General features: G+C 40.8%; 49 protein-coding genes and 1 pseudogene (1 of these 50 running past the window's edge). 22 read left to right on the top strand and 28 right to left on the bottom strand.

The window, feature by feature from the left end; translation table 11 throughout:
* A protein-coding gene (locus tag H5154_RS04165; protein ID WP_182717481.1) for a sulfite exporter TauE/SafE family protein crosses the window boundary here: on the top strand, positions 1–541 show its 3' portion. It extends 356 nt beyond the left edge of the window; only the last 541 of its 897 coding nucleotides appear in the window; its start codon lies beyond the left edge, outside the window; it ends in the stop codon at positions 539–541.
* On the opposite strand, the gene nadE is transcribed toward H5154_RS04165, so the two are convergent.
* The 3 genes from nadE to H5154_RS04150 form a co-directional block, all read right to left on the bottom strand.
* Positions 538–1374, bottom strand: coding sequence for an ammonia-dependent NAD(+) synthetase (nadE, locus tag H5154_RS04160; protein ID WP_149982194.1), 837 nt, complete (start codon positions 1372–1374; stop codon positions 538–540). The genes H5154_RS04165 and nadE overlap by 4 nt on opposite strands.
* 110 nt (positions 1375–1484) lie before the next feature.
* Positions 1485–2108, bottom strand: coding sequence for a YceH family protein (locus H5154_RS04155; RefSeq protein WP_145239982.1), 624 nt, complete (start codon positions 2106–2108; stop codon positions 1485–1487).
* Between the two features lie 38 nt (positions 2109–2146).
* A complete protein-coding gene (locus H5154_RS04150; protein WP_182717480.1) occupies positions 2147–5512 on the bottom strand; it encodes an ATP-binding protein in 3366 nt (1121 codons plus the stop codon).
* Positions 5513–5743: 231 nt separating this feature from the next.
* On the opposite strand from H5154_RS04150, the pseudogene H5154_RS04145 reads away from it, so the two are divergent.
* From H5154_RS04145 to H5154_RS04135, 3 genes and pseudogenes are all read left to right on the top strand, one after another.
* Positions 5744–7968, top strand: a pseudogene (locus H5154_RS04145) (penicillin acylase family protein).
* A gap of 308 nt (positions 7969–8276) precedes the next feature.
* On the top strand, positions 8277–9809 hold the full coding sequence (locus H5154_RS04140) for a bifunctional GNAT family N-acetyltransferase/carbon-nitrogen hydrolase family protein (protein WP_145239976.1): 1533 nt from the start codon (positions 8277–8279) through the stop codon (positions 9807–9809).
* A complete protein-coding gene (locus tag H5154_RS04135) occupies positions 9809–10126 on the top strand; it encodes a multidrug efflux SMR transporter (RefSeq protein ID WP_087531228.1) in 318 nt (105 codons plus the stop codon). The genes H5154_RS04140 and H5154_RS04135 overlap by 1 nt, the downstream gene beginning before the upstream one ends.
* A 56-nt stretch (positions 10127–10182) precedes the next feature.
* On the opposite strand, the gene H5154_RS04130 is transcribed toward H5154_RS04135, so the two are convergent.
* Positions 10183–11064 carry a DMT family transporter gene (locus tag H5154_RS04130; RefSeq protein WP_145239974.1) on the bottom strand — a complete coding sequence of 294 codons (882 nt, stop codon included), beginning with the start codon at positions 11062–11064 and terminating at the stop codon, positions 10183–10185.
* A gap of 273 nt (positions 11065–11337) precedes the next feature.
* Here H5154_RS04130 and H5154_RS04125 point away from each other — a divergent pair, with 273 nt between their 5' ends.
* Positions 11338–11721, top strand: coding sequence for an MAPEG family protein (locus tag H5154_RS04125; protein ID WP_145239972.1), 384 nt, complete (start codon positions 11338–11340; stop codon positions 11719–11721).
* Between the two features lie 147 nt (positions 11722–11868).
* On the opposite strand, the gene H5154_RS04120 is transcribed toward H5154_RS04125, so the two are convergent.
* From H5154_RS04120 to H5154_RS04110, 3 genes are all read right to left on the bottom strand, one after another.
* Entirely contained in the window at positions 11869–13080 is a 1212-nt protein-coding gene (locus H5154_RS04120) for a TonB family protein (RefSeq protein ID WP_182717479.1), read from the bottom strand.
* Between the two features lie 9 nt (positions 13081–13089).
* Positions 13090–13464: a BlaI/MecI/CopY family transcriptional regulator gene (locus H5154_RS04115; protein WP_145239968.1), complete on the bottom strand. Its 375-nt coding sequence runs from the start codon at positions 13462–13464 to the stop codon at positions 13090–13092.
* A gap of 81 nt (positions 13465–13545) precedes the next feature.
* Positions 13546–14238 carry a pseudouridine synthase gene (locus H5154_RS04110; RefSeq protein ID WP_182717478.1) on the bottom strand — a complete coding sequence of 231 codons (693 nt, stop codon included), beginning with the start codon at positions 14236–14238 and terminating at the stop codon, positions 13546–13548.
* A gap of 85 nt (positions 14239–14323) precedes the next feature.
* Here H5154_RS04110 and H5154_RS04105 point away from each other — a divergent pair, with 85 nt between their 5' ends.
* Together H5154_RS04105 and H5154_RS04100 are read left to right on the top strand one after the other, a co-directional pair.
* Positions 14324–14629, top strand: a complete 306-nt coding sequence (locus tag H5154_RS04105) for a DUF6482 family protein (RefSeq protein ID WP_145239964.1) — start codon at positions 14324–14326, stop codon at positions 14627–14629.
* Positions 14630–14675: 46 nt separating this feature from the next.
* Complete coding sequence (locus H5154_RS04100; RefSeq protein ID WP_182717477.1) at positions 14676–15086, top strand: N-acetyltransferase; 411 nt, start codon at positions 14676–14678, stop codon at positions 15084–15086.
* On the opposite strand, the gene H5154_RS04095 is transcribed toward H5154_RS04100, so the two are convergent.
* The 8 genes from H5154_RS04095 to lptM form a co-directional block, all read right to left on the bottom strand.
* Complete coding sequence (locus H5154_RS04095) at positions 15079–15435, bottom strand: HopJ type III effector protein (RefSeq protein ID WP_145239960.1); 357 nt, start codon at positions 15433–15435, stop codon at positions 15079–15081. The two genes, H5154_RS04100 and H5154_RS04095, sit on opposite strands and share 8 nt — an antisense overlap.
* Before the next feature lie 8 nt (positions 15436–15443).
* On the bottom strand, positions 15444–16556 hold the full coding sequence (locus H5154_RS04090) for a retroviral-like aspartic protease family protein (RefSeq protein WP_145239958.1): 1113 nt from the start codon (positions 16554–16556) through the stop codon (positions 15444–15446).
* 17 nt (positions 16557–16573) lie between these two features.
* Positions 16574–17287 carry an HAD-IA family hydrolase gene (locus H5154_RS04085; protein WP_149982187.1) on the bottom strand — a complete coding sequence of 238 codons (714 nt, stop codon included), beginning with the start codon at positions 17285–17287 and terminating at the stop codon, positions 16574–16576.
* A 12-nt stretch (positions 17288–17299) separates the two neighbouring features.
* Positions 17300–18265 (bottom strand): tyrosine recombinase XerC, encoded by a 966-nt coding sequence (locus H5154_RS04080; protein WP_182717476.1) that lies wholly within the window; start codon positions 18263–18265, stop codon positions 17300–17302.
* Positions 18262–18894 (bottom strand): DUF484 family protein, encoded by a 633-nt coding sequence (locus H5154_RS04075; protein ID WP_182717475.1) that lies wholly within the window; start codon positions 18892–18894, stop codon positions 18262–18264. The genes H5154_RS04080 and H5154_RS04075 overlap by 4 nt, the downstream gene beginning before the upstream one ends.
* Entirely contained in the window at positions 18891–19721 is an 831-nt protein-coding gene (dapF, locus tag H5154_RS04070; RefSeq protein WP_145239950.1) for a diaminopimelate epimerase, read from the bottom strand. The genes H5154_RS04075 and dapF overlap by 4 nt, the downstream gene beginning before the upstream one ends.
* 62 nt (positions 19722–19783) lie before the next feature.
* Positions 19784–21037 carry a diaminopimelate decarboxylase gene (lysA, locus tag H5154_RS04065; RefSeq protein WP_182717474.1) on the bottom strand — a complete coding sequence of 418 codons (1254 nt, stop codon included), beginning with the start codon at positions 21035–21037 and terminating at the stop codon, positions 19784–19786.
* Positions 21037–21231 carry an LPS translocon maturation chaperone LptM gene (gene lptM / locus H5154_RS04060; protein ID WP_149982183.1) on the bottom strand — a complete coding sequence of 65 codons (195 nt, stop codon included), beginning with the start codon at positions 21229–21231 and terminating at the stop codon, positions 21037–21039. The genes lysA and lptM overlap by 1 nt, the downstream gene beginning before the upstream one ends.
* Positions 21232–21379: 148 nt before the next feature.
* On the opposite strand from lptM, the gene cyaY reads away from it, so the two are divergent.
* From cyaY to add, 8 genes are all read left to right on the top strand, one after another.
* Entirely contained in the window at positions 21380–21703 is a 324-nt protein-coding gene (gene cyaY / locus H5154_RS04055; protein WP_145239944.1) for an iron donor protein CyaY, read from the top strand.
* Entirely contained in the window at positions 21700–22356 is a 657-nt protein-coding gene (locus tag H5154_RS04050; RefSeq protein ID WP_149982182.1) for an alpha/beta hydrolase, read from the top strand. The genes cyaY and H5154_RS04050 overlap by 4 nt, the downstream gene beginning before the upstream one ends.
* Positions 22357–22381: 25 nt before the next feature.
* Positions 22382–23287, top strand: coding sequence for a DUF2914 domain-containing protein (locus H5154_RS04045; protein WP_182717473.1), 906 nt, complete (start codon positions 22382–22384; stop codon positions 23285–23287).
* Between the two features lie 62 nt (positions 23288–23349).
* The gene (hemC, locus tag H5154_RS04040; RefSeq protein WP_149982317.1) at positions 23350–24288 is read left to right on the top strand and encodes a hydroxymethylbilane synthase; all 939 of its coding nucleotides are present in this window, start codon (positions 23350–23352) and stop codon (positions 24286–24288) included.
* Positions 24289–26154: a uroporphyrinogen-III C-methyltransferase gene (locus tag H5154_RS04035; protein ID WP_182717472.1), complete on the top strand. Its 1866-nt coding sequence runs from the start codon at positions 24289–24291 to the stop codon at positions 26152–26154.
* A complete protein-coding gene (locus H5154_RS04030; protein WP_182717471.1) occupies positions 26151–27260 on the top strand; it encodes a heme biosynthesis HemY N-terminal domain-containing protein in 1110 nt (369 codons plus the stop codon). Before H5154_RS04035 ends, H5154_RS04030 begins: the two co-directional genes overlap by 4 nt.
* Before the next feature lie 38 nt (positions 27261–27298).
* Complete coding sequence (locus H5154_RS04025) at positions 27299–29992, top strand: CHASE domain-containing protein (protein ID WP_182717470.1); 2694 nt, start codon at positions 27299–27301, stop codon at positions 29990–29992.
* Between the two features lie 125 nt (positions 29993–30117).
* Complete coding sequence (add, locus tag H5154_RS04020; RefSeq protein ID WP_182717469.1) at positions 30118–31119, top strand: adenosine deaminase; 1002 nt, start codon at positions 30118–30120, stop codon at positions 31117–31119.
* 30 nt (positions 31120–31149) lie between these two features.
* Here add and H5154_RS04015 read toward each other — a convergent pair whose 3' ends face one another.
* The 5 genes from H5154_RS04015 to ubiD all read right to left on the bottom strand — a co-directional run bounded on the left by H5154_RS04015 (position 31150) and on the right by ubiD (position 35107).
* Positions 31150–31563 (bottom strand): CBS domain-containing protein, encoded by a 414-nt coding sequence (locus tag H5154_RS04015; protein WP_149982176.1) that lies wholly within the window; start codon positions 31561–31563, stop codon positions 31150–31152.
* A gap of 108 nt (positions 31564–31671) precedes the next feature.
* The gene (locus H5154_RS04010; protein WP_145239926.1) at positions 31672–32385 is read right to left on the bottom strand and encodes a YafY family protein; all 714 of its coding nucleotides are present in this window, start codon (positions 32383–32385) and stop codon (positions 31672–31674) included.
* A gap of 29 nt (positions 32386–32414) precedes the next feature.
* The gene (locus H5154_RS04005) at positions 32415–32738 is read right to left on the bottom strand and encodes a hypothetical protein (protein WP_259398450.1); all 324 of its coding nucleotides are present in this window, start codon (positions 32736–32738) and stop codon (positions 32415–32417) included.
* 102 nt (positions 32739–32840) lie between these two features.
* Positions 32841–33554: an NAD(P)H-flavin reductase gene (gene fre / locus H5154_RS04000; RefSeq protein ID WP_149982174.1), complete on the bottom strand. Its 714-nt coding sequence runs from the start codon at positions 33552–33554 to the stop codon at positions 32841–32843.
* An 86-nt stretch (positions 33555–33640) separates the two neighbouring features.
* Entirely contained in the window at positions 33641–35107 is a 1467-nt protein-coding gene (gene ubiD / locus H5154_RS03995) for a 4-hydroxy-3-polyprenylbenzoate decarboxylase (RefSeq protein ID WP_145239922.1), read from the bottom strand.
* Positions 35108–35273: 166 nt separating this feature from the next.
* Here ubiD and H5154_RS03990 point away from each other — a divergent pair, with 166 nt between their 5' ends.
* Positions 35274–37907: an EAL domain-containing protein gene (locus H5154_RS03990; protein WP_182717468.1), complete on the top strand. Its 2634-nt coding sequence runs from the start codon at positions 35274–35276 to the stop codon at positions 37905–37907.
* Positions 37908–37991: 84 nt separating this feature from the next.
* Here the strand turns inward: H5154_RS03990 and H5154_RS03985 are convergent, their stop codons facing one another.
* On the bottom strand, positions 37992–40013 hold the full coding sequence (locus H5154_RS03985) for a methyl-accepting chemotaxis protein (protein ID WP_182717467.1): 2022 nt from the start codon (positions 40011–40013) through the stop codon (positions 37992–37994).
* Positions 40014–40089: 76 nt separating this feature from the next.
* On the bottom strand, positions 40090–40374 hold the full coding sequence (locus H5154_RS03980) for an MliC family protein (protein WP_182717466.1): 285 nt from the start codon (positions 40372–40374) through the stop codon (positions 40090–40092).
* Positions 40375–40497: 123 nt separating this feature from the next.
* Between H5154_RS03980 and H5154_RS03975 the strand changes: the two genes are divergently transcribed.
* On the top strand, positions 40498–41418 hold the full coding sequence (locus H5154_RS03975; protein WP_149982169.1) for a DUF808 domain-containing protein: 921 nt from the start codon (positions 40498–40500) through the stop codon (positions 41416–41418).
* 56 nt (positions 41419–41474) lie between these two features.
* Here H5154_RS03975 and H5154_RS03970 read toward each other — a convergent pair whose 3' ends face one another.
* Positions 41475–42764, bottom strand: coding sequence for a hypothetical protein (locus tag H5154_RS03970; RefSeq protein ID WP_182717465.1), 1290 nt, complete (start codon positions 42762–42764; stop codon positions 41475–41477).
* Between the two features lie 169 nt (positions 42765–42933).
* On the opposite strand from H5154_RS03970, the gene H5154_RS03965 reads away from it, so the two are divergent.
* Positions 42934–44880, top strand: a complete 1947-nt coding sequence (locus H5154_RS03965) for a S9 family peptidase (protein WP_259398449.1) — start codon at positions 42934–42936, stop codon at positions 44878–44880.
* Positions 44881–44973: 93 nt separating this feature from the next.
* Here the strand turns inward: H5154_RS03965 and H5154_RS03960 are convergent, their stop codons facing one another.
* Positions 44974–45912, bottom strand: coding sequence for a tetratricopeptide repeat protein (locus tag H5154_RS03960; protein WP_182717464.1), 939 nt, complete (start codon positions 45910–45912; stop codon positions 44974–44976).
* A gap of 93 nt (positions 45913–46005) precedes the next feature.
* Positions 46006–47409 carry a M20/M25/M40 family metallo-hydrolase gene (locus H5154_RS03955; RefSeq protein WP_182717463.1) on the bottom strand — a complete coding sequence of 468 codons (1404 nt, stop codon included), beginning with the start codon at positions 47407–47409 and terminating at the stop codon, positions 46006–46008.
* 224 nt (positions 47410–47633) lie between these two features.
* Between H5154_RS03955 and dbpA the strand changes: the two genes are divergently transcribed.
* Positions 47634–49022, top strand: a complete 1389-nt coding sequence (dbpA, locus tag H5154_RS03950) for an ATP-dependent RNA helicase DbpA (protein ID WP_145239907.1) — start codon at positions 47634–47636, stop codon at positions 49020–49022.
* A gap of 7 nt (positions 49023–49029) precedes the next feature.
* Here the strand turns inward: dbpA and H5154_RS03945 are convergent, their stop codons facing one another.
* The gene (locus H5154_RS03945) at positions 49030–49614 is read right to left on the bottom strand and encodes a DNA-J related domain-containing protein (protein WP_182717462.1); all 585 of its coding nucleotides are present in this window, start codon (positions 49612–49614) and stop codon (positions 49030–49032) included.
* Between the two features lie 79 nt (positions 49615–49693).
* Between H5154_RS03945 and H5154_RS03940 the strand changes: the two genes are divergently transcribed.
* Complete coding sequence (locus H5154_RS03940) at positions 49694–52510, top strand: ATP-binding protein (protein ID WP_182717461.1); 2817 nt, start codon at positions 49694–49696, stop codon at positions 52508–52510.
* 278 nt (positions 52511–52788) lie between these two features.
* Here H5154_RS03940 and rho read toward each other — a convergent pair whose 3' ends face one another.
* On the bottom strand, positions 52789–54048 hold the full coding sequence (gene rho / locus H5154_RS03935) for a transcription termination factor Rho (protein ID WP_064666866.1): 1260 nt from the start codon (positions 54046–54048) through the stop codon (positions 52789–52791).
* A 181-nt stretch (positions 54049–54229) separates the two neighbouring features.
* Positions 54230–54556 (bottom strand): thioredoxin TrxA, encoded by a 327-nt coding sequence (trxA, locus tag H5154_RS03930; protein ID WP_145239901.1) that lies wholly within the window; start codon positions 54554–54556, stop codon positions 54230–54232.
* Between the two features lie 90 nt (positions 54557–54646).
* Here trxA and rhlB point away from each other — a divergent pair, with 90 nt between their 5' ends.
* Together rhlB and gppA are read left to right on the top strand one after the other, a co-directional pair.
* Positions 54647–55924 (top strand): ATP-dependent RNA helicase RhlB, encoded by a 1278-nt coding sequence (gene rhlB / locus H5154_RS03925; protein ID WP_145239899.1) that lies wholly within the window; start codon positions 54647–54649, stop codon positions 55922–55924.
* 47 nt (positions 55925–55971) lie between these two features.
* Entirely contained in the window at positions 55972–57465 is a 1494-nt protein-coding gene (gene gppA, locus H5154_RS03920) for a guanosine-5'-triphosphate,3'-diphosphate diphosphatase (protein ID WP_145239897.1), read from the top strand.
* The last annotated feature ends 206 nt before the right edge of the window (positions 57466–57671 follow it).

Below are 57671 nucleotides of genomic sequence, written 5' to 3'. Positions count from 1 at the left end.
TGCATTAGTTGGCGTATTACTAAGCCTTACTTTTATTGCCGATCAATTACCAAGACTGGTGGTTAAAGGAGTATTTAGCGTACTTTTAATATGCTTCGCATTAACTCTTTTATGGCGTATTTACAGCAGGGTGCAACATGTATGTAGTCAAACCGATATACACGTTAGTACATTTAAAGTTGCATTAGTTGCTGTTATTGGAGGAGTTGCATCTGGCTTAGTTGGTTCGGGAGCTGACATTGCTATTTTTGCGTTATTGATTATCGCCTGCAACGCTAATATTCAAAAAGCGACTGCAACCTCGGTGATTATCATGGCAATAACGTCTGTGGTGGCAAGCATTGCGAACGTATGGTTCTTCAATAGCTTAAGCAGCGAAATACAGTCGTATTTATTAGCGGCTATTCCAGTGGTTGTGGTCGGAGCACCGTTAGGGGCTTATGTTTGTGCTAAAGTGAAAAGCGGGCAATTAATCACATTTTTCTTATTGTTAATTGCCCTAGAAGTGTCATTTACGGTTTATGAGCTTATGACAGCCTAAAGATCGTCGTAAATGGTTGGAATAGCTTGGCGTTTATGTTGAGTGCGTAGATAAATTGCGATGAGTTTTTCACTTACCTCGTCACTGACTTCTTTGCCTTCTAAAAAGTCATCAATTTGTTCATAGCTTAAACCAAGGGCTTCTTCATCAGTAAGGCCTGGGCGATCACACTCTAGGTCGGCGGTTGGGGCTTTATTAACGAGTAAATCGGGTGCACCTAACTGCTTGGCTAATGCGCGTACTTGGCGTTTTGATAAGCCAAATAATGGCGCTAAGTCGCATGCGCCATCACCAAATTTAGTATAAAAGCCAGTAATGTTCTCGGCGCTATGATCAGTACCAACAACGAGGCCTTGGCACAGTCCGGCAATTTCATATTGCGCGACCATGCGTTGGCGGGCTTTCACATTACCTTTGATAAAATCAATTTGTGCTTGTTCAGGCAGTGCATCACCGCAACCTACCACTGCAGCTAATGCTTGCTCATGCATGCCGTCTGCTGCGGGTTTAATATTCACTGTTAGGCGTTTATTTGGTTGAATAAAATCAACAGCCAATTGCGCTTCAGCTTCATCAGCTTGCACACCATACGGTAAGCGAACCGCAATAAATTGATACTTGTCGGTTTGTTGCTGCGCATTTAATTCGTTAACGGCGAGTTGGCATAAGCGACCACAGGTAGAGGAATCTACACCGCCACTAATCCCCAGCACTAAAGAGCGTGAATGTGCTGCCACTAAACGGTTTTTTATAAAGTTTACGCGGCGTGTGATCTCGTTGTTGACGTCTATATTTGGCTGGACTTTCATTTCTGCCACTATTTCAGCGCGCATGCTGAGCTCTCCTAATAATATTACTGGTTGTCATGGTTATACCAATTAGCTTAAAAGCATGATCTCTATTTAATGCAATTGGAATTATTATCTAATTCAAAGGGTTTAATTTAAAGCCCTAAATGTAGCTTAATTTTTTGTAATTCAGCTTTTAGCTCATCAATTTCAGCAAGTAACTCATTCAACTCGTCAGCTTTGAGTGCTGGCAATTCAGGTGGTTCTACTGCAACAGCACTTTGTGGATCAGCAAATAAATGGCTGTAACGGCTTTCACGTTTGCCGGGTTCTCGTGGGTGTTTAGTCACATGTTCGGCAGTCATCAAGGCATTTAATGCCGACTCAACTTCAGCAACATTATTAAACTCAGCGAGCCGATTACTGCGGGTTCTTAATTCACCAGGGGTTTGTGGGCCACGTAGCAGCATTAAACAAATAATAGCGCGCTGTTGCTCCGTTAACTGTAAATTACCAAATTCAGTATTGCAAAAGCGATGTGCGAACTTAGTTACGCGTCCAGATAACCCTTCGTCTAATGTAACTAACCGCTGGGAAACTAACGAGTCTAGCGCCTCTTGTACTTCAGTTTCGCTGAGCGTGAGCACTGGCTCTCGGTTCGATTTTTGATTGCACGCATTGGTCAATGCATTTAGTGACAGCGGGTAATGCTCTGGTGTGGTGCTTTGTTTTTCAAGTAGGCAGCCGATCACACGTTGTTCAATAGCAGTGAGTTGCATAATAAATCCTTCTTTTTGTTATGCCTTAGCTTACACCTTTATTGTTTACCAAGCCATTGTTGCAGTTTCGGATTAAGCGCATCAAAATCGAGTGGTTTGGTTAGGTAATCAGTCATTCCTGCACTGAGGCATTTATCTCTATCGCCTTGCATAGCATTTGCGGTTAACGCAATAATAGTTACGTTTTTGTAGTATTCACCCGCATCCCCATTACGGATAGCCTTAGTTGCTTGGTAACCATCCATTTCTGGCATCTGGCAGTCCATTAACAATAGCTTGTATGGTTCTGTGGTTTTGCTTTTTAGTTTTTCAATAGCTTCCAGACCATTTTCAGCGATATCAAAATTAATGCCTGCTTGTTTTAGTAATGCACAGGCAACGACTTGATTTACTTTATTGTCTTCTACCAGCAGGATTTTGTCTTGATTTACAAAGTGTGTATTGTTGATTGCAATACTTGCTGGTAGTGCATTGTTATTTTGTTGTTGCTCGATAAATTTTTCATTCGCCAAAGAATCAAACAAGTCCGAAGGCGTTAGTGGTTTAAAAATCATGCAATCGGCTTCGATTGGCAAGTTTGCATGTGCTTCTTGTGAGAAACTCATTGGCGCCATAAGGATCAGTTTTACGTGATGCTCGCTTAGGTAAATTTTCAATGCATTAATTGCAGCAGCGTCGGCTTGCTGAAAAAAGCTATAATCAAGCAGCACAGCATCAATCAATTCATCGCTCGAATTGAGATAATAACTCAAGGCTAGGTAGTTTTTGAGGATATGCGCACGCGCTCCCCACACGTTTAGCTGTTTTTGCGCAATTGAGCTATTTAACGGGCAAGTATCGACAATTAAAATATGTTTGTTTTTAATTAAATGACTCGGTAAGTCTTGTTCTTTACCCAGTAGCGGCTGTACTTTAATGGAAAAAGTAAAGGTACTGCCTTGGCCATAAACACTCGTGACATTGATTTCTCCATCCATCAAATTACAAAGCTGCTTAACAATCGCCAGGCCCAAGCCTGTGCCGCCATATTGGCGAGTAGTTGAGGTATCGGCCTGAGTGAAAGAATCAAATAATGAAGCTTGTTTGTCGGCTTTAATACCAATACCGGTATCAATAATTGAGCAATCTAAAAAAGTCCCGTTAGTGGTATTTTTTAAGTTTGCGCTCACGATAATTTCACCATTATGAGTAAATTTAACGGCATTACCGAGTAAATTATTAATAATTTGGCGAAGCCTATTTGGGTCACTAACAATCTTATTTACATTAATTTTAGTGGCATCTAAAATCAGTTTAGTATTATGTTGCTCTACTTTAAGGGCAAATGACTCGACCACTTCACCTAGTAATTTCGGTAAATTAAAGGCAATCTCTTCGATATCTAATTTACCAGCTTCAATTTTTGAGAAATCCAGAATATCGTTAATTATATTAAGCAGCGATTGTGCTGATGATTGTGCTAATTCAATATGGTGCGTTTGCTGAGGATCTAACTTAGTTTGTTGCACAATATTAAGCATCCCGAGCACACCGTTCATCGGGGTGCGAATTTCGTGGCTCATGCTCGCTAAAAACTCACCTTTAGCGGTTACAGCTTGTTCCGCTGCTTCTTTTGCTGTGACTAATTGTTGCTCGGTTTCTATACGTTGCTCGCTAGAATATAAACTGCCAATTAAAGCGGCAACGGCAATTAAAAAGCTTTCTTCGTTACGCGACCATGCCCGCGGATACTGACAATGCTCAGCACAAACAATACCAATCGCCCCGCTTCCAGTAGGAATAGATACACAAAGCATTGATTTTATATCGAAAGGAGCTAAATAGTGCGCTGTAAGCGGGGCTGTAAATTTATTGCTCAGTGCATTTGAGGCGCGGATCACAGCTTGATTATCAATCGCTGTAAAAAAATCATTTAACTCAGTTTGCTGCCATGCTGGTAACGCAGTGTTCTTTGGGGTGTGTTTACCATGATGGGCAAATGATTGCAGTTGATCTCTTGCATCATTGAACAGCCATATACTGGCACGTTCAACATTAAATGCATCGCAAATTGATTGTGTAATAATATCTTTTGCTTGTTTTAAATTACCAGTTAGCACTGCGTTATTAACGGTAAGTGAGGCGAGTACCTCATTGTGCAAAGCAGTTTTACTGCTTTCTAATTCAATGCATTTACGGACGTTTATATCTTGTAAAGAGCCAAAAATCTTAATACAACGGCCATTACGGATTTCGGCCTCACCATGCACTAACACCCATAAAGCATTACCTTTAGAATCGATAACTTCGAGCTCAACTTCGTAACTTTCACCATATTTAATCGCTCGCTCAACGAGCTTTTTTATCGTGTCACGGCTTTCGCCTTCTTTAAAGTAAGTAAAGTTCGTTGGCCAATTCGGTTGTTCGTCTAGCGGATATTTGAAAATGTTTTTGGTCATATCTGACCAATATACTTGTTGTGTTTCAAGGTTAAATGACCAAGCGCCAATTTTTGCAAGACTACTCATTGTCACTAGCATTTTTTCATTTCTTAGCTGGCGATTGAGCATTTTTAAGAATAATAAAAAGGCTAAAATTAATAGCCCGCAAATAGTAAATATTGCTAATCTCAGCGGCCAAATCGCAGAATTTGGAGGTGCCCAACCAACTTTAGGAGTAACAAAAATTTCCCACTCGCCACCTTGAAAGGTTAAAGTAAATTCCAGAGGGTTACGCTCTAAAATATCCGCTTTACCACGGAAAAACTCTCCTTTTAGACCCAAGCCATTGCGTCCTTGGATGGCGACATCATAGTCTTCTTCTAGTTCGAAAATACCCGCTCTTTCATATATTTTGTCTATGTCGAGTACCACCGAGAGCAGTCCCCAAAAATGGTTGTCAGGGGGAAGGTAAACAGGGACTCGGGCAATTAATGCCTCACCACCTTGCACTAATGTAAGTGGGCCTGCCATAACTATTTCATTGTTATCACGCGCACGAATTGCATCTGCACGTTGTGCTTTGTTCTCTAAAAAGTTTAGCCCTATGGCTTTTTCATTGCCTGCCAATGGGTAAGTCATGCGGATCACCATATTAGGTGCACCACCGATATTGCGTAATTCAGATGAGGTGTCGAATAATGGTGCGGCAATTTGGGCAAAACGTTGTTGATCTAAATTAGGCTCTGCAGCAACTGCAACAGCTAAACCACGCACTAATTGAATATTCGATACTAATGTTGATTCAAGTTGAGTTCGGTAGCTACTTACTTCAGATAAAATTAATAGTCGATGAGATTCTTGGGCACGTTTATAACTGATCTGATCAAGCACTAAACTGATTAATAAAATAAAAACGAGCGAGCACCAAAATATCAGTTTAAATTTGTAGACTTGTTTGTGATCATCTGTTTTTAACAATGGCATTAGCGACTTGTGCTTTTATATTTGGCTGTTCAACTATAGTCAATTTATCACGGAAATAAAAATAGTCCGATCAATTGAGCTATTTGTTTTTTTATTTAAATTACCGCACTTTTTTCATAAAACTATGGTTATGATAGAGCTAATCAAGAGTAAAAGGACTGGTTCATGTTTAAAATTATCAAGTGGTTGGTGTTAGCAATCGTAATTTTAGGATTAGCTGCAACAGCAGTTATTTATGGTGTACTGTCAGTTAGCTTACCGGCGCTTGATGGTAATGGGCGTAGTAACCACGTCAGCCAAGCGGTAAAAATCTCCCGAGACCAACTGGGTCAAGCAGTTATTTCAGCTGAGAACCGCCTTGATGCTGCGTATGGTTTAGGTTTCGCACATGGTCAAGACCGATTTTTTCAAATGGATTTGTTGCGCCGTAATGCTGCAGGTGAATTGAGTGAACTGTTTGGCAAAGCAGCATTAGGTTTGGATAAAAAATGCGCTTCCACCAGTTACGAAAACGCAGCGCTGCGATTGTTGAGCAATTGCCTCAAGCAGATCAAGCATTATTAACAAGTTATGCCGCTGGCGTTAACGAAGGCTTAGCACAGGTAGGTTTTAGCAGTTTTGAATATTTACTAACAGGCGCTGAGCAAAAGCCTTGGCGCAGTGAAGACAGTTTGTTAGTGATTTACAGTATGTACTTAGATTTACAAACGGCGACCTTCGAACGTGACCAAGCGTTAATTCAAATTGCCGATATTTATGGCCCAGAAATGGTCAGTTTTTTAACTCAACCCAGTCAATATCAAGCGGCTTTAGATGGCAGCACACTCGCACCTTATAATTTAACTATTCCTGAATTTCCTAAGCAAACCTTACAAGCTTTACTCAGGATTGATGCAAATCAAGAACGTGGTAGTAATAACTGGGCGGTGACTGGGCAGTTAACTACCACAGGTGCTGGGATGCTGTCGGATGATATGCACTTGTCGATGGCGGTGCCGGTTATTTGGTATCGTGCGCAACTTAACTATGCAATGTCAGGAAAAGTGAGCCAAGTGACAGGGGTTTCCTTGCCTGGCGCACCAGCAATTGTGGTGGGAACTAATAACAATATTGCCTGGGGATTTACTAATGGTTACCTCGATACTGCCGATTGGGTAGCATTAACTGATAACAGTAAAACATGGCAAGAAGTTGAGCAAATAGCACTACCCGATGGGTCAATTGAAGAATATAAGCTGACATTGAGTGAGTATGGTCCAGTGCGAGAAATAAATGGCAAGCCTTATGCGCTTAGCTGGGTTGGCCATCAACCTTATGCAGTCGATATGGATTTATTGAAATTAGAACAAGCAACAACTGTCGATGACGCGCTGCTGATTGCCAGTGAAGTGGGTATTCCAGTACAAAACTTAATGGTGGTAGATAGCCAAGGCAATGCGGGTTGGAAAAATATGGGAGCCATTCCAGGGCGTATTAAGCCCAGTGAACTAGCTGTTCAGGAAAATGACTACTCAACACTTTGGCAGCATAATGAACAGCAAAGGCCGGAAGTTAAAAATCCTGTTGATGGCCGTTTATGGACTGGGAACTCTCGCGTTGTATCGGCTTTGGATGACCAGCGTTTTGGTAATGGTGGTTATGCCTTGGGAGCACGATCTAGTCAAATTCGTGATAGATTGTATGAAAAGCAACATTTTAATGAAGCTAATTTTAACCAGTTGCAGCATGATAATCAGGCGCGCTTTTTACAACCGTGGCATAGCTTATTGCTGCAACAGCTTAATAGAAATAGTTCGGCTAATCAGCAGTACATAAAAGAGTTAGAGAACTGGCAAGGTTGCGCCTGTGCAACGTCAATAGGCTACACGCTGGTTAGGCGTTATCGTGATGAAGTTATCAATAGTGTATTTACGGCTATGCAAGCAAATTTACAGGCTCAGGGCGGTTCATTAAAGTATGTTAAACGTGATTTAGAGCCGGCAATATGGCAGCTTATTGAACAGCAACCAGATAGCTGGTTAAATCCACAATTTGCTGATTGGGATGCACAATTAACTGATTCATTTAGTCAAGTTGTCAGTAATTTAAGTAAAGAGTTTGGCAGTAACTTAAAAGGTTGGCAGTGGGGGACAGTTAATGAATTGGTTATTGAGCATCCATTCGCACAGCAAATACCACAACTAAGTAAATTATTAAATATGCCGACAGCGCCAGGATTTGGCGACAGTTATATGCCAGCAGTGCAGGGGCGTAGTTTTGGTGCGTCACAGCGATTTATTGCTCAACCTGGGCATTTAGAAAATGCCATAATGGCCATTCCCGGTGGCCAGTCAGGTCATCCACTATCGCCATTTTATCGCGCAGGATTTGATGACTACGTAGCTGCAAAACCAACGCCGCTATTACCGCAAACACTAATGCATGAGATCACAATATTACCTGCAAATGAGCTTTAAATGAGTAAAGCCACCTTGTTTTGAGGTAGTGGCCGCTTGATTTCGGCCATTACTTTTACTCTTATAAAGTGCAATTAACCTAAGCTTTAGGTCGAAAACCGCTAAACCAGCGTTAATGTTAGCTGAGCAAAGAGGTGTAAAACTAAAAATTTATACCTACTTATACTTACTTCAACACTGTTGTTGGTGCTATCTTAAAAATAAACCAGCGCTAGGTATGCTGCACTAAGCAAGCGTTCAGAGCTGATCACGTATTATGCGCGTATTGAACTATCAAATTTAATGTCCTACGCCTAAAGGAGTTGTGTATGTCGGCAGAAAAAACCCATCTTGAGATTTGTAATTTAACTAAAGAGCAGTATCCACAAGTAAAAACTTTGATGGATCAGGCTTATCCAGATTTAGGTGGTGCATGGCCAAGCCATACTATATTTAGACTGATTGACCAGTTCCCTGAAGGGCAGTTGGGCATGGTGGATGATGGCGTGCTGGTAGGGATTGCGTTGAGTGTGCAAGTTGATTACACGCGCTTTTCTAATCCGCACACCTATGAAGATATTGTTGACGGCCATGACCGGGTATTTAGTGACCCCGATGGTGATGCGCTGTATGGCTTAGATGTGGTTATTTCGCCTACTCATCGTGGTATGCGTTTAGGGCGCAGGCTTTATGATGCGCGTAAAGAATTATGTCGTCAGTATAATCTGCGGGCTATTTTGGCGGGCGGACGTATTCCGCGTTATTACAATCATAGCAGTGACATGAGTCCAACAGAATATATTGCCAAAGTCGATCATAAAGAGCTGTATGATCCAATTTTAAGTTTTCAATTGTCGAATGATTTCCAGGTTAAACGCTTACTTAAAAAGTATTTACCGGAAGATCAAAATTCGGTGGGTTATGCCACGCTACTTGAGTGGAATAACATTATGTTTGAACCGACCGACACGGTACTTGAATCAACGAAGTCGATAGTGCGAGTAGGCGCAGTGCAATGGCAAATGCGCAGTGTTGAGTCGGTTGAAGAAATGCTCACGCAGGTCGAATATTTTGTAGACACAGTGTCTGATTACAAAAGTGATTTTATTCTTTTTCCGGAGTTTTTTAATGCGCCACTAATGGGGCTTACAGAGCAAAGAAATCAGACTGAGGCTATTCGTTATTTAGCCGAATACACGGAGACTTTTCGTGATGCGATGTCGCGTATGGCGATTGAGTATAATGCGAATATTATCACCGGCTCAATGCCGCTTGCTGAAGGCGATAAAATCTATAATGTCAGTTATTTATGCCATCGCAGTGGTAAAATTGACGAACAACGTAAAATTCATATCACGCCTCATGAACAAAATGACTGGGTGATTCAAGGTGGTGACAAAATTGCGGTATTTGATACTGATGCTGGACGCGTGGGTATTCAAATTTGTTACGATGTTGAATTTCCTGAATTGTCACGTATTTTAGCAAAACAAGGTCTCGATATTCTGTTTGTGCCATTTTGGACCGACACCAAAAATAGTTATTTACGAGTACGCCACTGCGCGCAGGCGCGGGCCATTGAAAACGAATGCTACGTGGTTATTGCCGGATCGGTAGGTAACTTACCAGAAGTTGAAAGTCTTGATGTGCAGTATTCACAATCAGCGGTATTAACACCGTCTGATTTTTCGTTCCCTCATGATGCTACGCTTAATGAAGCAACCCCCAATACTGAAATGCTGTTATTTAGTGATTTAGATATGGATAAATTAAAAGTTCTGCACAGTGAAGGCACGGTGCGTAACTTAAAAGATCGTCGTGAAGATCTGTACGATGTAATATTGAAAAAGAGAGAAAATTAATGGCGTGGATTTATTTAATTATTGCAGGCTTGCTGGAAATTGGCTGGCCTGTAGGATTAAAAATGTCGCAAGAGGGTGAAAATCGCTGGTTAGGTATTGGCATTGCAGTGGCGTTTATGGTCGCCAGTGGTTTTATGTTATGGCTGGCACAGCGTGATATTTCGATGGGGACTTCCTACGCTGTGTGGACAGGTATTGGCGCGGCAGGAACATTTTTAGTAGGGATACTATTTTATAATGATGCAGCAACATTCGGCCGTATTGCCGGTGTATTAATGATTATTAGCGGCGTTATCACATTGAAAATCAGCCATTAATTCAGTGAATTAAAAAATCGAAAGGCGGCCACGTTGCAGTGAGCCGCCTTTGTTGTTTATATCGAAGGTAACATGACTAATACTGCGGCTATAGCAATTAACACCAGCCCTGCGGTATCTTGACGTTTTAAAGGCTGCTTGAGCCATAAAACTGAGATCAAGATTGTAAAAAATACTTCTACTTGCCCTAAGGTTTTGACATAGGCAACATGCTGTAAACTCATCGCACTAAACCAACCAATCGAGCCTATGCAGCTAAAAAAACTCACCGCACTGGTGGTTTTTTTATGGTTCCACATAGCGCGAAATGTTGAGCGTTCCCTTACTGTAATATAACCACATAGCATGATAGTTTGCAGGCTGATAATAAGCAGTAAAACCCATGCTGCGGAATAAGGAAACGACAGACCTGAGTTTAGGCTTGCTTCGCGTATCCATGATGAGGAAAGTGCAAATGCTGTCCCACAGGCCAAGCCTAGTAAGGCTGTTTTTAAGCTAAAGTGCTTAATGTTAGCAATTCCACTTAATAGTAATACTGCAATTGAGCCAATAAACACGCCAAGCCAGCCTAATAAAGATAGCGTCGCGCCAAAAAATAATACTCCTAGTATAGCCGCAACGAGAGCTTCACTTTTTGCAAGACCAGCACCAACAGCAAAGTTATTCATTTTAAATAACGTCACCATTAATCCTGTTGCAATAATTTGCACTATGCTCGCGCCGACAATGTAGCTAATAAAAGCTAGGTTGAAGGTGGGCAAGGGAGCATCTTGATAGAGATATAATGAAATGAGGTATGCCAAAGCAAGTGGGCTTGCAAGTATAAAGCGCGCTAAGGTGACGCCTGCAACACTCACATGCGCACTTAGTTTACTTTGTAAAGCGTTGCGCCACGACTGCATAAAAGCGGCTAAAATAGTTAAAAAGATCCAAGTCATAATGAAAAAACAGCAATTCACAGAGGCGGATAAGTTACCAGTGCCAGGGCTCTAAAGCGAACTAAGATTCCATAAAATGAAAATATCTTTGCTGCGACAATATGCCACAGCTGCAAATCCAACTTTTTGGGCTATAGTTATCGCGATGTTATTGTTAGTCGCAATGCCTTGTATTTATTTCATATAAGTCATTGCGGCTTTTTTATTACTCAAGTCAATTACGCGATCAGTTTAGCTGTGCTAAGTTAATGAAAACTATGATTAGGAGTAACGATGACGATATTACTTATTTGCGCACTACTTGCTGTACTGATGCCTTACTTTGCCAAGGCCCCCGTGGCATTTGCAATGAACAAGCTCGATGGCTACGATAATAAGCAGCCAAGAGAGCAACAGTCTAAGCTCACCGGATTTGGCGCAAGGGCGCTGGCAGCACATCAAAATTGTTTTGAATCATTGGCCGTGTTTGCTGTAGCGTTAGCCACCGTGCTGGGCACCAATAATGTTCACCAAGTTACTGAGCTATTAGCCATTACTCATATTATTGCCCGCGTTCTATATTGTGCTTTTTACTATCTAAATTTAGACGTACTGCGTTCTTTATCATGGCTGGTTGGTTTAGCTGCTGCAGTCGCTATGATTGTTGTGTGCTTGTAATACCAATCGTGTTAAGTTACTGACCATTTATTTAGCTCGCTAGAATGGTTAAATATTTAAGTCGATTGGTATAAGCTTTGTTTTTTAAAACGCTAAAGCAAGCGGCTTCAATAAGGCGCTTGCTTTAGGGTCTTTGGTTGTTAAAATTTACTTAGCCGCAACAGTCACCTTTTCAATCAGTTGTTCTGATTTGTAATTACTGTCAATTGCAAAGTCTAACTGTACCAATACATCTTTAAAGCCTGAATTTGAAGGCTTATATTGCCATTGCATTAGCGCTTTTTTTGCCTCTTTATCGAATACTCTTTCAGGTTTGGCATTCACAACCGACACATTTTGTGTCTTTCCGGCTGGGCTAATATCGTATTTTAATACTACTGAACCGCTGATACCTTGTTCAGCTGCCTGTATCGGGTAAATAGGCTCAATACGCATGATGGGTGAAATAGCTTGCACCTTACTTATTGCTTCAGGTTGTTTTGCGATAGCAAAGCTGCTGATCATACCCGCTGCAAAAATAAGTAAAGCGCCTTTGGCAATCATTGAGCTATTGCCGGTGTGTTTGATTTGATTGAGTCGTTGTAACATCGTGTTTTTATCTCCATAGTGTGAGTAAGCTATTAACCCTGCACGGCTATTTGCTGCACAGTTGATCAGAGCTTTACTGTATAAAATGCGTTGTTGAGTAGTTTTATTGGTCAGTACTTTTTCGTCGCACGACAGCTCTTGCAAGCGTCTAAAGCTCATGTAGCCAAGCCAAGCCAGTGGATTAAACCAAATCAGCAATGTGGCCATTAATGCCAGCGCATTAAATAAATTATCGGCGCGTTTTATATGTACTTTTTCATGTTCAATGATCAGCGTTAACGCAGTGCTATCAATGTGTTGTGTATAGGCGGTTGGTAGGACTAGCTGATTACTGAATAGCCCTATAACCATTGGTGTACTAACGGCGCTACTTTGTAATAGTTGCATGTCGGGATGTGCGTCAATCAGCACTTTATCATCAAGATTGGTTAATCGTAATTGGTTGATAAACCGCAGGTGTACCACGATGGCAGTTAACGCCAGTATGCTAAATATAGCGCTATAAACTAGTACCCAACTAATACTAATCGTTGTTGAAAAACCTTGCTTGGGGCTGATCAGCATAGTGCTAATGACGTTGTTTGGCAGCGGCTTAAAATGCTCTGGCATATTTGCTAGCAGTAATGTGATTGGTAACATTAGCCATAACTTATAGACAAAGTTAGCATTGAGCCATTTTAGTGAATAGCGTTCTAAAACCAGCAAACTGAGTATCAGTAAGCTGATTAATAGTTGCTGCTCAAGAAGCCAGTTAAAGGTGTTTTCTAACATATTAAGCCCTTACTTTTGCTGTTTTTCCCAGTCATCAATCACCTTTTTAAGTTCGTTGATGTCTTGTTGAGAAAGTTGCTCAGATTTAGCAAAACCGCTGACTAACGGCGCGATACGGCCACTAAAAAAACGCTCAATAAAATTTTGACTTTCTTTTAGCGTGTATTCAGCGCGTTCCATGCAAGGAGTGTAAATATACTGGCGGCCATCTTTTTCAAAGCTGAGTGCGCCTTTTTTTACTAATCGACCGAGTAAGGTTTTAATGGTTTTTTCGTGCCATTGTTTATCATCGCTTAAACGCTCGATAATTTGGCTTGCTGTAGCAGGGTAGTTCAGCCAAAGTGCATCGAGCACTTCAAATTCTGCTTTTGATAATTCAATCATATATATATTGCCTACAGGTGTAATCTTTAACTTAAGATTACACCTGTAATCAAACTTTGCAACTATTTTATATAAAAATAATTAGTTTTTTAAAATGTCAGATTTATTTATTTTACGATAGGTATTTTCTGGCAGGCTTAGGGTGGCCAAATTAAGCTCGGCAATTTGTTCTCGGTAAAGGTCAATCACTTTATAGCCACAGTAATGGGCCATTTTTCGGATTTGGCGATTCAGCCCTTGCTTTAAAATAATACTAAATTGGCAGTCGGCTACTTTCTCCACGGTGCATGGCAGTGTGATATGTTTATCAACAGGCACACCATTTGCCATTTTTTGGCTAAAGCCATCATTAAGCGGTTTATCAACAGTGACTAAATAACGTTTTGGCTGGTGGAAGTCAGGATGGATCAGCTGATTACAAAACTCACCATCATTAGTCAGTATTAACAGACCACGAGAATCTTTATCTAGCCTGCCAATGGGGTATACGCGGGTGTCTGTTGGTAGATGGTGAATTAAGCTGCTAGGGTCATGTTGATTGAGTTTACAATCAATTCCTACCGGTTTGTGATAGGCATAATAAACGCGCGTTGCTTTACCTTGTACACGCGTGTTATTGACGCGTATATCGTCGATATCATCAACGTGATCAATATGATTGGCTGGGCGGTTATTTACGCTCACCACACCTTCATCAATCAGCCGCGAGGCTTGTTTACGAGAACAAACGCCAGCATGGGCAAGGTATTTAGCTAGACGAGTTTTCTCGCTCATAAATTAAGTCGCTTCGGTTTAAATTGATCAAAGTATATCAAAGCAACGTACAGATAACTTAATCCACTGTAAAAAGGGTTTCACCATGGCGATAAAATTATCAGAACTTAAAAACCATCAGCCTTTGCAAAAAGTTATTGTTCACTCATTGGAAATGGCTTTATACCAAGTGTCGGTGATGATCAACAATGTTGAGTATTATGTAACGGATGAGCAAGGGGAGTTTATTCGTGGCTTAAGTCCATTGCATATTCAAAAACGACTCGACCACCTTAGTTATGCGCAAATGGTATTGCGTCATACCAGTGCATACGATGAAATGTGTGGCCAGAGTGAAAAAGTGGGCAGTAATATGCTTGAGGTGCCTTACGGTAAAAATCATTTATATTAACTTGCTAGTCATTTAAACTGACCTTTTAACTTGGTAAAAAGCGACCATGTATCAGTTTGAAAATGATGATTCACAGGTATTAGAACAGTTATTGCGTGAGCAAATAGTTGCTTATAATCAAGCTTACTTTGATGCACAAAGACTGCCATTGGGGTGTAAATTTGTTGATGAAAATCAGCAAGTGGTGGCGGCTGTAGCTGCTCAATTATTTGGTAACTGGTTACAAATAAATTGGCTTTGGTGTGATGAAAAAGCACGCGGTCAAGGCCTAGCTAGTAAGTTACTTAGCGCGATCGAATTAAAGGGTAAGCAGTTAGGTGCGCTGCAAGTTCAGCTTGATACTTTAGATTTTCAAGCTAAACCATTTTATGAACATCGTGGTTATGAAGTTAAATATCAACTCGATAATTATCCTCGCTCTGGCACCCGCTACTTTATGGAAAAATCACTTAGTTAGCTGTTAATGGTTCGCCATCAAAAGTAATGCCCAAGAAGGGGGTTACTTCTGGTGCTAACATAAATGTGCGAATGTTCATGTGATCGTGCTCATTAGGATTGCCAAGTACATCATCACGATAAAACGCGCCAAAGCAATCTAGAGTATTTTGTTTACTTAGTTGGTTTAGTTTAGCAAAAGCAAAAATTTTACATGAGCCATTATTTTCACCAACGGCACTTTTTAAGCCGTGGTTATTGAATGCGCAGGCTGTAAAAGTATAGTTTGCTTCAATCACTGCCATCGTATCGGCAAATGCAATAGTGTGTGGCTCATTAGCCAGACGGCTTAAAAAATCGTTGAGTGTCATAGTCATCCTTATTTAGCTAACTCTAGCTGATTAGTTTGTTGATTAATATTAAATTTAAACAACTGTAAAAAATTCATGCCGAGTAATCCATACCCACTATGGTTATCAATTACTAACACTTCAAAGTTTTCAATATATTGCTGGCCAATTAAAATTGAATCAAGTTGGTAACGTTTTGCGATTACTTGGCCGTTGGCGGTATTGATGCTTAAGCTATCAATATAGTCGGGTATTGGCCGTAATGCTTGAAATACGTTATTTGGTAATACGGTAAAGCTTGCCCCGGTATCTATCATTAGTTGGGTGTTGAGCGCATCGTTGATTTGCATATCTAATAAATAGTGTGCGCCGTATGGACGTAATGGCACCAGATCAATACCGCTTTGCGCTTGTGCTATGCGTGTTTGTAATTCAGCAACTTTCGCTTGTAATGGATGCTCCAAAGGAAAGCGATCTAATGTTGCTTGCGCGCTTAGCAGGTCACCGAGATGGTAATACGCATTAGCGAGTGCGAATAAGTAATTAGGATTTTCGTTATCATAATCAAGCCACACTAAGGTTTGATTAATGGTTTTTTGCCACGCGTGCTGCTCTGTAAGCGTTTTTATTTGTGCCATGGTCAATTGTATTAAACGCATATTAATGGCTGCTTGCTGGCTTTCATTGGCAAGTGATTGCAATGATAATAACGCAACAATAGCTTGGTGTAGCTGCTGGTTTTTCACTAAACGTTCGGCATCAAGCTGTAACATATTTATATCGTATGGATAGCTATTTAAAAATAATTGCAAAAAAGTCTCAGCAACTGTGAGCTCATTATTTTTTAACCAGTTATCGAGTTTATCTAACCATAAAAAGTAAAGTTGTTCAGCTTGTAATGGCTGGCTTGTAGTTAATGCTTGGTAGCTGGCTAAGGCAGCCGTAAACTGTCGCTGATTAAATTGCTGTAGAGCTTGCTGATAGAGTGATTGCTGATTGTTTTCAACGATAACTGATGGCGACAATTTAACGGCTGCTTGTGGGGCTGTTGCTTGCTGTTGTGGCCACAATAAATAGCCATTAAGTGCCACTGATAGCAGTAGCAGCAGCGTGATAAATTTAGTAACAGCAGTCCCTTTCATTGCTCGCTCCTAGAATATTATGGCTGGCTTAAAAAGTGTTTAAGCGCTTGAATATCAGTTATTTCAATATCGGCTAAGCCTTTGTAGGCATATTTAGCTGGTTGGTCATTTAACCAAAGTGACTGACAACCCGCATTATGCGCACCTTGTACATCGGTGTCTAAACTATCACCAATGTGCAAAATGTGCTGGGTTGGGACGCCAAGCGCGGCGGCGGCCTGTTCAAACATCGTGGTATGAGGTTTAGCTTTACCGTGAATACCTGCTTGTAAAACCAGTTCAAATACACCATTTAAGTTAAAACGTTCAATTTCTACATTACCATTGGTAATAGCAATTAAGCGATAGCGTTTACTCAGTTGTGAAAGTAAATCGAGCACTTTATCATCCACTACAATTTGGCTGCGGGCATCAGCAAATGCTTGATAAGCATTATTAGCATGGTGTTCGAGCTCTGCGTTTTGATAACCAAGCTTTGCCAGTGCTGTACGCAGAGTGCTTTTGCGCCACTGCGTAACATTGTCGACTAACTCGGGGTTATCAAGTAGCGCCTGCTCACGGCATTGTTGCCAATAGTCTTTACCTTGTGCTTGCCAGTTTGGCAATGCATTTAGATAATTTATCTGTGCTTGAACGGCTGCTGTAATTATCGGATGGTTATTGTATAAGGTGTCGTCTAAGTCAAAACTCAATACGGTAAAAGGTGAAATGGCACGATTAAAGCGGATCATATAAGCTCCTGGCTAGTCGGTATTTGAACGTTTTTTAGCGCGAGGGTGCGTGTTGTCATACACTTTAGCTAAATGCTGAAAATCTAAATGGGTATACACTTGGGTGGCCGATAAACTGCTGTGACCCAATAACTCTTGTACTGCTCGCAAGTCACCCGATGATTCTAAAATATGTGATGCAAATGAATGGCGTAATTTATGTGGGTGTACTTGGCTGCTAATACCTTGTTTTATTCCCCACTCTTGCATGCGAAGCCGAACGTGACGTGCTGAAATACGGCACTTTTTGCTACTGACAAATACTGCAATTTCTTCTGGATGAGCAAATTGAGGGCGTAGTTTAAGCCATTTATTTAATGATTCTAGCGCCTTGCCTCCCACTGGTAACAGGCGTTCTTTGTTGCCCTTACCGCGGACTAATATTTCCCCCGCACTGCGATTTATATCTTGTATATTGGCACCAACTAACTCACTAATGCGTAAGCCAGATGAATACATCAGCTCCATCATCGCCTGATCGCGAACTGCAAGAGGATCATCATCGTGAATATCAAGTAACCGTGCCATTTGGTCTACATCAAGGTTTTTAGGCAGGGGTTTGGCAAACTTGGGGCCTTTGATTGCTTCTGCCGGATTATGATAATGGTTTTGTTGACTGATATCTTTGGTTTTTAAAAACTTATACAAACTGCGAATGCAGCTGAGCTTTAAACTAATCGTACGGCCACTTAGTTGCTTGCTTCTAAGTTGCATGCTGTAACGGCGTATATGCTCACCCTGTACGCTTGACCAATCATTACACAGTTTGCTGAAATACAATGCAGCGAAGTTAAGTTGGCTGGTGTACTGGCTGATAGTGTGTGGTGAGTATTGTCTTTCGAAGCGCAGATAATCACTAAATAATAGGATTGGCGTGCGCCACTTATCGCTTAGTTTGTCACATAATTGCTCAACATTTGGCGGCTGCTGCTCGCTCATGCCTGCTCTAGTTCCAATTCCAACAGTCTAAGTTGCAGTGAGCGAACAAACTCAAGTACAAATAAACTATCTTTTGCCGGTTCGAAGTGGTTTGCATCATCACTGCCAAAGGCCAAAATAGCGATAGGGTGCTGACTGTTACCAATTAAATAGAGCGCAGTTGATTGTGTAGCAGGGCTGAACAGTAAATCTCGCTCTTGCTGATTTACGCGACCCAGATAAACGCCATTATGCTCTAAGCGGTGTTCAATTAGTTGCGCAAACTTTTTATCATACTTAAGCAAGTGGCATTCATTAATCGCCGGATTAGTACAAATAATATTGCGTAAGTTTATTGCTAAAGTTTTAAAGTCGTAGTTAGTCCAAAGCTGGCGATGACACTCGCTGAACAAGCTATAAATTAGCTCATTTTCTTTTGCGTGCTTAATTAAGCTGTCAATTTTGCTTTTCAACATGGTGTTGTGTTCACGCAATTGACGCTGTTGGATGTGCACCAATGAGGTTGCGCCTTGTACTTGCTGCAGCTCAAGTTGGGCTAATAGTGCTGGATTTTGAGCTAAAAACAATGGGTTTTGTTGTAAAAACTCACTCACTTGCTCACTAGTTACTTGGTCGTTTGAGTTACTCATAAAGCGACCTGCCCATCAAATACATGCTCTGCAGGGCCGGTCATTCGCACTGGATGGCCTTCACCTTGCCAGCGAATTTGCAAACTACCGCCCGGTAAATCGACCTGTACTGTAGTGGATAATTTACTTTGAATTTGGCCAATTACCATTGCTGCACATGCGCCTGTACCGCAGGCGAGCGTTTCGTTAACGCCACGTTCCCAAACTCGCAATTTAATATGCTCAGAATTAATCACTTGCATAAACCCCACGTTAACGCGCTGTGGAAAACGTTCATGATTTTCAAGTAGCGGGCCTAAAGTGCTGACGTCAGCTGTCTCTATATCATCAACTTCAAGTACACAATGTGGGTTACCCATTGATACTGCACCACTAAATACGGTGTGTTCTTCTGCTCGAATAATATAAGTCAGTTCACGCTTAGTCGCTTTGAGTGGAATTTTGCTCGGTTCGAAATTAGGGTGACCCATGTTGACGGTGACTTGGCCATCTTTTTCTATGTATAAGGTTAAATTACCTGATTTGGTAGATACGGTGACTTTATGTTTATTAGTAAGGCCTTTCATCCGTACAAAACGGGCAAAACACCGAGCACCATTGCCGCATTGTTCTACTTCGTTACCGTCAGCATTAAAAATACGATAATGGAAATCAAGATCGGGAGAATAAGGCGCTTCAACCATTAATAGTTGGTCAAAGCCGATGCCGAAATGGCGATCTGCCAGTTTTTTTATTTGGTCTCGTGACAAGAAAACGTTTTGTGTAATGTTATCAATTACAACAAAATCGTTGCCTAGGCCGTGCATTTTGGAAAAATTAACTAACATAGCGCTCTAATTCGGGTTGCTCTGCGCTAATCATGCCACAGAGCAGCCTCGTTACAAAAAGTTTATGGTAAAATTTTCTCGCCTTGCCATAGACTTTCCAGAGTTTCACGCGCGCGGATCAAATGACTCTGCTCGCCATCGACCATGATCTCTGCCACACGTGGCCGTGAGTTATAATTTGAGCTCATGGTAAAGCCGTAGGCACCAGCGCTGCGCTGGGCAAGTAAATCACCTTGTTGTAAGGCTAACAGGCGATCTTTACCTAAAAAGTCACCGGTTTCACACACCGGACCGACAATATCAAAGTTGTATGTGGGTGTGTCGTCATTACGAGGCGTTACCGGCACAATTTTTTGCCATGCTTGATATAAAGCAGGGCGCAACATATCGTTCATACCGGCATCAACGATTGCAAAAAACTTATCTTGGTTTTGTTTTATAAACTCAACTTTTGTAACCAAAATACCCGCATTGGCAGCAATCGCACGGCCCGGTTCAAAAATAAGCTCTAAGTGTTGATAATCAGTTAAACGATCGGTGATATGTGCCACATATTCACTTGGATGCGGTGGCGCTTCGCCATTGTATGGTACGCCTAAACCGCCGCCAATATCTAAGTGGCTGAGTTCAATACCGTTGGCTTTTAAATCGTCAATTAGAGCCAGCACTTTGTCTAGTGCTTCGAGAAATGGTTTGATTTCAGTCAGCTGTGAGCCAATGTGACAATCAACCCCGGTGATTTTTAGGCCAGGCAATGACGCAGCATACTGATAAACACTTGTTGCAGTAAGAATATCGATACCGAATTTATTTTCTTTTAAACCCGTTGAAATATACGGATGGGTTTTCGCATCGATATCAGGGTTTACACGAATTGAAATTGGCGCGACTAAATTAAGTTCGCTGGCAACGTGTGAAATACGATCTAGCTCTGAGACAGACTCAACATTAAAACATTTAATCCCGAGCTTGAGTGCGTAGGCAATTTCTTCAGCTGTTTTGGCAACCCCTGAAAAAACCACTTTACTAGCGTCGCCTCCGGCCGCAATGACGCGGGCAAGCTCACCTTTAGAAACAATATCAAAACCTGAGCCCAAGCGTGCCAGCACATTTAAAACAGCAATGTTTGAATTGGCTTTTACAGCATAGCAAACTAAGTTTTTATGATTGGTTGCGGCCTGTGCAAAGGCAAGGTAATGACGCTCAAAGGTTTTGCGAGAATATATATAACAAGGCGTACCGTATTGTGCGGCGAGCTCCTTGACAGCGATGTCTTCAGCATGCAGCTGATTATTTTTATAGTCAAAAAAGTCCATTATTGGTCCTGTTTCGATTCAGTTGTTGATGACTGTGTTTGCGTAACTGGAGTTGTTACTTGTTGTGGTTTATTTGGCTCGGCTTTATCTTCTGGCAAATACAGTGGCCCGCTTTGTCCGCAGCCAGCTAAAGTGATGAGTAGTACACCAAGTGGGGAAAGTCGTTTTAATTGTTTAAGATGCATCTCTTTCATTAGATTAATCGTGTTGCTGGCTTTATAATCGCAGATTAACAGAATATCTAAAAAATGCAGCTATTCGCGGATGAATTTATTCCTGTTACACTAGCTGCATGCAATTCGTACCGAATATCTGGCTAAATGCCCGTAAAAGGAAATAATAATGACTGATCATGAATACCACCAATTAGCCGAAGCTCTTATGTTTACCATTGAAGAACAAGTGGATGACTGTGAAGCTGACTTAGACTATGAATCTGCACAAGGTATTTTGGAGATTATTTTTGCTGATCGCAGTAAAATTGTGATTAATAAGCAAGCTCCTTTGCATCAAGTATGGGTTGCGACTAAGTTTAATGGTCACCATTTTGAATTGCGTGGCGATAAGTGGATTGATAATCGCTCGGGCGCAGAATTTTGGCAGTTTATGAATGAAGCAACAACGCGTCAAGCTGGCCAAACGGTAGAATGGCAATCAGCACTATGAGTTTAGAGTTTGTAGAATACGCGGCAAAAGGCCAGCATCAAGCAACGATTATTTGGTTACATGGTTTAGGCGATTCAGGCGATGGATTTTTACCTGTCGCATCGCAACTTGCATTGCCTGATGAATTAGGTGTGCGGTTTGTGTTCCCACATGCTCCGGTACAACCGGTCACCATAAATGGTGGTATGGCAATGCGTTCTTGGTATGATATTAAATCTATGGATCTAGACAAGCGTGCTGATGAAACTGGGGTACGCGAATCAGCGGCGAAGGTTGAGCAGTTGATTGAGCAAGAGCTTGGTAAAGGTATTCCTGCAGATAAAATAATATTGGCTGGTTTTTCTCAAGGTGGCGTTATTGCGCTACATTTAGCACCGCGTTTAACTCAGAAACTGGCAGGTGTAATGGCGCTTTCGACTTATATGTGCGTGCCAGATAAGTTAACGGCTGAAGCTAAACATACAGATTTGTCGGTATTTATGGCTCATGGTAGCCAAGATCAAGTAGTACCTTATGATGCAGGTCGTCATGCGTTTGACATACTTACAACGCATAACATGGATGTAAGTTGGCAAGATTACCCAATGGGCCATCAGCTCTGCGGGGAAGAACTAATGGCTATTCGCCACTGGTTGATCGCGCGCTTAAGTTAAATAGTGTTGAGTAGCCGAGGCTAAAATGAAACAAAAAATAGTGATCACTGCAAGTATGAGTCGAGAGGCTGCACCTATCGCGCCTGAGGTAACCTATCAATGGCATTGGCAGCGCATTGTTACCGTTACGCTACTGATGATATTTGCGTTAGTTATTTTTACTTATAGCCTGTTGAGCTCCGTTAATGCTGAGCAAAATGATCAACAACAACCCCTTGATAGCCCCGCCGAGTCTGTTGCACAGACAAGCGAAGAAGACGCGCCTTTAACATCTTCAGCAACGGTAGCAGATAATACAGAGTTTGAGGTAGTCAGCGAAGCGTCGACGCTCACTGATATTAATGCTGATGATGGTAATGATGCTAGTGTAGTGGATGATAAAAGTGAATCGCTAGAAATGGCGATGATAACTGATAGCCCAGAGCAGCAAATTGTTGATAGTAATCAGCCCGAACAAAGCCAAGCACTTGCAGCTAATACTATTGTTGCTACAAATACCAATAATGAGCCAGTAGAGAGTGACGTTAGTGCGGAGCAACCAGATAGTTTTGCTACATCCGCACATATTGCCAGCGTTGCTCTTGGTGCAAAAATTGATACCGACAAAGTAAGCCGCGCAGTATTGACCCGTGAAGTGGTTGATCGTGAACCCGTTAATGTTTTTAAAGCGGATGTGCGTTTAAATGAATTTACTGAAACAATGGCATTTTTTAGTGAGCTTAAAAATATGCAAGGGCAGACGGTCAAGCATGTTTGGCGCTATGAAAATGAAGTGCTAGCTAGTATTGAGCTTGGTGTAACGTCTCCTCGGTATCGCACTTACTCTAATAAAACTATTTTACCTGAACAAGTTGGCAACTGGCGTGTTGATGTTGTTGACGAACAGGGCCATTTATTGGCACAAAAAGAATTTCGCATTTTAGCTGAGTAAGTGTTTATTCACCTTTAGGCTCAGCAAAGAAAATTAATTGGACTCCTTTTATGACTGAAAACGTGACAAAAAAACCTCAACTTATTCGTATCGCTACGCGTAAAAGTGCATTAGCACTGTGGCAGGCTGAATTTGTAAAGGCACAGCTAGAGCATTTCCATGCCGGCATTACTGTTGAGCTAGTACCAATGTCGACGCAAGGAGATATTATTCTTGATACACCACTTGCAAAAATCGGTGGCAAAGGACTATTTGTTAAAGAGCTTGAGCAGGCCATGTTAGATGGCCGTGCAGATATCGCTGTGCATTCAATGAAAGATGTACCTGTTGATTTTCCTGAAGGGTTAGCACTGCATACAATTTGTGAACGTGAAGATCCACGCGATGCATTTGTGTCAAATACCTTTGCCAACATTGCACAGCTACCACAAGGTGCTATTGTTGGTACATCGAGTTTGCGTCGTCAGTGTCAAATTCGTGAACTGCGTCCTGATTTAGAAATTCGTGATTTACGCGGTAACGTCAATACTCGCCTAGCTAAGCTTGATGATGGCCAATATGATGCGATTATTTTAGCTGCTGCTGGCTTAATTCGTTTACAGATGCATGACCGTATTAAAGCATTTATTGAACCAGAAGAATCGTTACCAGCGAATGGTCAGGGCGCTGTAGGTATTGAATGCCGTATTGATGACGAGGTTACCCAAGCGTTACTTGCACCACTTGAGCATAACGAGACACGTATTCGTGTTAATGCCGAACGTGCAATGAATCGCCGTTTAGAAGGTGGTTGCCAAGTACCAATTGGCGCTTATGCTTTAGTTGATGGCGAGCAAGTACATTTACGTGGTTTAGTGGGCGCAATTGATGGCAGCGAAATTTTACGCGCTGAGATCAGTGGTAAAGCAATTGATGCTGAACAGCTTGGTGTGCAACTGGCTGAACAGTTACTTGCTTTAGGCGCAGATAAAATTTTAGCTGAAGTATATAGAGACGCATAAATGTCACAGATCCTGATAACTCGCCCACATGGAAAAGGCGCCGACCTTGCAGAGCAACTGTCGCAAGGGGGTTATCAGGCGACTTTATTTCCGGTTTTGAAAATTGATTACTTAACCCCAGATAATACTCAACTGACCCCTTTACTGAATGCAGATAAAATTATTTTTATCTCCCAAGATGCTGTCAAAGCATTGTTGGCACTTAAACCCGATATCAATACTAAAGCGCAATTTTATGCCGTAGGTGAACAAACGGCAGAGGCCATTTGGCAGGCATTCGGCGTACGAGCAGCCGTGCCTAAACTGCATGATTCTGAAGGATTACTGGCTTTAAAATCATTACAGCAAGTTGATGGTCTAAATATAGTGTTGGTCAAAGGTAAATATGGCCGAGCAACGATTGCAAAAAACTTAAAGCAACGTGGGGCATTTTTAAATAATTTAGTGGTTTATCAACGAGGCCCTGTAGAAGGTAATGCAACTGACTGGCTAGACCACTGGCAAAGCATTGATGTTAAAGGTATAGTCATAACAAGTAATGCGGCAGTTGATGCGATTTTTCGTGAACTGGGCGCAAAACAATTAGAGTGGATCAGACAGTGCCAGTTTTATGTTGCCAGTGCTCGCATTAGTGAATACCTTGCGGCGCAACAGATTGACTCGGCAAATATACACATTGCTGCAGGTGCAAGCGATAGCGCTATGTTTACTTGTATTAGCGAAGGTAACATTATGAGTGAAGATACAAAGCCAACATCACAGCTTGCTGACCCTAAAGCAACGCCAAGCAGTTCAACCAAGGCGAATGCTAAGGTTGCAGACTCTGCTTCGGCAACAAAAAAAGACTTTGCTATGAAACAAGAAACGAACCAAAAAAACAAACAAAAAATAAGTAAAACTGGCAGCTTAGCATTACTTATCTCGTTGATTGTGGCCTCTGGTGTTGGTTTTCAGTTTTACCAAAAACTTCATACACAACAGCAAGCAAATCTGTTAGTTAATCAGTTATCAGCTGACAACCAATTACTCGGTAAAGAGCTGCAAGCAGTGAAAGTTGCGCAGCAAACCTTGCAACAAGCGCTGTTTAATAGTGAGCAAAAAGTTGCTGCTAGCTTAGCTGAAAATGCAGATAACACGGCAAAACAATTAGCAGCCGCCTTGCAGCGTGCAGAGCAACAAACATATAGTCTTAATCCACAAGAGGTGACTAGTTTGCAGCGTATGGCTGAGTTTAAACTGTGGGCTGAGCATGATTATAATGGAGCGGCGGCAGTATTAACTCGATTAGATACGTTATTAGCAGAGCATCCAGGAACTGGCGCTATTCGCCAAGCAATTTATCAAGATTTGCAAGCGCTTAGCACTGTTGAGCCGGTTGCAATAGAAGCAATTTATTTAAAGCTGCACGGTGTACTTGGGCAAGTAGATAAGCTCGTTTTCAATGCGGTGGCATTACCACAAGAAGTAGATCAAAAAGAGCAACATGTATTGAGCGAAAACGTTAGTGATTGGCAGCAAAATTTAGCTAATTCGTGGCAGCAATTTAAAGATAACTTTATTAAAATTCGCCAACGTGAAGATATCGCTATTGAACCTTTATTGACAGAGTACGAGCGTCATTTGATCCAACAGCGATTAAGTTTATATTTATCGCAAGCTCAAGATGCGCTTTTGACTAAACAAGCCAGTATTTATTTTACTGCTCTGAGTCAAGCCGAAGTATTAGTAAAAGATTATTTCCAACATGATGAAGCACTAACTAAAAGTACGCTTAAAGCGCTGCAGGAGTTGAGCAAAGAGCAGTTAAACTTTAGTCCAGCTATCACTTTGCAAAGTACTGAGCAGATCAAGGAGTGGGCAAAATGATCCGCTTAATATTGGTTATTTTAGCAGTTGCTGTATTACTTGCTTTATCGCCTATGTTAATAGGTGAAGTGGGTTATGTATTAATTTCGTTTAATAAAACTACTATTGAAGGGTCTATCGTTGCTTTTTGCGCGACCATTTTGGTTATCGCGCTGGGTTTGTATTTAACTTATAAGCTTATTCGTTATATTTTGTCTTTATACAGCAATACTCGCCATCGTTTTTTTGCCCGTAGTGAGGAGCGTAAACAAGCGGCGATTGAACAAGCTGTATGGAGTCTGATCAGTGGTGATAGCGAACAGCTAGAACTGGCATTGGGGAACAATAGCGTGGCTGATAATTGGCAAGATGTGCGCTATGCGTTATTAGCTAAAGCGGCTTTACAAAATAATGACACAAGCAAAGCGATTGGATTACTTGACCAAATTTCACCAGAAAACCAACTAAAAGCGGCTAAACTCTGGTTAGCCAGTGGTGATTGCAGCACAGTAAGCAGTGAATTAAAAGCGTTAGCGGAAGCTAAAAAAGCCACCGCGCTGGAGCTGAAATTGTATGCCGAAGTACTTGTGCAACAGCAAAAATGGACTGCGCTTGAGCAGTTTATGCCGCGTTTACTAAGTAAAAAAGCGTTAACAGATAGCCAATGGTCGATATTATTAACCACCTACTTTATGGCACAGCCAGAATCGCAATTAACCGATAAGTATCAGCAACTATCTAAAAACGTAAAAGTAAAAGCGCATAGCTGTTACTTAGCTGCGATGGCAAAAGCTGGGCGTTTAAATGAGATTGAATTAAGTTTACTTAAAATGCTGAAAAAACCAGAGCAGCATATTGAGCTTGCACATATATTAAAAGTGTCCGCCCCTGGAGACGCATTAAAGTTACAGGCGAGTTTACAAGATACTTTAAAAAAAGAGCCGGATAATCAAGCATTGTTACTGGCACTTGCATGCTTAGCTAATGCTCATGGTGAGTATGAGCTTGCTGCTCGGGTGTTCGATAAAGCGTTAAACACAGAGAACAGCAAAGAATATTTAGTACAAGCACAGCTTAGTTATAGTAAAAGCGCACAACCCCAAAAAGCACTCGACCTTTATTTGTAATTACAGTTAGTTGAGGCCTGAATAGGAGCGCCAGAGCATTGCAAAATATATTTACTCTGACGTTTGGTTTAACTTTTGCTTATTTTATTACTGGGTTTTTCAGTAATTCGCTGCTCGCTATTGATGGTTATGCTGTGGCTTCGTGGCCACCATCAGGCATTGCCCTTGCAGGGTTTTTATTGTGCGGGCGACGCGCCTTAGTTGGGGTTTTGCTCGGTGCTTTACTCACCAATATGATTCATCTCGATCGTGTTGCTGATATTCTGCATTGGCAGGTTTTCTTACAAGCTTTAGCTGTCTCTTTTGCAGCCGTTTTGCAGGCCTGGGTAGGCTGCTATTGCATCGTTAAAATAATTAAAGCTCCGCTAGATTTATCCTCTTTAAAACACAGTGTACAAAGCTTGATCATTGCAGGGCCTGCTTGCTGTGTGATTGCTGCAGCGATAGGCACTAGCTTATTGGTGTCCAATAATATAATACCGGTACATACCGCTTTTGATAACTTTGTGGCGTGGTGGATTGGCGACAGTATTGGGGTGTTAATTTTTACACCGTTAATATTGGCGGCTTTTAATTACGAGCAGATGCGTCATCGCTTACAAGTAATTTTACCTTCAATCCTTATTTATGTCGTTATAAGTATTAGCTTTTATGCTGCGGCAAGTGTGAAAAAAGACAAAGATATTCAAAAGCAAGAAGCAAAAGTAGCTGAAGTGCGGTTGGAAATAAATCATAAATTAGATGAGGTATCGGCGCATTTAGCTCTGCTTTCTACTTTTTTTGCCAGTAGTGATGAAGTCAGTTACGCTGAATTTAAGCGTTTTACTACAACTCAACTTAATTACAGCAATGAAGTACTTGCCCTAGAATGGGTGCCAAATGTACCGTTATCAACGGTTGCTCAATACCAACAACAAATTCGTCTAGAAGGCTTTAATGAATTTTATATAAAAGAGCAATCACCCCAGCAACAGTGGCAGAGTGTGACTAAACGGGACAGTTATTACCCTGTACAGTATGTACATCCGATGCTGGGTAATGAAGAGGTAGTAGGTTTTGATTTAGCCTCAAATGCGCAAATCCGTAATGTGATGATGATGTCAAAAGCATTAAATGAGTTGATTATCAGCGAGCCGATGAAGCTTGTACAAAGTAACAATGATGATACTGGGGTATTGTTTTTCTTTCCGGTTTTTGGTGACTTAGATATGCAAGGTGATTTTAGGGGCTTTGTGATTGGCGTTATTAACTTAGCGCGCTTGGCTGATACTTTGCAGGTTAATCATCGTAGTCAAATAAGTATGCACTTCTACGATGTGACTGATGCGCAGCAGCGACAACTAATCTACCGCGCATCTCGCACCGATAGTGAACTGCTGAGTGAATACCAGTTAGTTATCGGGCAGCGAATTTGGCAAGTTCAGCTATTTGAACCAACAACACAAACGTCATGGATAATGTATTGGTTTGCACAAATATTAGGGATGTTATTTGTTTGGTTACTGATCACTTTTTTAATCTCAGTGACCGGCACCAATATTCAGGTGCGCGAGCAAGTTGCTCAACAAACACGAGTGTTGCGTCAAGAAAAACAAAAAGCAGATGAAGCAAGTCAAATCAAAAGCCAGTTTTTAGCGAATATGAGTCACGAAGTACGTACTCCGATCAATGGCATTAAAGGTCTGCATTATTTAGCGTTGCAACAGCAAGATTGGCAACAAGCCCGCCATTATATTGAACAAGCTGATGGTGCACTGAGTGTGTTGCTGCGAGTATTAAATGATGTACTCGATTTCTCTAAAATGGAAGCTGGCAAACTCGATTTAATACAAGAGCCTATTGCGTTAAATCAGCTTATTGATGAATTAGTTAATTTGGTGAAATTTGACGTTGATATAAAGTCGCTGAAATTAATATTAGAACTCGATAACAACGCGGATCTTCAGCTAGATAGCGACCCAATACGTTTAAAGCAAGTCTTGTTGAATTTATTAAATAATGCGATTAAGTTTACCGCTACAGGCACAATCACACTCAAAGTATGGCAGCAGCAAGACGTCACTTACTTTAGTGTCAGTGATACTGGTATTGGTATTAGCCAAGTAGCTCAACAGCAACTTTTTCAACCATTTGCACAAGCCGATAGCTCTACCTCGCGACAGTTCGGCGGTACAGGTTTGGGGTTAAGTATTTGCAAAAAGTTGGTTGAATTGATGGGAGGAAATATTAGTTTAGTAAGTGAGGAAGGACAAGGTTCAACTTTCACTTTTACCTTACCACGTATCTCGCCTCTCACTAAAGCCGAGCAATTAGAGCCTCTCTTTGCTGAGATTGACACGAGTACTTTATCGCTTGCTGAATTTAAGATCCTATTGGTGGAAGATAATCCGCTAAACCAACATGTTGCTACCGCTATATTAAAAACCAAAGGGTGTATTGCTGATGTTGCCAGTGACGGTTTTGAAGCCATTGAGAAGGTCTCTGAAACCCGTTATGATTTAGTGCTTATGGATATTCAAATGCCTAATATGGATGGTTTGCAAGCCACTAAAGTGATTCGTGATGAGCTATTTATACATCAGCTTCCTATTATTGCTCTGTCAGCAAATGCTCATGATGATGATGTTAAAAAAGCTCTCGCAGCTGGTATGGATGGCTATTTAACAAAACCAATCGATGCCGAAAAGCTATTTAAAACCATATGGCATTACCTACAACAGAGTACTGATTAATTTTTAGTACTTTTATCGATCGGGGCTGACAAATGACCTCAATAATACAAACAAAATGATCTAAACTTGAATTACCGATTTAAGTGCGTATGATCCGCGCAAATTAACTGAACTGAGTGCTAATTATGATCAATAAAAAACTCCCTTTGCTAGATATCCATCGCCATTTAGATGGTAATGTCCGCGCGCAAACTATTCTTGATTTAGGTCGTCAGTTCAATATTAAGCTGCCTGCTGATAATGTTGCAGACTTAATACCGCATGTGCAAGTTATCGATCCTGAGCCTAACTTAATGGCCTTTTTACAAAAGCTTGACTGGGGCGTCACGGTATTGGGTGATTACGATGCGTGTCGGCGTATTGCTATCGAAAATATTGAAGATGCGCAAGCACAAGGTCTTGATTATGTAGAGCTGCGTTTTAGCCCTTACTACATGGCACAAAGCCAAGGCTTACATCCACAAGGTGTGGTTGAAGCTGTAGTTGATGGTATTAAAAGTGCGACTCAAAGTAGCACGGTTAAAGCTAACCTGATTGGTATATTATCACGTACTTATGGCACTAAAGTTTGCCAGCAAGAGTTAGATGCCTTACTCGTGTTTAAAAATGATTTAGTTGCAGTGGACTTAGCTGGTGATGAAATTGGCTTTCCGGGCGAGTTATTTGTCGATCACTTTAAGCAAGTACGTGATGCTTACCTTAGCGCAACGATTCACGCCGGTGAAGCTCTGGGAGCTGCCAGTATTTGGCAAGCAATCAATGAGCTAGGTGCTGAGCGTATTGGCCATGGTGTCAAAGCTATTGAAGATGCCAAGCTAATGGACTACCTACGTGATAAACGCATAGGTATTGAATCGTGCCTAACTAGTAACGTGCAAACCAGCACAGTAGCGAGTTTAGATGTACATCCACTGAAGCGCTTCTTAGATCATGGTATTTTAGCGTGTATTAATACCGATGATCCCGCAGTGGAAGGCATCGAAATTGAACATGAATACATGGTTGCAGGACCTGCTGCAGGACTGACTCAGGCTGATATGGAAAAAGCCCAAGCCAATGCACTTGATATTGCATACTTGAGTGATGCTGAAAAACAGCAACTAAAGCAAGCAGTCGCTGCTCGATAGTTACGATGCACAAGCCATTAAATTATGCGCCTAATGCTCACGTTGGCAGCTTAGGTAGTTATCAAACATGGCTTTAAGAATATCACTACGGCCTATCATGCCTATGACCGTAGTGCCTTCTACAACAGGGTAGTTTTTCGGCTTACCGGTTTTCATTTGCTCTGCAAGTTCCATTATGTTGGTGTCGCCGTTGACGGTTACAACCTCGGTTTGCATCAGTTGTGAAACCTTAACCACACCGTCACAAAAATAACTATTTTGCATTAACGGTTTTAGCAGTTCTTGCTCAGAAATAAAGCCCACTAAACATTTATTATCATCAAACACTGGCGCTCCCAGTAGTTTGAATTTTTGTAGTTCTGCAATTGCTGTGGTCATCTCGGTTTCAGGGGTTATATGCGGTAACTTGCGCTGCATAAAATCTTTTACTTTGGTGTTTAACATTTGGGTCTCTCCCAATTAATGAGTTATTCAAAGTATGGTTAAGGATTGGCCGTTTGTGAAATTGTTTATGTTGATTGCGCTGATAGGTAACAACAATCACAGCTAAATTTAATTATGAGCCAGACCATCAGAGTGAGTTTGGTATTTGGCTTTCACTAACTCCATATAATGCGCTAAGCTTTTTTGTGAATTAGTATCAAATGCCTTGGCGAGTGGAATAATGCTTTGAATACGATCTAAGCGAAACTCTCGGTAGTCACTGCGCAACTGACAATAAGCGATAAGAGTCCACTTTGCGCCCCAATATACCAGTCCTAAAGGGTCGACAATACGCTGAGTTGGTCGTTGATTAACATCTAGATAATGAAATTCAATGCAGGTTTTATTAGTGATGGCTTTACGAAGTATCAAAGTGGTCGTTTGGTGGCTTTTATCGTGATGAAATGCAGAGACTAAATACGGCAGCTCTGCAACGCGTTGCTTTAACTTGTTAGGCAACACAGCATTAATTTTAGTCATTGCAGCTTGGGCATTCGCCGCTAACTGTGGATCAGTCCAAGCGCTGACCATTTTACTACCTAACAACAGTGCTTGTAGCTCCTCAAGAGTAAACATCATCGGTGGTAGGTCGTAATCGGTAATTAAATAGCCAGTGCCTGCCTCACCTTCAACGGGCACGCCCGAGCTCTGTAAGTGCTGAATATCGCGATAAATTGTTCGCTGAGATACCTGTAATTTATTGGCAAGTTCGTTTGCAGTGATCGCAAAGCGGCGACTCTTAAGTATGTTTACTAATTGAAATAGCCGCTCTGATTTGTGCATTGGTTATCCTTGTTTTCAAAAATACAGTGTTAGCTTTGTTGGCAAGCTGTTTGGCTAAGCACTTCAAAACGCTCCAGCTTTATCGATTCTTTTGTAATGAGAGAAGTGTACTGTTGGCAAATAGCATTATCAAAAAATGTATCACGCAGTTTTTGGGCATCAGCAACCGTAGCAAAATAAATGATACTACTATATTGCTGGGTATCGGCTTGTTTAGCAAGGGAGCGGTAAAGTACGCCTGATTGGTTATCAATATAACGCTGAAAATCATTATTAGCGATATGGAACTGCGCTAAATTTGTATCAGTCTTTAGTTTGAAATTTACAACTTCGATTAAATTTGTGGTCATCATAGTTCTCCTTGTTTAAGAAGAGCTAAGTAAATCATAGCGGGCTGTCAGGGAGTGTCAGTAACCAGCTTACGGATAAAAATTAAGCTGGTTACTCTGGTTATACTATTTTATAAATGCAAATGCATCGGCGTACATGTTTTCGCGAATTGCACCATGTGCTAGGAAATCATCGCGGACAATACCTATCATGTCAAAACGCCCTGCCATGTAAATATCATATGGGGCAAGCGATACGATATCGTTCATCACCGCTTTATGTACGTAGCCTGTGTGGCCTGTCCAGCTAGCTGTTGGGTTTTCAACTACTGGTATAAAGGTAAAGTTTTCACGGCTATCGGCCCATGTTTGCATTTCAGTATGCGCATACAAGGCTGACTCTTCACGCACACCCCAATAGAACAATACCGGACGCTCACAACCGATTTCACTTAAATGATCAGCCATAGATTTTGCGTATGAAAACCCAGTGCCGCCAGCGAGTAAAATAATTGGGCGTTCGCATTGGAGACGCAACTGTGAAATGCCTAAGCCGGCTTCAATCAACACCTGAGTTTTCTCAGCATGGGCTTGGCGAAGATGCTCTAAAGTTTGCATTGCATATGAATCAACTGCAGATGCGCCAATATGGAGTTCTAGCTCATCAGACTGCGAAGGGCGGCTGGCAATTGAAAACGCGCGCTTGTCTTTTTCGCCAAGCACTACTTGCAAATATTGGCCAGCTTCAAAGGTGACGCTTTCAACAGGTTTTAAAATTACTTTGTGAACAAATTCAGTGAGTGGGCTGATAGCGACAACTTCAGCGTGTAATGTTTGCATGTTTTACCTTAAATTAGCGGATACGCACTTTATTTGAACAATAATAACATATCCGCATAGTGAGTTTATAGCCTCTAAAAGAGCTGTTAAAGAATATCTAAGCTTTGCCAGATTTCATCGACGCGATCTTTAGTCGCTTGATCCATCACAATGGGTTCGCCCCACTCACGAGTGGTTTCGCCGGGCCATTTATTAGTGGCATCCATACCCATTTTTGAACCAAGACCTGAAACCGGTGATGCAAAGTCTAAATAATCAATCGGAGTGTTTTCAATTAGAGTAGTGTCGCGGGCGGGATCCATACGTGTAGTAATCGCCCAGATCACGTCATTCCAATCACGTGCGTTAACGTCATCATCACAGACAATGACAAACTTTGTGTACATAAACTGACGCAAGAACGACCATACCCCCATCATCACGCGCTTGGCATGACCTGGATATTGTTTTTTCATTGTCACTATCGCCATACGATATGAACAGCCTTCTGGCGGTAGATAAAAATCGACTATCTCAGGAAATTGCTTTTGTAAAATAGGTACGAAGACTTCATTGAGTGCGACCCCTAAAATTGCCGGCTCATCTGGTGGACGACCAGTAAAAGTGCTGTGATAAATAGGATCTTTACGATGTGTCATGTGGGTCACGGTCATAACAGGGAAGTTATCAACCTCATTGTAATAACCCGTGTGATCGCCATAAGGGCCTTCAGGTGCCATTTCGCCCGGCATTATATAGCCTTCAAGAACTATTTCAGCACTGGCAGGAACTTGTAAATCATTGGAGATCGACTTAACTACTTCTGTTTTGCTACCACGTAGCAAGCCGGCAAAGGCGTATTCACTCAAGGTATCTGGCACTGGCGTGACGGCACCTAGGATTGTCGCAGGATCAGCACCCAATGCTACCGATACCGGATAAGGTTGGCCTGGGTTTTCTTTACACCATTCTTGAAAATCGAGAGCACCGCCACGGTGTGATAACCAGCGCATAATGATTTTATTTTTACCGAGTAATTGTTGGCGGTAAATACCTAAGTTTTGGCGTTTTTTGAAAGGTCCTTTGGTGACGGTTAAACCCCAAGTGATTAATGGAGCCACATCACCAGGCCAGCAGTGTTGAATTGGCAGCTTAGTTAAATCAACATCATCGCCTTCTAGAATAACTTGCTGACAAGGCGCTTTTTTAACTTCTTTGGCAGGCATATTTAATACTTGCTTAAACACTGGAATTTGGCTAAATGCTTCTCTAATGCCTTTTGGTGGCTCTGGCTCTTTTAAAAATGCCAGCAACTTACCGACTTCCCGTAGTTCGCTAACGTGTTCTTTACCCATTCCCATGGCAACACGCTCTGGTGTACCAAATAAGTTAGCTAGTACGGGGATATCATAACCTTTAGGGTTTTCAAACAATAAAGCGGGTCCCTTAGCACGTAGTGTGCGGTCGGCAATTTCGGTCATTTCAAGATAAGGATCAACTTCTTGGTGAATACGCTTCAGTTCACCTTTTTTTTCTAATAAATCGATAAAATCACGTAGATCTTTGTATTTCATTGTGGGCCGCTTTAAAGCTTAAAAGACTGTTGGCATTATACTTAAATAAAGACGTTAAGCGAATTAATGAGGTGTTTTTAGAGCGCATTTAAGCGATCATTTTTGTTACATTATAAGGTGAGTAAGCTATAGTTTAGGACAAATGTTTGAAATGAGTTTTTGATTAATGGGTGGGCTTATCGTAAAAACATTTATCAAGGCTGTTCTTCTTTGCTGTGTAATTACCTTTGTAGATCAAGTAAGTGCTAAGCAATCATTAAATTCCGCGCTCAATGTGCCGCTTTTTAATGAGCACAGTGCCGTGATGTTAGTGGTAGAACCGCAAACGGGTGAAATTAAATTTGCTAATAAAGCAGCGGCAGCATTTTATGGTTACAGTATTGCGCAATTGCAAACAATGCGTATCCAGCAAATTAATATATTTACTGAGCAACAAGTTGCACAGGAACGCCAAGCTGCTCTGAGTAAAGGGCAAAACTATTTTGTTTTCAAACACCGATTAGCGAGCGGTGAAACACGTACCGTTAGCGTTTATTCAGCCCCATTTACAATTGAAAATAAAGATTTTTTATTTTCTGTCATACATGATATTTCATCTCAACGTAACCTTGAAAAAGCGCTTTGGCATTATCAAGAAAATCTTGAACAATTGGTTGCCATTCAAACTAATGAAATAGAACAAAAACGCACCGATCAATTGCTGTTAGCGCTAATATCTATTTCTGTACTACTAATACTGTTAGCGACTTTAACCATGTTAGCTTTGCGATTACGCCGAGCTAAAAAATCGGCGCAAAAAGACAGTGCGACGCTAAAAGCGATTTTCAATAGTATTGATGATCTGCTCGTTTACACGGATGTCGAACATAGGGTCATTACAGCTAATACTGCGGCTGTGCAAAAGTTGACGGCAGGCGAGCCACTGGAAGATAAAAATATTTACTCATTTACTGAGTGTTCGAAAGGAGTAGTTGGGGTTGATAGTGAGTGTCAATTTCACGGAGCTAAAGAGGTATTTTGGGGAGAGGCACGAGTAACCGCAGTTATCGACGAAAAAAATAGCAAAATTGGTGAAATACATTTAATTCGTGATATCACTTTAAAATTAAAAGCACGTCAACAACAACGACTCGCGAGCACGGTATTTTCAACAACTAATGAAGGTATTTTAGTTTCTAATCGTGATAATGAAATTCAAGCTGTAAATAAAGCCTTCACACAGATCACCGGTTATCAAGAACAAGATGTGCTTGGTAAATCACCTGCAATATTAAATTCGGGCCATCATAAACCATCGTTTTTTAAAGTGTTATATCGACGTTTAAATGAGGCTGGGCACTGGGAAGGTGAAATATGGAACCGCCGCAAAGATGGTAGTATTTACCCGAGCTGGGTCAATATTTCGGTAGTATTTGACGAGGAAAAAGACATTGAAGTTTATGTTGCCTTATTTAACGACATTTCTTTACGCAAAGAAAATGAACAGGAAATGTGGCTACAAACTAATTTTGATACCTTAACGGGTTTGGCAAATCGCTATCATTATAATAGCAAGCTAGATCAAGAAATGATCCGTGCGACAGCTGATAATAAGCGTTTGGCAATTTGTTTTATTGATTTAGATCGGTTTAAAAGCGTTAACGATACCTTAGGGCATAATAGTGGTGATTTACTATTACTTGAGGCTGCCAAAAGGCTTAAAGCATGTATGCGCAGCTCTGACGTAGTTGCCCGTTTAGGTGGCGATGAGTTTGCGCTATTACTGCCAGGGATCAATAAGTTAGCAGATATTGAGCGACTAGCTACAAAAGCTCTGCTGGCGCTTAGTTCTTCATTTAAAATTGGTGAGCAAGATGTATTTGTATCCGGCAGTATGGGGATCACTATTTTCCCCGACGATGGCAGCGATCGAAAAATATTACTACGTAATGCTGATAGCGCTATGTACAAAGCTAAAGCGCAAGGGCGAAACTGCTTTGAGTTCTTTACCAGTGGCTTGCATGAACAAGCGACTGCTCGCAGTAGGCTCGAAAATGCTCTTCATAAAGCGCTTAGTAATAACGAGTTTACCGTTTATTTTCAGCCAATTATTAGCCACGATAAAAAAACGGTCGGCTGTGAAGCATTATTGCGATGGCATAGTGCGGAGCTTGGCGATGTGTCGCCGGCACAATTCATTCCTGTATGTGAAGAGTTAGGATTAATCATTCCAATTGGTGAGTGGGTACTCAGAGAAGCATGCCGCGAAGCTGCTAAGTGGTGTGGTTGTTTCGGTGATCAGTTTTTTGTTACGGTAAATATGTCTAGCGTGCAATTTATTCGCCAAGATATTGAAGCGTTAGTTAAAAGTGTTCTACAGGAAACGCAGTTATCAGCTCAGTGTTTAACCCTTGAAATTACAGAAACGCTACTTGCTGATAATAGCTCAAATATTTTGCAGCAGTTGCAAGCATTACGCGGAACCGGCGTGGGTTTAGCAATTGATGACTTTGGCACCGGTTACTCATCGTTGAGTTATTTAAAGCGTTTTCCGCTGAGTAAGTTAAAAATAGATCGGGAGTTTATAAAAGACTTACCGGATGATCTTGAAGATTGTGCGATGGTTAGTGCAATAATTTCAATGGCTAGTAACCTACAGCTCAAAGTTGTTGCAGAAGGAGTTGAAACCTTTGCACAGCTGGCTTTTTTAAACGCTCTAAATTGTGATTATATTCAAGGTTTTTTATACAGCAAACCACTGCCTGCGGCACTATTTGATAAATACATTAGGGAGTTTATCGCGGAGCAAAATAATAAATAAGTTGCTACACGCCACTGCAACGTTATTTCTGTGGCGTGTATTTATCATTATCACAATAGCTGCAGATGGGTTTTATATTCAGAGTTAGAACTTAAATCTTTCTACTGCGCTGGTTAATGAGTGAGCGAGTTGGTTAACGTCTTCACTTTGATTGGCGAGTGACTTTGCATGTTCGGCATTCGTTTGTGCTTGCACCGTTACTTGCGCCATAATCTGTTTTATCTCATTGCTGTTATCAAGCTGGTGATGTGATGAACTAGCAATTTGCATACTCATTTGGTTAATTGTCACTAAAGTACTTTTTATTTTATCCACCGCTTGGTTTAATTCACTACTATTTGCTACACATTCTTTTGCTTGTTGTTGCCCATCGTTAATTTCATGATGAGCAGTATTGGCCTGATGTTGCAGTGTTTGGATCATTGTATGTATTTCGCTAGTCGAGTTTTGCGTTCGTGCAGCTAAAGAGCGAACTTCATCTGCCACAACAGCAAAGCCTCGGCCATTTTCTCCTGCACGGGCAGCTTCAATAGCAGCGTTTAGCGCAAGTAAATTAGTTTGTTCAGCAATACTGCTAATTGTATCCACGATTGCGCCAATTAATTGTGTGTGTTGGGTTAGCTCATTAGTACTTTGTACAGCTTGATCAAGCCGAGTCAGTAACGCTGCAATACGCTGGCTGTTACGATCAGCAATCTGATTTACATCATTGGCAAACTGCGAAGCGTTAGCAACTTCATTAGAGGTGTTATCAGCTCGTTCACAGACCGCTTGGGAATTACTATGCATGCTATGCGCCACCGAGTCGGCCTCTGCAATACGATCTAATTGCTGCTGTGCTGCTTCGGTCATATGTTGGCCTTGTGCACTGGTTTGAATTGCTGATTGATCTAAGGTGTGGGCGTTATCACTTATCGCACTTAGTAATGTACTTAGATCATCGCTTAATTGATTGATATTGTTTAAAAGTACACCAAATTCATCATCATTATGGGGCTTTGTACGTTTCGATAAATCCCCAGAAGCGATACGTGATAGTGCTTTATTTACAGCATTGAGTGGTTTTAACATTGCTTTGGTGGTTAAAAAGCAGATCAAGGCTGCAAACGAAATAAGCACTAAACTTATAATAATCGCGAGTCGCGAACCTGTAGTGATCACCGACTGAGCATCCGCCTGCAAGGTATCAAAGCGTTTATCGGCTAAATGATTTAACTCAATAATGAGCTGCTCGGTAAGTTGAAACTGTTGCTGGAATGCAGCAAAGGCTTGCTCGGTCGCAACTTTGCTGGTCAAAAGAGTACTTTGTTGCTGGTACAGTGTTGCCAACTGTTGATTAATTAAGCTGAGAAGGTCTTTTAGGTTGCTGAAATTTGTTTGATTTTTTAACTCACTCGCTTGCTGTTGTAGGTATGTAAAATTAGATTGGATATTGTCTAATAAAAAAGCGGTATCTTGTTGGTGTTCTGTGAGTGTTTGTAGGGAACTAATGTGGTTGATGCTCTTAACATTATTGCCTAAGGTGAATAGTAAGTCGTCAATGCGGGTCGCGGTACCAACAATAGCGGCTAATAACGATTGTTGCTCCGGTGTTACTTCGATTAGTTCTAAATCAAGTAAGCCACTACTTAAGTCAGCAAGATTATTAGCGTAATCATTTGCTAATGAGGTAACCTGAGTTGCTGCTGTTAGGCCTTGTTGTTTGGTGTTAAACATTGTTGCGCTAGTGGTACTAAATTGCTGATAGCGTTGTGTTATTTTCGATAGTAATTGCAGCATTTGCGGTTGGTCGTGTAGCTGAGAGCTTAATTCTTCTAGCTTGGTTTTAAATAAAGCTTGTTCTTCATGAGTTCTCTGTTGCTGCTGTTGCAAACTGGCTTTACTTGTTTGGCTGTATGCAACGGCATTAAATTTGGTGATTGATAACAGCGATAACCGCAAGGCATGACTTTGCTGTTGTACCGGTACAGCTAAAGTTTCTATATCCGAAGTGGCGTGATTAATTTGTCCTAATGACCAGTAAAAAAAACTACTGCTGGCGAGCATTAAAAAACCAATTGTGGCAAAGGCAAAAATTAGTTTCGTTTTAATAGCAATAGCGTGCATAGTGAACCCGTAAATACTTAATTATTTATGAGTGTAGCAGTATTTTTATAAATTATAAGTTTGGCGAGCGATTGTATTACTCTAAATTACAATGATATTTGTTGCCATCAATTATCAACATTGCTTCATTCCCTTTGGTCCAAAACAGCACATCTTCATTGGTATATTTTACGCCCGAGGCACTGATTTGTTTGGTCAGCGAATGATCTACTTGATTGTAATTTAGCGTGGCACTTTCTTCATCATTACTGGTAATAACGGCGCTTAGCTGGCTATCGCAGGAGAAAGACTGACTATTTAATTGTTCTGTGCATGCACTGAGGCTAATAACACCGAGTGCAATTAATAGGGTTTTATACATTAACAAGTACCTTGGCTAAATGTGTTGAGCAACTAGCATAGCAAACGAAAATTAACCTTTGGTGAAAATACTCGTTTAGGCTATGTTGATAATTATAAATTTTTTAACTGCAAAGGAAATGAGATGGCAGGTACTAACCTATTGACATTATTGGACGATATCACCACTTTATTAGATGATATTGCCACTATGAGTAAAGTCGCCACGAAGAAAACTGCGGGTGTTTTAGGGGATGATTTAGCTTTAAACGCGCAACAAGTGACAGGAGTCACTGCCGATCGTGAGCTACCGGTCGTGTGGGCGGTAGCGAAAGGCTCATTTTTAAATAAAGCTATTTTAGTTCCTGCAGCGTTATTAATAAGTGTCTGGCTGCCTTGGCTTATTACACCTTTATTGATGGTTGGTGGATTATTTTTGTGTTTTGAAGGTGCAGAAAAGTTAGTTGAAAAGTTATTACCAGCTACGAAAAATGATGATGTAGATGCTGTCGAAAATTTAGATTTAGTTGAGTACGAAAAACAAAAAGTAAAAGGGGCTATTCGAACCGACTTTATTTTATCGGCAGAAATAATAGTTATCACTCTAGGCACCGTGGCGGGTGCAAGTTTACTAAATCAAGCGCTAGTCTTAAGTGTTATTGCGGTGATCATGACCATAGGCGTTTATGGGTTAGTGGCAGGGATTGTAAAACTCGATGATGCTGGTTTGTATTTGCTTAACCAAGCACAGCAAACAGGAAACCGTTTTAAAGCATTATTAGGTAAAGGTTTATTAGCCGCAGCACCACGTTTAATGGCGTTTTTAGCATTTGCAGGTACGGTAGCGATGTTTTTAGTGGGTGGAGGAATTTTAGTGCATGGTATTAGTGTGTTGCATCATTGGCAAACCGCTGTTGCTGAGTTTGCACTGGCAAACTTAGGTACGCTGGGAGAGATTATTGCGCCTTTACTGTTCGATGGTTTATTAGGTGTATTAGCCGGTGCGATTGCTGTGTTAGTTCATCATGGAATTGTCAGCATGAAAGCAAAAAAGCCAGCAAAGTAAATTTGCTGGCAATGAATTAGCAAGGGAATGCTATGAAAGTTATTTGCTTGAATTAATTAGTGTTCATGTTTTGATTCAGCAGCTATACCTAACCAGGTAATTTGATTAGGGATAAAATCAAGGTTAAGAGTAGTTTTAGTCGTTTGCTCATGGGTGTCGATACTTAATACTGTTTGGTTGTTTGCATCACTGATATATAAAGTATCGTCGGCCGCTGAGGCCGCGAGTGCATAGTTACCAGCTGGGTTTTCGAGTACTTTAAAGCGTGCGCTGACTTGCCAATCATCTTCAGCATGTAGCACTGACAAGAAACCATCACTTTCAAGTACATAAAACTCGCCGGTAATCCTATCCAGTGCACTTGCTAATACGGTATTTTCAGTATTTTGTTGCCATGCAAGCTGTGTCATTTCAGCTGATGCTGGGTCGATGGTGTAAAAAAGCTTACTTTGTGCAATACCTAAAAATAGTTCGCTGTGTTCACTCGCTTTAATTGTGCCAATACGCGTACCTTCAGCAAAGTTGTTGAGATTAGCTACTTTGGCTGCGTTAAACACATTATCTTTTTCAGTTATAACTAATACACCATCGCTACAGCCAAAAGCGATATGCTGGTGATTTTGCGCACTGCCATGTAGTGCAGGGCAATCCACTGCAAACCGCTGTTCTTGATGAAAGTGATCACCATGAATATGCAGTTGTTCAACATAATTTGGCAGCACGCTAGTTATATCTTCGCTGCGATAAGTTGTGATTACCGATTCACCGCGAATTTGCGCTGTACCATGCATGGCATTGTTAAAGCTATGTGCTGCTAACGTTTTCCCAGCAGCAAGTGATTCATCACTTAATAACACAAAGCTTGCAGGGATCCCTGCATCAAGATCGCCATCAAAAAACAGTGCAGCTTGCTGTCCACTAACATCAAAGTGGGTTGGTTTACTATCGTTAAAGATTAAATCATGCAGCTCGGGTTGCTGTTCATAACTATGTTGGTGATCACCATGATCTTCTGTAAATAATCCACCGTCAATGAACTCAACATAATTTTCTGCTCGCTGGATCAATACTGCATAACGGAAATTAGGACTGGCATATAGACCACTTATTACGTTGCTGGTATTAAAGGTCTCCAGCAACGAGTTGTTGTCAGCGTTAAAAACAGATACGTTAGCAATATCAGCATGGCTAATCGCTAATCGCCCTTTTGCAGTGATTTCAGTGTGGTCATGGTCATCTTTCTGCTCAGCATTTTTATCTACAAGATCATCAATTTCACTGTTACAGGCACACAGTACAGCAACCATAGAGGCAATTAAGCAAGTTTTAAAGTTAGGTAAAATCATAAACAGTCCGGTGTTTTGTTATAATATATCGGTAATGTTATAATGTAACCTTAACAAAGTAAATAAGTACTCTTCGTTCTTTACTTACGTATTTGGATGGATATCTATTTAAAACCTTATTGGGTACAATTGTAGCAATTATAAAAATATAAATTTAAAAGAATGTTGTATGAGCAAAATGATGCAGTTGATTGTTGTTATTACTTTGTGTGTTGTCAGCTTCATGAGTGATGCAAATCAATCAGCTCCAGCAGTCGATGACTTCAGCCGCAGCAGTGAATATAGCCAAGTTAAAATCTCTCCTAATGGGAGCTACCTTGCAGTAATTATGCAACCTGAAGGTAAAAAAGTGCTGGTTATTTTAGATGCTAAAAAATTTACAATTCACCACGCTATTAATTTTGAGAGCAATGCCCAAGTTGGTGCTTATCATTGGGTAAGTGATGATCGGGTTGTAGTTGCAAAAGAATACGTACACGGCTGGCAAGATCACCCTGAATATTATGGTGAATTATATGGCGTGAATGCTGATGGCTCAAAAGCTAAGTACTTAGTTGGCTATCTTGGCGAAATGCAAACTGGCTCTCATATCAAAAAAGCCACACCACTTTATGGCACCTCTTATTTGCTGGATCCTTTAATCCACGATGAAGATAAAATGCTTATAGTGACTTACCCGTGGACATCAAGTAGTGAACCGCACACGGTTGTTTATGAGGTTGATATTTTTTCAGGGAAGCGTCGTAAAGTTACGCGCTCCCCGTCACGTATGGCCAACTTTTTGACCGACCATGAAGGAAATGTCAGAGTGGCTGTTTCCAGTGATGATTATATTAAGTCTACAATACATACCCGTGAAAAGTCAGGTGGAGATTGGCAAGCACTTGATTTAGGTGATTTGACTTACAGTGATGTGGAGTTGCACGCTTTTGATAGTAGTGGTGATGCTGTCTATATCACAGCATCAATAAGTGGTGAAGCTCAAGGCTTATATAAATTGAATCTAAAAACCAGAGCAGTTGATTTAATTCATAAAGAAGAGAAAGTCTCACCAAAGCAAATATGGGTCGATGAAGCATCAAAAGAGCTATTTGCGATTGAAACCGAACTAGGTTATCCAACTTATGCTTTTGTCGATGGGCAATCAGATAAAAGCATGCGTTTAAAATCATTAATCTCCGCTTTACCTGGTGAACAAGTGCAACTCGTTAGCAGTACTGAAGATGGCGACACTAATATTATTTATGCCTCTAATGATCGTAACCCTGGACAATATTATTTATTCGATGCCAAAAGTAATAACTTACGATTTTTGTTTGCATCCCGTCGTTGGATTGATGCAGAACAAATGGCGCAGACCAAGCCTGTAAGTTATACCAGTCGAGATGGTTTAACTATTTATGGCTACTTAACAGTACCGAATAATACCATAGAAAAAAACTTACCTTTAGTGGTTATGCCACATGGTGGTCCACATGGCCCGCGCGATTGGTGGGGATTCGACCTTGATGCACAGTTGCTTGCAAGCCGTGGTATGGCCGTACTAAAAGTTAATTTTAGAGGTTCAGGTGGTTTTGGCCGTAACTTTGAGCATGCTGGGCATCGAAAATGGGGAGCTGAAATTCAATTTGATATTATAGATGGTGTGAAGTATTTAGTTGAGCAGGGTACAGTTAATAAAAACAATATCTGCATTATGGGCGCGAGCTTTGGTGGATACTCAGCGTTACAAAGTGCGATTTTAGAACCTGATATGTTTAAGTGTGCGATTGGCGTTGTTGGCGTTTATGATTTGCCCTTAATGTTTAAAGAAGGGGATGTTGCGGAGCGCGATAGTGGCCAACGTTATTTACAGAATGTATTGGGTACAGATGAAGCGCAACTAAAGGCTTTTTCACCTAGCTATAATATTGATAAGTTAAAGGCTCCAGTGCTGATAGTGCATGGTGGTGAAGATCAGCGTGCACCGATTGAGCAAGCCGAATCACTGATTGCGGCTCTTAAAAAAGCTAAACATCCTTATATATATGAACTGCTTAAAGATGAAGGGCATGGTTTTTATAAGCAAGAACATCGCACTCGTTATTATCAACAAGTGCTGACCTTTTTAGACTAACACTTAACAATGTAACAGTCGTATTTACGTGTTAAATGGCAAGCTAAAAGCTTGCCATATTTATATCCACTTGTTGTAGGTAGTTTGGCTATATTAACAGGAATACTCAAGGCACAGCTCTTTGAGTTGTAATTTGGCTTTGTGGTTATTTTGCCCTGCAGCTTGTTGATACCAATAAATAGCTTGGCTGATATCTTTTTCTACCCCTTCACCATCACGATACATTTGCGCAGTATTAAGCTGACCCCATTGTGAGCCTTCTTTGCTGGCGAGTAAAAAGCTTTCGAACGCTTCAGGAAATAACCCATCTTTGTAATAGATGATGCCTTGCTGATTATTTTTATTAAGCTTCACCCCTTCATATAGCGGTTTAGGGCGTGGTGGGAACATCACAAAACCACCATATAAGCTATATGCGTAAGGGCGCAGTACATCATAAATAGCACCTTCATCATATAAACGCTGTACTTCGCTGCGCGGTAAAGTAATTGTTTTTGATGAAAAATAATCTTTTTGTACCAATAAGCTGGTACGCATAGCCATAGTAATGCCGCTGTCGCGTTTATAGCGATAATTGCTGATTTGAAAGGTGATATTTTGGTCATCAAACTCGAGTACTTGGGCTACTTTTAGGTTTTCAGGGCGCAATGGTTCGTTAGAAAACTTATCAGCATGTACCAAGTAAGTATCGAATGCTTGTGGCTGGCTGAGTATTGCTTGTTTGGCTTTTAGCTCATCAAGATGTTGTGTATAAAAGTAAATAGATAACCAGATAAGTAATATCGAGCCTATAAAATATTTGATCAAAGAAAGCTTTTCTAACCATGGCAGTTGCATAATTGAAAGCTGTACATTGTGCTGGCAATGGCTACACTGGTATTGATAATGCCATGCTAATGGCAGCATAGGGACAATTGAAAAACGCAAAAAGCGGCTGTGGTTTTGTAGTCGATAGTCATCATGATGACAGTGTGGGCAGGTTTTTATTTGGCTGAAAAACGACAATGAATCGCTGGTATTGAATAGTAGCATATGACCTTTTTTCCCTTCCTTGTTTTACGTTAAATTAAAACAAGGAAGGTTAGATGCAAAGCAGAAAACTGTAAGAAAGTATGTTTGGTTAGCTTATTTGCTTGCTACAGGCTTTGCTTTAATTGTAGTTTTAGCATCAGCTGCCATTAACGCAAATACAGCATATGCTGCGGTATTTTGCTTAAGTTTAGCCGGATCGATCTTATCAAGCGTATCATCAGCAGTGTGATGGTAGTCAAAGTAATCAGTACCGTCTTGGTGCAGCTCAAAAATTGGCGCGCTGGTGGCATTTTTAAATGGAATTAAATCAGGCCCACCATTAGCGCTATTTTTACCTATGTATTCAACATTTAACGGCGCAAGTTGCTTGGCTATTGCACGCACTACTGGCAACGAGGCTGCAGATACATTCGATTCAAAGCCATACACTACATCAGCACCAAAGTCAGATTCAGCGGCGGCAACAATTTTATCAAGTTCATTTGCATGCTTTTTAAAATAAGCTTTAGCGCCCCATAATCCTAGCTCTTCGGCGGCAAATAACACTACACGAATGCTGCGTTTAGGGCGTTTTATTTCACTAATATGTTTGGCAGCAGCCATGGTTAACGCAACGCCTGCACCATCATCAAGTGCGCCAGTGCCTAAATCCCAAGAATCTAAATGACCGCCAATCAGTACGTATTGTTCAGGGTTTTGTGTGCCATTGAACTGACCAATCACGTTATAGCCAGTACCTTGGCCGCGATCTTCAGTTTGCACATTGATATTTACGGTAACATTTTTACCTAGTGCAACTAAGCGAGCTAGCTGATCTGCATCAGGATTAGCAATGGTCACATTAGGGATTTTCGTAACACCTTCTTGATAGTGACTGCCACCGGTATGAGCAAAGCGGTGATGTGCGGTGCTAACAGAACGCATCATATAACCAATCGCGCCTTTTTTTGCAGCCTCAACTGAACCTGTTGAGCGAGCACGAACAGCAGGACCATAACCATTGCCATCAATATGGCGGTTCATATGGTAATTTATATAAGCTATTTTACCTTTTAAGCTGTTTGCTGGTGCTGCGATAAGTTCATCAAGCGTTTCAAATAATACAACTTCAGCGGTAATGCCATCTTTTGGTGTGCTAACGCTGTGGCCTAATGCTGTTAGGTGCAAAGGTTGCTCGCTTGGCGTTAAAATTTTGCCACTTTCACTAAAACGACGCCACTCAGGGAAGGTTGCCTCTTCTAGCCATACTTTATCAAAACCAAGCTCTTTAAATTTAGCTTGGGCCCACGCAACGGCTTTTTTATCATTTTCTGTACCAGGTAAGCGAGGTCCTATTTCAGTAGTAAGCGATTCAAGCAATTGATAGCTTAACTCGCTGTTACTGGCATTAGTTCTTAGTTCGGTGACTTGCTGAAGTTGCTTTGCGGTAAATTCAGGCTCGGCGGCATTGGCTAAAAAGCTGCCGGCTAGCAGTAATCCGGTGATGATTTTTTTCATTATTGACCTGGTTATATTTTCAAGTGAGGGTTATTAAAGCATTTAATACTGAGCAACAAAAGTAGATGAGATAAATGCCTATCGGTGGTGATGTTATGGTGAATGTTTATTGAGAATATGGTCAGCTTAATGGTAGCAATTTGTATATTCTGCTATTATGCAGCATAACTAAGTCGGGCATCTGCAGCGGCTTTTCATGTTTAATTATTGCACTGGAAATTACTTTGACCGCTACAGCTTTTTCATCACTCGCTTTACCATCAGGTTTGGTCGATAACTTATCGACTTTAGGTTACACCCAAATGACCGCTGTACAGGCGCAAAGCCTGCCGCCAGTGCTTGAAGGTAAAGACATCATTGCACAAGCTAAAACTGGCTCAGGTAAAACTGCCGCATTTAGTTTAGGTGTGTTGGCCAAGCTTAATGTTAAGCGTTTTCGTATACAGTCTTTAGTGCTTTGTCCAACCCGTGAGTTGGCTGAGCAAGTAGCTGTGGAAATGCGTAAATTAGCGCGTGGTATTCACAATATAAAAATATTAACTCTATGTGGTGGCGTGTCGATTGGTCCACAAATTGGTTCACTAGAGCATGGTGCACATATTATTGTTGGCACACCTGGGCGTGTAGATGATCATATTCGCAAAGGTACGCTACGTTTAGATGATGTAGACACGCTAGTACTTGATGAAGCCGATCAAATGCTTGATATGGGCTTTCAAGACACTTTGGATGCAATTATTGAGCGTATTCCAAAACAGCGTCAAACTTTATTATTTAGCGCCACTTTTCCGCGCGCAATAGAAGCGATTGCCAAGCGTGTATTAAGCAACCCTGTTATGGTGAAGGTTGAAGAAGAGCAAGAAAAAAGTACTATTAAACAGTACTTTTATAAAATGGATAATAACAAACAACGTTTTAATACATTAAAATTGTTGCTGCTGAAGTTTCAACCAGAAAGTTGTGTGGTGTTTTGTAATACCAAGGTCGAAACTCAACAGGTGTGTGATGATTTAGCTGATGAAGGCTTCAGTGCCGTGTCATTGCATGGTGATTTAGAGCAGCGAGATCGTGAGCGCACCTTGATCCACTTTGCTAATAAAAGCGCCTCGATTTTAGTGGCCACTGATGTAGCCGCTCGTGGTTTAGACATCGATGATATGGATATGGTGATTAACTACCACCTTGCCCATGACCCACAAACCCATGTACACCGTATTGGTCGTACTGGTCGTGCTGGTAAAAAAGGCATTGCATGCTCTATTTATGGCGATGCGGAACAATTCAAAGTGGCACAAATTGGTGACCATTATGAATGTGATTTTTTACCAGAACAATTACCGCCGTTTAGCCTACTTGAAAAGCCACCATACAAACCACAAATGGTGACACTAATGATCGATTCAGGTAAAAAGCAAAAGGTACGCGCAGGTGATATTTTAGGTGCATTAACCGGTAAAGATGGTGTTGCCGGACGTCAAGTCGGTAAAATTAATGTGCTTGATAATGTGGCTTTTGTGGCTGTCGAACGTAATAGCTCAAAGCCCGCGCTACGAAAATTAACGGAAGGTAATATTAAAGGCCGTAAAATTCGTGCCCGTCGTTTAACTCGTTAATTATTGCTTATGATGCTTTTGAGCAGCTTGCCCTAAGCTGCTCATATTCATTTTTTAACTGTTTAAACTGCTCTGCATTACCATGTTGTTTATCTGGATGATATTGTGTTGCCAACTGCCGCCAGCGCTTTTGCAATGCCTGCATAGAAAAATCGTCAGGTAATTCCCAGTGCTTTAATAATGTCTGGCGTTGTTGTTGATCAAGCGTATTTATTGTTGGTGATGCACGAAAAGTACGCCAAAAGTTATCTAACAGTGATTTAACTTCTGTTATCGAGGCATCGTAATTTTGCCAATCTAGATAGTACGCTTGTAATGAGTCATGCGCTGCAATGGTTATCTTATCTGGATTATCTGTGAGCTCTATATGTAAACTGGCTACCAATAAATATTGATTTGGCAACAGTTGTTGCTGCAGTTGATAAAGTGCATTCATAATTAAAAAGTTACGCTTAAACAGATCACGGTATGGATCTGTATCTAAGTCATTAATTACACCACGCTCAGATAATTCCAATGCTAAAGTGTGAACCTTCCAAATGTGCTTCGTTAAAATTAACTCGAAAATCTCATCAATCAGTGGGTTAAGCATTGTTTACAGTCTAGTTATTGGTGTATCTTGACTAAACTATCATAGCTTCTACTGCTAACAAAATTCCAAGGAAAAAATTATGCTGGGTCAGTTTAAGCGCCTATTATTTATTTGCTCGATTAGTGTGCTTGGCGTTTTTTCTCAATCAGGTAATGCTCAACAACAAGTAGCACTTTTTGAACAATTTAAAGTTACGGATGAATGGCCTGAAAAGCAGCTGTTAGCAACCCAGTTACTGTCTACACAATTATCAAATCAGCAACAAGTTGCTATTTATTCTGGTTTAGCAGAGCATGCGTTTGAGTTGAGTAATTATCCCCAAGCATTGCATTATTATCAGTTGCTTGAGCAGCATAGTACATTTGAAAACCTGCCTGAGTTACATTTTCGAGCAATAAAAATGCAGGGCGTGGTGCAATATTTTCAAGGTTTATTACAACAAGCCATTATTGATTACAGCCGTGCGTTAAACTTAGCGGTACGTTTAAAGAGTCCATTAAAACAAGCCAACTTGCTAAGTAATATTGGCCTTGCATATTTTAATATGCACAACATGGAGCTTGCTTTAGAGCATTACCAGCAGGCAAAAGCACTTTATGAAATAGATGGTAGCGCGCAAGACAAAGCTGATATTCTTCATAATATTGCGGGCATCTATATTCGTTTATCTAGCTATGATTCGGCACTTGAAATTTATCGTGAAGTGCTCGATGTATTTCAGCAATTGGGTGATGAAGAGGGGATTGCTCGTGCCTATGGCAACATGGGGGTTGCTTATACTGAGTCGGGTCAAAATCAATTAGCGTTGCACTATTACCAGCTCGCTTTACGCTATTATCAAAGTGTTAATGACGCCTATCAATTATCCGTACAGCATACCAACTTAGCTAACATAAATTTAAAAATAGATGAGTTGGATGCAGCTTTGTATCACGCACAAGCAGCTCAAAAATACGCCCTGCAGATAGATAATCAATCCTTACGGTTAGCTTCTTTACATGTTTTAGCTAAAGTGCAATTAGTGATGGGGGATATTGATATTGCGGAGCAAAATTTACAACAATCAATATCACTAGCCAAAGAATATAAAGATGAATTGCGCATTAAAGACGGCTTAGGTATCGAGGCGTTGTTAAGTGCTGGTGCCGGTGACTATAAGCGGGCTATTCATCTGCACCAACAGTTTGTCGATTATCAACGTAGCATAACCAGTGAAGAGGTTATGAAAGCGTTAAATGTATTTCAGTCTCAGTTTCAGTCGAACCAGTTAAACCAAGAAATTAAACAGCTTAAACAAGAGCGTAGCCTACAAGAATTAAAGATTGAAAAACGCTCACAGTTAACTATTTTACTGTCTATTGTGCTGATGTTGGTATTGATCTGTGCAGTTGTATTATATCGCCGTGCAATCGAAAAAAAGGCCAAAACCCAATTAGAGCAAAAAGTTGAGCAACGTACTCAAGAATTACAATATGTGGCACAAGAGCTACGTGCCGCGAATCAAGTTAAGAGCCAGTTTTTGGCTAATATCAGCCATGAAATACGCACACCACTTACCGCTATTTTAGGGCAAACAGACGACTTATTGCATGGTTTATATCAGCCCCAGCAATTACAAACAGAATTGTTAGTTATTAAAAAACATAGCGATCATTTAAAAGATTTGATTAATGATGTGCTCGATATTAGTAAGATAGAAGCAAACCGTTTAGATTTACATGTTAGCGAGTTTGACCTCGTGGAGCTTGTAAATGATGTTTATGCTATGTCAAGTATGCAGGCTAAAAGCAAAGGCTTAACGCTGCTATTAGAAAATCACTTAGGCTCGAGTTATTGGACTAAGTTAGATATGATCCGCGTCAAGCAAATACTAATAAACCTACTGACTAATGCGATCAAATTTACCGAGCATGGCAGTGTTACTCTGGATATTAATCACACCGAACAAGGCGTATGCTTTAAAGTGATTGATACGGGGATTGGTATGAATACAGAGCAAATAAAAAACATTTTTGAATGTTTTCAACAAGGCGATAATACCATCACTCGCAGGTTCGGTGGTTCAGGACTTGGTTTGAGTCTTTCCCAGCAATTAGCAATTATGATGGGGGGTTATATTAGTGTTGAAAGTGAGCATGGTAATGGCAGTGAGTTTATTTTTAATGTGCCATGTAAAGAGTATGCGCCAACCCTTCTTGCTACCGACAACTCAAAACCAGCTGCAACTAAAGGTCTAGTTGGGCGAGTATTATTAGCAGAAGATCATCCCGACAATCGTAGACTAATAACGCGCTTTTTAAAGTCGATTGGCCTTGAAGTGATCTCAGTAAGTAATGGTGAGCAAGCAGTTGAACAGTGCCTCAGTGAATTTCCAGATGTTGTTTTATTAGATATACAAATGCCGGTAATGGATGGCCTTAGTGCATTTGAACTGTTAAATAAGTGTGGTTTTAATAAACCTATTTTTGCGTTAACAGCTAATGCAATGAGTCATGAAATAGATAATTACTTAGCGATGGGATTTACTGGCTATTTAAGTAAGCCAATAGAAAAAGAAGCGTTTTATCAGGCACTCGCAGCGCATTTAAATAGCACCAGCACGCTACCTTTAGCTAATCCTGATATTAGCGATTTAGTGACGAGTTTTATTGCCAGCTTTGATGATGAAATAGCATCACTTACACAGCACCTTGCAGCAAAGGACTATATTGCATTACAGCAAGATAGCCATCGTATCCTTGGTGCCGCACAGATATTTTCATTAACTGATGTAGCTAATGCAGCGATGTGCTTAGATAAATCACTCTTATCACAAAAACATAACCCCAGCAGTGATGCCGACATAAAAGAATTAGTAGATGATTTGATTAAGCAGCTATCACAACAGCTGACTTAAAAGAGCGATATATAAGCTTAATGGGTCGTTACATCAAGGCTATAAGTTACTACTAACCAATAAAGCGAGTTGAGCGTTTTATTGAGTGGCATTACTGTGTGCTAGATTTAAATAATCGCAGTTTTAATATTTACTCAATACTGCGCAGTCTGATGATTTTCGTCTATAGGGAACAGAGCAAAGAGATTAATAAAACAAATTTATAATAGGAGTGAGATTTAGGGATAGGCAAAAAAAATGCCTGTATTAACAGGCATTTTAGAATCTAGTAAAGAGAATTATTGACGCTTCATCGAATCAAAAAATTCATCATTGGTTTTGCTCATAGAGAGTTTATCAATTAAAAACTCCATGGCATCAATTTCAGACATTTCATGAACTATTTTGCGTAAAATCCACATTTTTTGTAGTTCATCAGGTTTAGTCAGTAGCTCTTCGCGACGGGTACCTGAGCGGTTAAAGTCGATTGCAGGGAATACACGCTTTTCAGCAATCTTACGATTTAAGTGTAATTCCATATTACCAGTACCTTTAAACTCTTCGTAGATAACTTCATCCATCTTAGAGCCGGTATCGATAAGCGCAGTTGCGATAATAGTTAAACTACCGCCTTCTTCAACGTTACGCGCAGCACCAAAGAAACGCTTTGGTTTATGCAGGGCGTTAGCATCAACACCACCAGTAAGTACTTTACCTGATGAAGGAATTACCGTGTTATAAGCACGTGCTAAACGTGTGATTGAATCCAGTAAGATGATTACATCTTTTTTGTGCTCAACTAAACGTTTTGCTTTTTCAATTACCATTTCAGCAACTTGTACGTGACGGCTTGCTGGTTCATCAAACGTTGATGCAATAACTTCACCTTTTACTAGGCGTTGCATCTCAGTAACTTCTTCTGGACGCTCATCGATAAGTAGTACCATCAATGTCGCATCTGGGTGGTTATGGGTAATCGATTGCGCAATATTTTGTAGTAGCATTGTTTTACCCGCTTTAGGCGGTGCTACTAATAAACCACGTTGACCACGGCCAATTGGTGAGGCTAAATCAAGTACTCGAGCAGTGATATCTTCGGTGCTACCATTACCGCGTTCCATACGTAAACGTTCGTTTGCATGTAGCGGGGTAAGGTTTTCAAAAAGAATTTTCGTGCGAGAGTTTTCAGGTTTATCAAAATTTACTTCGTTTACTTTTAGTAATGCAAAGTAACGTTCACCGTCTTTAGGTGGACGTATGAGACCCATTATAGAATCACCAGTACGCATACTAAAACGACGAATTTGGCTAGGTGATATATAAATGTCATCAGGACCAGCAAGGTAAGAGGCTTCTGATGATCTTAAGAAACCAAAACCATCCTGTAAGATTTCTAATACACCACCGCCAAAAATGTTCTCTCCACTTTTGGCGTGGGCTTTAAGGATAGCAAAGATAATATCTTGCTTTCTTAAGCGGGCTACGTTTTCGAGCCCCATGGACTCAGCTAAGTCTACAAGTTCTTTGATCGACTTGTCTTTTAATTCGCGTAAATGCATATTGGTGGGTTCTTTATTACAGTTATCATGCTCATATAATCGATATTGATTAGTGAGAGAGGTTTGTTGGTAAACTAAGGATTAGTTGGCTTTATAAACTAGCAGGTCATTCGCTAGGCGTCCAGTCTTTATACAAAAAAAATTAAAAAAAAGGGCAGTTGCCCTTTTTTTAGGCATATTTTTAGATGTTGTTTTCTAAAAACTCAACAAGTTGAGTTTTAGAAAGTGCACCCACTTTAGTTGCCGCAACTTGGCCTTCTTTGAAAAGAAGTAACGTAGGGATACCACGAATACCAAATTTAGGTGGTGTGCCAGCATTTTGGTCGATGTTTAATTTACCGATTACAACACGGCCATCAAACTCTTCTGCCACTTCATTAAGAATTGGCGCGATCATTTTACACGGTCCACACCATTCTGCCCAAAAATCAACTAATACAGGCTTGTCTGATTGTAAAACGTCAGCTTCAAAGCCATCGTCAGTTAATTGAATAATTTTCTCGCTCATTGCGCTCTCCGATAAGTTAGGCGAATTATTTAATGCGTATTTAAACACTCTTGTTTCTTATTGCAAGTTTAAACGTTATGCTTAAACGCTATGACTAAGACACATTTGACCGATAAAAAGTTTTCAGACTTTGCTATTGCACCGGAAGTGGTTGCCGGGTTAACCGAAAGTGGGTTTGAATATTGCACACCCATACAAGCTAAATGCCTACCTTTTATTTGTGATGGCCGCGACATTGCGGGTCAAGCACAAACAGGTACAGGCAAAACGTTGGCGTTTTTAACTGCCACCTGCCATCGGTTATTACAATCTAGCAAAGCACCTAGTAAACATCCAAGAGCCCTGATCATGGCCCCTACTCGGGAGCTTGCGATTCAGATCCACAAAGATGCAAAAATTTTAGCGCCACACTGTAATCTTAACTTAGGTTTAGTATATGGTGGCGAAGATTACGAAAAACAACGTGCACAATTAGAAAAAGGCGTTGATATTTTAATTGGCACCACAGGGCGCTTAATCGATTTATATAAACAAGGGTGTTACACCCTCAATGAAATCGAAGTAGTGGTACTTGATGAAGCCGATCGTATGTTTGATTTGGGCTTCATAAAAGACATTCGCTATATGTTCCGCCGTATGCCGGATACATCACAACGCCTTAATTTATTATTTTCAGCAACGTTATCGTATCGCGTTCAAGAACTGGCGTTTGAGCACATGACAAACCCAGAGCATGTACAAATTGAACCTGATGTGAAAACTGGCAAGCGCATTGTTGAAGAGTTATTTCATCCTTCTCAAGAAGATAAAGTTAAGCTGTTATTAACTTTGATTGAAGAAGAATGGCCTGAGAAAGCCATTGTGTTTGCAAATACTAAACATAGCTGTGAAACGGTTTATGCATGGTTAAAGTCTGATGGACACCGGGTGGGAATGCTCACTGGTGACGTAAATCAGAAAAAACGCCAATCAATTTTAGCGCAATTCTCTAAAGGTGATTTAGACTTCCTTGTGGCAACAGATGTTGCTGCTCGTGGCTTACATATCCCTGAAGTGAGTCATGTATTTAACTTCGACTTACCAGATGATTGTGAAGATTATGTTCATCGTATTGGCCGTACAGCACGCGCTGGGGCATCAGGTAAGGCAATTAGTTTTGCATGTGAGCAGTACGCATATAATCTTCATGAAATTGAAGAATACATAGAGCACAGCATTCCTTTATCACATTATGATAAAAGTGCATTGCTTGATGATTTAACTAAGCCTACTATTCAAAGAAAGCGTAATTATTCAACAGGCCCACGTAGTCGTAGTAACAACAGCGGACGTAGACCAAACAATAGTTACCAAAAAGCACGGTCGTAATTGCGACCGTCGTTATAGTCGTAGTAGTAACTAGAGGTTTTTGAACGGTGGGGCAACTTAAACCGCAAAAAAATGTTTATGCAGTAATTGATTTAGGATCTAACAGTTTTCACATGTTGATCGCTAAGTCAATTGCTGGCGGCTTACAAACAATAGGCCGAGTTAAACGCAAAGTCAGATTAGCCGCTGGGCTAAATGATGATAATTTACTGAGCACAGAAGCAATGCAACGAGGCTGGGAATGTCTCGCACTATTTGCAGAGCGTCTTCAAGATATCCCTAAAAACAACATTACTATTGTTGCCACCGCTACTTTGCGCTTAGCAACGAATGCTGATGAATTTAAAATCAAAGCCGAGCAAATCCTTGCGCATAAAATTAATGTCATTAGTGGTGAGCTAGAAGCGCGCACTATTTATAAAGGCGTTGCGCATACATCTTCATGTAGTGGTCGCCAACTAGTAATAGATATTGGCGGTGCCAGTACTGAGGTAGTTATAGGTAAGGGATTCGACGCACTACATTATAAAAGCCTAAACATGGGCTGTGTTACCTACCTAGAACGTTACTTTAAAGACTGTAAACTCAATGACGCTAATTTCAATGCTGCTATTAAAGCCGCACGAGTAGTTATTGATGATATAGCGCCAAGTTATAAAGTGGCGGGTTGGGAGATTGCATCAGGTGCATCGGGTACTGTACAAGCTATCCAAGAAATTATGGTGGCACAATCACTCGATGAAACACTGAGTTTAGATAAACTCAATAAAATTAAAAAGCAATCGATCGCCTATGAGACCATCGCTGAGCTAGATTTACCTGGGCTTAGTGAAGAAAGACGTTTAGTTTTTGTGTCAGGGCTCGCTATTTTAATTGCTTTATTCGAAGCGCTTGAAATTGATAAAATGGGATTAGCAGGAGGCGCACTTCGTGAAGGTGTGCTTTATAGCATGATCCCTGAGTTTCATAATCATGATATTCGAAAGCGCACTGTTGATGGCCTGATGAGCCGTTATCATGTCGATCAAAAACAAGCGAACCGAGTTGCAGAACTCGCCAGTCACCTCGCAGCTCAAGTCAGCGAGCAGTGGCCACTATTCAACAATAGTGGCCTGCCTTTACTAAAAGCGATTGCGCAATTGCATGAGATTGGTTTGTTAATTGAGTATAAGCAATATCAAAAGCACACCGCTTATATTTTAGAAAACACCGATATGCCAGGCTTTTCACAATCGGAGCATAAAATTATTGCGGCTGTAGCGAATGCACATCGTTCAGATCTGCAAAAGAATGTTTTTGAGTATTTAGGCTGCCATGCTCAGCTTACTCAGTATGTAACACGGTTGCTTAGGATCGCAGTGATCTTATCAATGCGTCGCCAAGATGATGTATTACCAAAATTAGTATTAACTGTTAATAATGACGCTCTAACACTAATATTTGAAAATGATTGGCTAAAAGCGCACCCGCTAATGGCAAGTGAGCTCCAACAAGAGTCTAAACAGCAAGCAAAAGCTGGTTGGAAGTTTATTGTTAAGTAACAAAAGGGCTGTAAAAGCCCTTTTATTGTATTAAAAACCACCTTTATGCACTAAATTTGTTCGAACAGTCAATTAAATCAAAAAAGATTGAAAAAAAGTGTTGATCTGTTTTTGGATCTCCCTATAATGCGACCCCACTGAGACGGGAAACGCCAACGCATAGCGAGGCACGAACAACTCAGAGAGTTAAATAAAACTTAGGTTTT

The sequence above is a fragment of the Pseudoalteromonas sp. SR44-5 genome (assembly GCF_014163675.1).
Taxonomy (GTDB): Bacteria; Pseudomonadota; Gammaproteobacteria; order Enterobacterales; family Alteromonadaceae; genus Pseudoalteromonas; species Pseudoalteromonas rhizosphaerae.
This window is presented reverse-complemented; position numbering and strand designations above follow the sequence as displayed.

Bases quoted from the DNA above. Each gene is read 5' to 3' on its own strand.
- H5154_RS04005 (WP_259398450.1), bottom strand. From the start codon at position 32,738: ATGATGACCACAAATTTAATCGAAGTTGTAAATTTCAAACTAAAGACT.
- ubiD (WP_145239922.1), bottom strand. From the start codon at position 35,107: ATGAAATACAAAGATCTACGTGATTTTATCGATTTATTAGAAAAAAAA.
- H5154_RS03945 (WP_182717462.1), bottom strand. From the start codon at position 49,614: ATGCTTAACCCACTGATTGATGAGATTTTCGAGTTAATTTTAACGAAG.
- H5154_RS04030 (WP_182717471.1), top strand. From the start codon at position 26,151: ATGATCCGCTTAATATTGGTTATTTTAGCAGTTGCTGTATTACTTGCT.
- H5154_RS03975 (WP_149982169.1), top strand. From the start codon at position 40,498: ATGGCAGGTACTAACCTATTGACATTATTGGACGATATCACCACTTTA.
- H5154_RS03980 (WP_182717466.1), bottom strand. From the start codon at position 40,374: ATGTATAAAACCCTATTAATTGCACTCGGTGTTATTAGCCTCAGTGCA.
- H5154_RS04140 (WP_145239976.1), top strand. From the start codon at position 8,277: ATGTCGGCAGAAAAAACCCATCTTGAGATTTGTAATTTAACTAAAGAG.
- H5154_RS04090 (WP_145239958.1), bottom strand. From the start codon at position 16,556: ATGAAAGGGACTGCTGTTACTAAATTTATCACGCTGCTGCTACTGCTA.
- H5154_RS04095 (WP_145239960.1), bottom strand. From the start codon at position 15,435: ATGACACTCAACGATTTTTTAAGCCGTCTGGCTAATGAGCCACACACT.
- H5154_RS04080 (WP_182717476.1), bottom strand. From the start codon at position 18,265: ATGAGCGAGCAGCAGCCGCCAAATGTTGAGCAATTATGTGACAAACTA.
- H5154_RS04130 (WP_145239974.1), bottom strand. From the start codon at position 11,064: ATGACTTGGATCTTTTTAACTATTTTAGCCGCTTTTATGCAGTCGTGG.
- rho (WP_064666866.1), bottom strand. From the start codon at position 54,048: ATGCATTTACGCGAATTAAAAGACAAGTCGATCAAAGAACTTGTAGAC.
- H5154_RS03940 (WP_182717461.1), top strand. From the start codon at position 49,694: ATGCTGGGTCAGTTTAAGCGCCTATTATTTATTTGCTCGATTAGTGTG.
- H5154_RS03990 (WP_182717468.1), top strand. From the start codon at position 35,274: ATGGGTGGGCTTATCGTAAAAACATTTATCAAGGCTGTTCTTCTTTGC.
- H5154_RS04135 (WP_087531228.1), top strand. From the start codon at position 9,809: ATGGCGTGGATTTATTTAATTATTGCAGGCTTGCTGGAAATTGGCTGG.
- H5154_RS03985 (WP_182717467.1), bottom strand. From the start codon at position 40,013: ATGCACGCTATTGCTATTAAAACGAAACTAATTTTTGCCTTTGCCACA.
- H5154_RS03965 (WP_259398449.1), top strand. From the start codon at position 42,934: ATGAGCAAAATGATGCAGTTGATTGTTGTTATTACTTTGTGTGTTGTC.
- H5154_RS04100 (WP_182717477.1), top strand. From the start codon at position 14,676: ATGTATCAGTTTGAAAATGATGATTCACAGGTATTAGAACAGTTATTG.
- H5154_RS04015 (WP_149982176.1), bottom strand. From the start codon at position 31,563: ATGTTAAACACCAAAGTAAAAGATTTTATGCAGCGCAAGTTACCGCAT.
- H5154_RS03960 (WP_182717464.1), bottom strand. From the start codon at position 45,912: ATGCTACTATTCAATACCAGCGATTCATTGTCGTTTTTCAGCCAAATA.
- H5154_RS04125 (WP_145239972.1), top strand. From the start codon at position 11,338: ATGACGATATTACTTATTTGCGCACTACTTGCTGTACTGATGCCTTAC.
- nadE (WP_149982194.1), bottom strand. From the start codon at position 1,374: ATGCGCGCTGAAATAGTGGCAGAAATGAAAGTCCAGCCAAATATAGAC.
- rhlB (WP_145239899.1), top strand. From the start codon at position 54,647: ATGACTAAGACACATTTGACCGATAAAAAGTTTTCAGACTTTGCTATT.
- H5154_RS04010 (WP_145239926.1), bottom strand. From the start codon at position 32,385: ATGCACAAATCAGAGCGGCTATTTCAATTAGTAAACATACTTAAGAGT.
- cyaY (WP_145239944.1), top strand. From the start codon at position 21,380: ATGACTGATCATGAATACCACCAATTAGCCGAAGCTCTTATGTTTACC.
- fre (WP_149982174.1), bottom strand. From the start codon at position 33,554: ATGCAAACATTACACGCTGAAGTTGTCGCTATCAGCCCACTCACTGAA.
- H5154_RS04120 (WP_182717479.1), bottom strand. From the start codon at position 13,080: ATGTTAGAAAACACCTTTAACTGGCTTCTTGAGCAGCAACTATTAATC.
- H5154_RS04035 (WP_182717472.1), top strand. From the start codon at position 24,289: ATGTCACAGATCCTGATAACTCGCCCACATGGAAAAGGCGCCGACCTT.
- dapF (WP_145239950.1), bottom strand. From the start codon at position 19,721: ATGTTAGTTAATTTTTCCAAAATGCACGGCCTAGGCAACGATTTTGTT.
- H5154_RS04150 (WP_182717480.1), bottom strand. From the start codon at position 5,512: ATGCCATTGTTAAAAACAGATGATCACAAACAAGTCTACAAATTTAAA.
- add (WP_182717469.1), top strand. From the start codon at position 30,118: ATGATCAATAAAAAACTCCCTTTGCTAGATATCCATCGCCATTTAGAT.
- H5154_RS04050 (WP_149982182.1), top strand. From the start codon at position 21,700: ATGAGTTTAGAGTTTGTAGAATACGCGGCAAAAGGCCAGCATCAAGCA.
- H5154_RS04155 (WP_145239982.1), bottom strand. From the start codon at position 2,108: ATGCAACTCACTGCTATTGAACAACGTGTGATCGGCTGCCTACTTGAA.
- trxA (WP_145239901.1), bottom strand. From the start codon at position 54,556: ATGAGCGAGAAAATTATTCAATTAACTGACGATGGCTTTGAAGCTGAC.
- H5154_RS04045 (WP_182717473.1), top strand. From the start codon at position 22,382: ATGAAACAAAAAATAGTGATCACTGCAAGTATGAGTCGAGAGGCTGCA.
- H5154_RS03970 (WP_182717465.1), bottom strand. From the start codon at position 42,764: ATGATTTTACCTAACTTTAAAACTTGCTTAATTGCCTCTATGGTTGCT.
- H5154_RS04115 (WP_145239968.1), bottom strand. From the start codon at position 13,464: ATGATTGAATTATCAAAAGCAGAATTTGAAGTGCTCGATGCACTTTGG.
- H5154_RS04110 (WP_182717478.1), bottom strand. From the start codon at position 14,238: ATGAGCGAGAAAACTCGTCTAGCTAAATACCTTGCCCATGCTGGCGTT.
- lysA (WP_182717474.1), bottom strand. From the start codon at position 21,037: ATGGACTTTTTTGACTATAAAAATAATCAGCTGCATGCTGAAGACATC.
- H5154_RS04105 (WP_145239964.1), top strand. From the start codon at position 14,324: ATGGCGATAAAATTATCAGAACTTAAAAACCATCAGCCTTTGCAAAAA.
- H5154_RS03955 (WP_182717463.1), bottom strand. From the start codon at position 47,409: ATGAAAAAAATCATCACCGGATTACTGCTAGCCGGCAGCTTTTTAGCC.
- lptM (WP_149982183.1), bottom strand. From the start codon at position 21,231: ATGAAAGAGATGCATCTTAAACAATTAAAACGACTTTCCCCACTTGGT.
- H5154_RS04085 (WP_149982187.1), bottom strand. From the start codon at position 17,287: ATGATCCGCTTTAATCGTGCCATTTCACCTTTTACCGTATTGAGTTTT.
- H5154_RS04075 (WP_182717475.1), bottom strand. From the start codon at position 18,894: ATGAGTAACTCAAACGACCAAGTAACTAGTGAGCAAGTGAGTGAGTTT.